The organism is Antribacter sp. NEAU-D49 (genome assembly GCF_057158775.1).
On record NZ_JBXTSN010000003.1, the window covers coordinates 16,638 to 74,115 of the forward strand.

Annotated in this window: 50 protein-coding genes and 1 pseudogene (1 of these 51 running past the window's edge); 12 read left to right on the forward strand and 39 right to left on the reverse strand. The window is 73.3% G+C overall.

Annotated features, from left to right (window positions below):
* Positions 1-75 precede the first annotated feature (75 nt).
* The 4 genes from AC060K_RS03455 to pheS all read right to left on the reverse strand — a co-directional run bounded on the left by AC060K_RS03455 (position 76) and on the right by pheS (position 5,924).
* Positions 76-1,353: a hypothetical protein gene (locus AC060K_RS03455; RefSeq protein WP_483764065.1), complete on the reverse strand. Its 1,278-nt coding sequence runs from the start codon at positions 1,351-1,353 to the stop codon at positions 76-78.
* Positions 1,354-1,449: 96 nt separating this feature from the next.
* Complete coding sequence (locus tag AC060K_RS03460) at positions 1,450-2,283, reverse strand: SDR family NAD(P)-dependent oxidoreductase (RefSeq protein WP_483764066.1); 834 nt, start codon at positions 2,281-2,283, stop codon at positions 1,450-1,452.
* On the reverse strand, positions 2,276-4,846 hold the full coding sequence (gene pheT, locus AC060K_RS03465) for a phenylalanine--tRNA ligase subunit beta (protein ID WP_483764067.1): 2,571 nt from the start codon (positions 4,844-4,846) through the stop codon (positions 2,276-2,278). Before pheT ends, AC060K_RS03460 begins: the two co-directional genes overlap by 8 nt.
* Position 4,847: 1 nt before the next feature.
* Positions 4,848-5,924: a phenylalanine--tRNA ligase subunit alpha gene (pheS, locus tag AC060K_RS03470; protein ID WP_483764068.1), complete on the reverse strand. Its 1,077-nt coding sequence runs from the start codon at positions 5,922-5,924 to the stop codon at positions 4,848-4,850.
* A gap of 362 nt (positions 5,925-6,286) precedes the next feature.
* On the opposite strand from pheS, the gene AC060K_RS03475 reads away from it, so the two are divergent.
* On the forward strand, positions 6,287-6,997 hold the full coding sequence (locus tag AC060K_RS03475; RefSeq protein ID WP_483764069.1) for a hypothetical protein: 711 nt from the start codon (positions 6,287-6,289) through the stop codon (positions 6,995-6,997).
* Between the two features lie 54 nt (positions 6,998-7,051).
* On the opposite strand, the gene thpR is transcribed toward AC060K_RS03475, so the two are convergent.
* Positions 7,052-7,669: an RNA 2',3'-cyclic phosphodiesterase gene (thpR, locus tag AC060K_RS03480; protein ID WP_483764070.1), complete on the reverse strand. Its 618-nt coding sequence runs from the start codon at positions 7,667-7,669 to the stop codon at positions 7,052-7,054.
* A gap of 110 nt (positions 7,670-7,779) precedes the next feature.
* Here thpR and AC060K_RS03485 point away from each other — a divergent pair, with 110 nt between their 5' ends.
* Positions 7,780-8,718, forward strand: a complete 939-nt coding sequence (locus tag AC060K_RS03485) for a hypothetical protein (RefSeq protein WP_483764071.1) — start codon at positions 7,780-7,782, stop codon at positions 8,716-8,718.
* A gap of 55 nt (positions 8,719-8,773) precedes the next feature.
* Here the strand turns inward: AC060K_RS03485 and AC060K_RS03490 are convergent, their stop codons facing one another.
* The 6 genes from AC060K_RS03490 to AC060K_RS03515 all read right to left on the reverse strand — a co-directional run bounded on the left by AC060K_RS03490 (position 8,774) and on the right by AC060K_RS03515 (position 14,421).
* Positions 8,774-9,610 (reverse strand): TrmH family RNA methyltransferase, encoded by an 837-nt coding sequence (locus AC060K_RS03490; RefSeq protein WP_483764072.1) that lies wholly within the window; start codon positions 9,608-9,610, stop codon positions 8,774-8,776.
* A 50-nt stretch (positions 9,611-9,660) separates the two neighbouring features.
* Positions 9,661-10,044, reverse strand: coding sequence for a 50S ribosomal protein L20 (rplT, locus tag AC060K_RS03495; RefSeq protein WP_483764073.1), 384 nt, complete (start codon positions 10,042-10,044; stop codon positions 9,661-9,663).
* 65 nt (positions 10,045-10,109) lie between these two features.
* Positions 10,110-10,304 (reverse strand): 50S ribosomal protein L35, encoded by a 195-nt coding sequence (gene rpmI / locus AC060K_RS03500; RefSeq protein WP_483764074.1) that lies wholly within the window; start codon positions 10,302-10,304, stop codon positions 10,110-10,112.
* Between the two features lie 98 nt (positions 10,305-10,402).
* A complete protein-coding gene (infC, locus tag AC060K_RS03505) occupies positions 10,403-11,374 on the reverse strand; it encodes a translation initiation factor IF-3 (RefSeq protein ID WP_483764314.1) in 972 nt (323 codons plus the stop codon).
* Positions 11,375-11,720: 346 nt separating this feature from the next.
* Complete coding sequence (gene katG / locus AC060K_RS03510; protein WP_483764075.1) at positions 11,721-13,937, reverse strand: catalase/peroxidase HPI; 2,217 nt, start codon at positions 13,935-13,937, stop codon at positions 11,721-11,723.
* Between the two features lie 49 nt (positions 13,938-13,986).
* A complete protein-coding gene (locus AC060K_RS03515; protein WP_483764076.1) occupies positions 13,987-14,421 on the reverse strand; it encodes a Fur family transcriptional regulator in 435 nt (144 codons plus the stop codon).
* Positions 14,422-14,526: 105 nt separating this feature from the next.
* Here AC060K_RS03515 and AC060K_RS03520 point away from each other — a divergent pair, with 105 nt between their 5' ends.
* From AC060K_RS03520 to AC060K_RS03530, 3 genes are read left to right on the forward strand one after another with little or no spacing between them, the layout of a single operon-like run.
* A complete protein-coding gene (locus AC060K_RS03520; RefSeq protein WP_483764077.1) occupies positions 14,527-14,904 on the forward strand; it encodes a DUF1844 domain-containing protein in 378 nt (125 codons plus the stop codon).
* A gap of 55 nt (positions 14,905-14,959) precedes the next feature.
* Positions 14,960-15,613 carry a hypothetical protein gene (locus AC060K_RS03525; RefSeq protein WP_483764078.1) on the forward strand — a complete coding sequence of 218 codons (654 nt, stop codon included), beginning with the start codon at positions 14,960-14,962 and terminating at the stop codon, positions 15,611-15,613.
* Positions 15,610-16,344, forward strand: a complete 735-nt coding sequence (locus tag AC060K_RS03530; RefSeq protein ID WP_483764079.1) for a S1 family peptidase — start codon at positions 15,610-15,612, stop codon at positions 16,342-16,344. The genes AC060K_RS03525 and AC060K_RS03530 overlap by 4 nt, the downstream gene beginning before the upstream one ends.
* Positions 16,345-16,375: 31 nt before the next feature.
* On the opposite strand, the gene AC060K_RS03535 is transcribed toward AC060K_RS03530, so the two are convergent.
* The 6 genes from AC060K_RS03535 to AC060K_RS03560 all read right to left on the reverse strand — a co-directional run bounded on the left by AC060K_RS03535 (position 16,376) and on the right by AC060K_RS03560 (position 20,917).
* Positions 16,376-17,104, reverse strand: coding sequence for an SseB family protein (locus AC060K_RS03535; protein WP_483764080.1), 729 nt, complete (start codon positions 17,102-17,104; stop codon positions 16,376-16,378).
* Entirely contained in the window at positions 17,101-17,829 is a 729-nt protein-coding gene (gene priA / locus AC060K_RS03540; RefSeq protein ID WP_483764081.1) for a bifunctional 1-(5-phosphoribosyl)-5-((5-phosphoribosylamino)methylideneamino)imidazole-4-carboxamide isomerase/phosphoribosylanthranilate isomerase PriA, read from the reverse strand. The genes AC060K_RS03535 and priA overlap by 4 nt, the downstream gene beginning before the upstream one ends.
* A gap of 98 nt (positions 17,830-17,927) precedes the next feature.
* Positions 17,928-18,590: an imidazole glycerol phosphate synthase subunit HisH gene (hisH, locus tag AC060K_RS03545; protein ID WP_483764082.1), complete on the reverse strand. Its 663-nt coding sequence runs from the start codon at positions 18,588-18,590 to the stop codon at positions 17,928-17,930.
* Positions 18,590-19,153, reverse strand: a complete 564-nt coding sequence (locus tag AC060K_RS03550; protein ID WP_483764083.1) for a hypothetical protein — start codon at positions 19,151-19,153, stop codon at positions 18,590-18,592. Before AC060K_RS03550 ends, hisH begins: the two co-directional genes overlap by 1 nt.
* 4 nt (positions 19,154-19,157) lie before the next feature.
* Positions 19,158-19,757 carry an imidazoleglycerol-phosphate dehydratase HisB gene (gene hisB, locus AC060K_RS03555; RefSeq protein ID WP_125775327.1) on the reverse strand — a complete coding sequence of 200 codons (600 nt, stop codon included), beginning with the start codon at positions 19,755-19,757 and terminating at the stop codon, positions 19,158-19,160.
* Entirely contained in the window at positions 19,754-20,917 is a 1,164-nt protein-coding gene (locus tag AC060K_RS03560; protein WP_483764084.1) for a histidinol-phosphate transaminase, read from the reverse strand. The genes hisB and AC060K_RS03560 overlap by 4 nt, the downstream gene beginning before the upstream one ends.
* A 301-nt stretch (positions 20,918-21,218) precedes the next feature.
* Here AC060K_RS03560 and AC060K_RS03565 point away from each other — a divergent pair, with 301 nt between their 5' ends.
* Entirely contained in the window at positions 21,219-23,468 is a 2,250-nt protein-coding gene (locus tag AC060K_RS03565; protein ID WP_483764315.1) for a RecQ family ATP-dependent DNA helicase, read from the forward strand.
* A 53-nt stretch (positions 23,469-23,521) separates the two neighbouring features.
* Here the strand turns inward: AC060K_RS03565 and AC060K_RS03570 are convergent, their stop codons facing one another.
* Positions 23,522-26,827 carry a DEAD/DEAH box helicase gene (locus AC060K_RS03570; RefSeq protein WP_483764085.1) on the reverse strand — a complete coding sequence of 1,102 codons (3,306 nt, stop codon included), beginning with the start codon at positions 26,825-26,827 and terminating at the stop codon, positions 23,522-23,524.
* A 135-nt stretch (positions 26,828-26,962) separates the two neighbouring features.
* On the opposite strand from AC060K_RS03570, the gene AC060K_RS03575 reads away from it, so the two are divergent.
* The 3 genes from AC060K_RS03575 (at position 26,963) to AC060K_RS03585 (ending at position 28,345) form a co-directional block, all read left to right on the forward strand.
* Positions 26,963-27,319, forward strand: a complete 357-nt coding sequence (locus AC060K_RS03575; protein WP_483764086.1) for an ArsR/SmtB family transcription factor — start codon at positions 26,963-26,965, stop codon at positions 27,317-27,319.
* A complete protein-coding gene (locus AC060K_RS03580) occupies positions 27,316-27,879 on the forward strand; it encodes an SRPBCC family protein (RefSeq protein WP_483764087.1) in 564 nt (187 codons plus the stop codon). Before AC060K_RS03575 ends, AC060K_RS03580 begins: the two co-directional genes overlap by 4 nt.
* A 61-nt stretch (positions 27,880-27,940) precedes the next feature.
* The gene (locus AC060K_RS03585) at positions 27,941-28,345 is read left to right on the forward strand and encodes a pyridoxamine 5'-phosphate oxidase family protein (RefSeq protein ID WP_483764088.1); all 405 of its coding nucleotides are present in this window, start codon (positions 27,941-27,943) and stop codon (positions 28,343-28,345) included.
* Positions 28,346-28,369: 24 nt separating this feature from the next.
* Here the strand turns inward: AC060K_RS03585 and AC060K_RS03590 are convergent, their stop codons facing one another.
* Positions 28,370-28,597, reverse strand: coding sequence for an RNA-binding S4 domain-containing protein (locus AC060K_RS03590; RefSeq protein WP_483764089.1), 228 nt, complete (start codon positions 28,595-28,597; stop codon positions 28,370-28,372).
* A gap of 73 nt (positions 28,598-28,670) precedes the next feature.
* On the opposite strand from AC060K_RS03590, the gene hisD reads away from it, so the two are divergent.
* Complete coding sequence (hisD, locus tag AC060K_RS03595; protein ID WP_483764090.1) at positions 28,671-29,996, forward strand: histidinol dehydrogenase; 1,326 nt, start codon at positions 28,671-28,673, stop codon at positions 29,994-29,996.
* Positions 29,997-30,093: 97 nt separating this feature from the next.
* Here hisD and AC060K_RS03600 read toward each other — a convergent pair whose 3' ends face one another.
* The 17 genes from AC060K_RS03600 to AC060K_RS03680 all read right to left on the reverse strand — a co-directional run bounded on the left by AC060K_RS03600 (position 30,094) and on the right by AC060K_RS03680 (position 50,553).
* The gene (locus tag AC060K_RS03600; protein WP_483764091.1) at positions 30,094-30,648 is read right to left on the reverse strand and encodes an NUDIX hydrolase; all 555 of its coding nucleotides are present in this window, start codon (positions 30,646-30,648) and stop codon (positions 30,094-30,096) included.
* The gene (gene dnaE / locus AC060K_RS03605; protein ID WP_483764092.1) at positions 30,645-34,181 is read right to left on the reverse strand and encodes a DNA polymerase III subunit alpha; all 3,537 of its coding nucleotides are present in this window, start codon (positions 34,179-34,181) and stop codon (positions 30,645-30,647) included. The genes AC060K_RS03600 and dnaE overlap by 4 nt, the downstream gene beginning before the upstream one ends.
* 64 nt (positions 34,182-34,245) lie before the next feature.
* Positions 34,246-35,178 carry an RluA family pseudouridine synthase gene (locus AC060K_RS03610; RefSeq protein ID WP_483764093.1) on the reverse strand — a complete coding sequence of 311 codons (933 nt, stop codon included), beginning with the start codon at positions 35,176-35,178 and terminating at the stop codon, positions 34,246-34,248.
* A complete protein-coding gene (locus AC060K_RS03615; RefSeq protein ID WP_483764094.1) occupies positions 35,178-35,885 on the reverse strand; it encodes a signal peptidase II in 708 nt (235 codons plus the stop codon). The genes AC060K_RS03610 and AC060K_RS03615 overlap by 1 nt, the downstream gene beginning before the upstream one ends.
* A gap of 37 nt (positions 35,886-35,922) precedes the next feature.
* Entirely contained in the window at positions 35,923-36,384 is a 462-nt protein-coding gene (locus AC060K_RS03620; protein WP_483764095.1) for a TraR/DksA family transcriptional regulator, read from the reverse strand.
* 174 nt (positions 36,385-36,558) lie between these two features.
* Positions 36,559-37,182, reverse strand: coding sequence for a DivIVA domain-containing protein (locus tag AC060K_RS03625; RefSeq protein WP_483764096.1), 624 nt, complete (start codon positions 37,180-37,182; stop codon positions 36,559-36,561).
* A gap of 167 nt (positions 37,183-37,349) precedes the next feature.
* Complete coding sequence (locus AC060K_RS03630) at positions 37,350-37,652, reverse strand: YggT family protein (protein ID WP_483764097.1); 303 nt, start codon at positions 37,650-37,652, stop codon at positions 37,350-37,352.
* Positions 37,653-37,836: 184 nt separating this feature from the next.
* On the reverse strand, positions 37,837-38,307 hold the full coding sequence (locus tag AC060K_RS03635) for a cell division protein SepF (RefSeq protein WP_483764098.1): 471 nt from the start codon (positions 38,305-38,307) through the stop codon (positions 37,837-37,839).
* A gap of 195 nt (positions 38,308-38,502) precedes the next feature.
* Positions 38,503-39,324 carry a peptidoglycan editing factor PgeF gene (gene pgeF, locus AC060K_RS03640; protein WP_483764099.1) on the reverse strand — a complete coding sequence of 274 codons (822 nt, stop codon included), beginning with the start codon at positions 39,322-39,324 and terminating at the stop codon, positions 38,503-38,505.
* A 141-nt stretch (positions 39,325-39,465) separates the two neighbouring features.
* On the reverse strand, positions 39,466-40,779 hold the full coding sequence (gene ftsZ, locus AC060K_RS03645; RefSeq protein WP_483764100.1) for a cell division protein FtsZ: 1,314 nt from the start codon (positions 40,777-40,779) through the stop codon (positions 39,466-39,468).
* 229 nt (positions 40,780-41,008) lie between these two features.
* Positions 41,009-42,040 carry a cell division protein FtsQ/DivIB gene (locus AC060K_RS03650; RefSeq protein WP_483764101.1) on the reverse strand — a complete coding sequence of 344 codons (1,032 nt, stop codon included), beginning with the start codon at positions 42,038-42,040 and terminating at the stop codon, positions 41,009-41,011.
* A gap of 149 nt (positions 42,041-42,189) precedes the next feature.
* Positions 42,190-43,626 carry a UDP-N-acetylmuramate--L-alanine ligase gene (gene murC, locus AC060K_RS03655; RefSeq protein ID WP_483764102.1) on the reverse strand — a complete coding sequence of 479 codons (1,437 nt, stop codon included), beginning with the start codon at positions 43,624-43,626 and terminating at the stop codon, positions 42,190-42,192.
* A gap of 38 nt (positions 43,627-43,664) precedes the next feature.
* On the reverse strand, positions 43,665-44,936 hold the full coding sequence (gene ftsW, locus AC060K_RS03660; RefSeq protein WP_483764103.1) for a putative lipid II flippase FtsW: 1,272 nt from the start codon (positions 44,934-44,936) through the stop codon (positions 43,665-43,667).
* A 13-nt stretch (positions 44,937-44,949) separates the two neighbouring features.
* Positions 44,950-46,458, reverse strand: coding sequence for a UDP-N-acetylmuramoyl-L-alanine--D-glutamate ligase (gene murD, locus AC060K_RS03665; RefSeq protein ID WP_483764104.1), 1,509 nt, complete (start codon positions 46,456-46,458; stop codon positions 44,950-44,952).
* Complete coding sequence (gene mraY / locus AC060K_RS03670) at positions 46,455-47,537, reverse strand: phospho-N-acetylmuramoyl-pentapeptide-transferase (RefSeq protein ID WP_483764105.1); 1,083 nt, start codon at positions 47,535-47,537, stop codon at positions 46,455-46,457. The genes murD and mraY overlap by 4 nt, the downstream gene beginning before the upstream one ends.
* Positions 47,534-48,976 carry a UDP-N-acetylmuramoyl-tripeptide--D-alanyl-D-alanine ligase gene (locus AC060K_RS03675; protein WP_483764106.1) on the reverse strand — a complete coding sequence of 481 codons (1,443 nt, stop codon included), beginning with the start codon at positions 48,974-48,976 and terminating at the stop codon, positions 47,534-47,536. Before AC060K_RS03675 ends, mraY begins: the two co-directional genes overlap by 4 nt.
* Positions 48,973-50,553 (reverse strand): UDP-N-acetylmuramoyl-L-alanyl-D-glutamate--2,6-diaminopimelate ligase, encoded by a 1,581-nt coding sequence (locus AC060K_RS03680; protein WP_483764107.1) that lies wholly within the window; start codon positions 50,551-50,553, stop codon positions 48,973-48,975. Before AC060K_RS03680 ends, AC060K_RS03675 begins: the two co-directional genes overlap by 4 nt.
* A gap of 257 nt (positions 50,554-50,810) precedes the next feature.
* Here AC060K_RS03680 and AC060K_RS03685 point away from each other — a divergent pair, with 257 nt between their 5' ends.
* Both AC060K_RS03685 and AC060K_RS03690 read left to right on the forward strand, forming a co-directional pair.
* Positions 50,811-53,066, forward strand: a complete 2,256-nt coding sequence (locus tag AC060K_RS03685; protein ID WP_483764108.1) for a S8 family peptidase — start codon at positions 50,811-50,813, stop codon at positions 53,064-53,066.
* A gap of 152 nt (positions 53,067-53,218) precedes the next feature.
* Positions 53,219-54,433 carry a S8 family peptidase gene (locus tag AC060K_RS03690; protein WP_483764109.1) on the forward strand — a complete coding sequence of 405 codons (1,215 nt, stop codon included), beginning with the start codon at positions 53,219-53,221 and terminating at the stop codon, positions 54,431-54,433.
* A 273-nt stretch (positions 54,434-54,706) separates the two neighbouring features.
* Here AC060K_RS03690 and AC060K_RS03695 read toward each other — a convergent pair.
* The 3 genes and pseudogenes from AC060K_RS03695 to AC060K_RS03705 form a co-directional block, all read right to left on the reverse strand.
* A pseudogene (locus AC060K_RS03695) lies at positions 54,707-55,606 on the reverse strand (ABC transporter ATP-binding protein); the annotation flags it as partial.
* Complete coding sequence (locus AC060K_RS03700) at positions 55,603-56,604, reverse strand: ABC transporter permease (RefSeq protein ID WP_483764110.1); 1,002 nt, start codon at positions 56,602-56,604, stop codon at positions 55,603-55,605. The gene AC060K_RS03700 and the pseudogene AC060K_RS03695, both read right to left, overlap by 4 nt.
* Before the next feature lies 1 nt (position 56,605).
* Positions 56,606-57,478, reverse strand: partial view of an ABC transporter permease gene (locus AC060K_RS03705; protein WP_483764111.1) — the 3' portion only. 108 nt of this gene lie beyond the right edge of the window; only the last 873 of its 981 coding nucleotides appear in the window; its start codon lies off the right edge, out of view; it ends in the stop codon at positions 56,606-56,608.

The window sequence follows — 57,478 nt, forward strand, 5'->3', positions numbered from 1 at the left end:
TGCCCTGCGGGGGCCCGCCGCCGGAGGGGTCGCCCCCCGGGGGCGGCCACCAGTCCGGCGTCGGGCATCCCGGGATCAGAAGCTGGACGCGAAGGACGACGCGTCCACCGCGTAGACCCAGCGGTAGCCCGGGTGCTCGCTCAGCGACCACAGCTGGTCGCGGGTCGGGTCGTACGACACGTCCTCCGCGCCGACGGCGAGCGCGTCGCCGTGCCGGACGAACGAGCCGGACGGCGCGTCCCAGGTGTGCAGGTCGCCGGCCGAGCTGGGGTCCGAGAAGTTGGTCCCGTCGCTCTGCGAGTAGAACAGCTCGCCGTTGATCGCGACGGACCCCTGGACGCTCTCCAGGTCGATCCGGTACGCCTCCGTCGCCTTGATGATCCCGTCGGACGCGGGCTTGAGGTAGCGGTTCGTGTAGTCGATCGGTACCCGCACCGTCCGGACCTGGGAGCCGCCCGCGAGGTCGGTCGAGGTCTGGTACTCCGTCACGACGACGGAGTCGGGCGACGACGTGCGGTCGAGCGCCACCGACGAGTGCCGCAGCTGGGCGTAGCCGCCCACGGTCGAGTCGGTGAACCGGGCGGTCTGCGGCAGCACGTACTTGTAGTTGTACGCGTGGTACGTCCCGTCGGCCTGCCGGCCGACCTTCGACTCGTCGCCGGTGGAGACCTGCCACAGGTGGTCGAGGTCGAAGACGCGGAAGCCGTTGCTCGTGTCGGCCACGTACAGCAGGTTGCCGTACCACATGATGCCGCCCGCGTGGACGGTCACCGGCTTGAACGACGGCGCCGATGTGGTCCCCGACGGCTCGACGAGCAGGATGTGCCGGTACGACGGCGCGGCGGTGCCCGCCGTGAGGTCGACGACGCTGATGCGGACGCCCTTGTTCGGGGAGGTGCCGCTGTTGTCGTACCAGCTCGCGAGGAGGATCCGGCGGCCGTCGTAGGTGGCCTCGCCGTAGGCGTCGGCGCTCGTCGTGATGCCCTGCGGGTACCACTCGGTGGTGTCGCGGTCGCCCGAGTTCCAGCAGAACGACGCCACCCGGTGCGTCACGGGAGCGGAGCAGGCCACGCCCGCGCGATTCCCGTCGGCGGCGACGGAACCCATGGTCACGTTGGGCAGGGCCGCGTCGAGCGCCGACACCAGCGACGTCGGCGTGGTGGAGAGCGTGTAGCGGAAGTTGCTCGCCGTGAGCGTGGTCGCGGCGGCGGCGACCGCGGTCGTGGCGGACTCGGACGCGGACTCCGACGCGTCGGCCGCTGCTGCGGAGACGGGCACCAGCAGGCCGACGACGGCGAGCAGGGTCACGGCAGCGTGAGCGGCTGGTCGGTGGTTCGGGCGCGACGATCGCATGAGCGCTCCTTGGGAGAGTCGACAGGACCCGCCCAACGTAGAGGCGCAATCCAGACCAAACCAGGGCAACCTAGTGAACGGCGCGTGACATCGGCTCTACGACGGCCGCACCCGCAGCCTCCGTGTGTCGGGCCCGGCCTGTGCTGCGAGCTCTCGCAACGATTCCGGGGTGTCGTCCGTGACGCGCAGGTACCAGCCCGAGCACGCGTCGAGCTCTCCGTGCGCGATAGCGGCCACCATGTCGACGGTACGCTCCACCGGCGTCCACTCCGTGCGGCCCGCGTGCAGCCGCATCCCGGTCGCCATGTCGGTGGGGACCACGCCGGGTGCGACCTCGAAGACGCGCAGCCCCCGCGGGTAGCCGCTCGCGTGCAGGTTCGCACCCAGGCGGAGCAGCGCGGTCTTGCTGCCGTTGTAGGCGCTCGTGCCGGACATCTCGTTCGTCGCCGCACCCGACGAGAGCTCGACGACCCGGCCGCCGCCGCGGGCCAGCATCGCTGGGACGAGGAGCCGCGAGAACCAGAACGGGGCGCGGACGTTCGTCTCGAAGACGCCCCACCACTCGTCGATGTCCGCCTCCCACAACGGCACCTCGGCGTCGACACGCCCGGCGTTGTTGACCAGCAGGTCGACCCCGCCGAGCTCCTCCTCGGCACGCTGCACGGCGAACGCGACGTCGTCGAACGACGTCACGTCAGCGGCGATCGCCACCGCGCGCACGTCCTGACCCGCGACGGCGTCGGCGACCTCCGCGGCGACCGCCTCGAGCCGTGCCTCGTCCCGCGCGAGGAGGGCCACGTGGACCCCTGCCCGCACGAGACCCAGAGCGATCTCCCTGCCGATGCCGCGCGACGCCCCGGTGACGAGCGCCGTGCGGGCGGGCGCCACCTCGGCGCCCGCCCGCACCGACTGCTGGTGCTCCTCAGCCACGCAGGACCGCCCCCACCTGCTCGGCGGCCGCGGCGACGACGCCCTCCCGGACGGACCGTACGTCGTCAGCCGACAACGTGCGGTCGGCGGCGCGCAGCCGCAGCGCATAGGCCAGCGACTTCTTGCCCTCGCCGAGCTGCGGCCCCGTGAAGACGTCGAACAGCGAGACGTCCTCGAGCAGGTCACCCGCGCCGTCCACGACGGCGCGGCGGACCGCCTCCGCCGGGACCGAGGCGTCCACGACGAACGCCAGGTCCTCCTTCGCAGCAGGGAACGCGGACACCGGGACCGCCTGCACCGGGGCGCTCGGGGCGGCTGCCACCAGGGTCGACAGGTCCAGCTCGAACGCGGCGGCACGGGGCGGCAGGCCGAGGGTCTCCACCACCTTGGGGTGCAGCTCGCCCGCGTGGCCCACGACCGTGCCGTCAGCCAGCGTGAACCGGGCGCACCGGCCCGGGTGCCAGGGCAGGCGGTCGGGGTCGGGCGACACCGTCACCTCGGCCCCCGTCCGGTCGACGACGAGGCGCGCGGCAGCGACCGCGTCGGCCCAGTCGGCCGCACGGCCCTCGCCCCACCAGCCCGCGCGTTCCCGGCGGCCGGTCAGCACGCCGGCGACCAGCCTCGGCTGGTCCGGGACCGCCACGGCGAGGGCCTCGAGCTGCTCCGAGGTGGGTCGCACGCCGCCCGGCAGGGTGGGCGCGGCAGGCGCCCCGGCCCGCGGACGGGTGACGAGGCCGATCTCGGACACCGCGAGGTCGGTCAGACCGCGCGACACGTTGCGGCGGACCGTCTCCAGCAGCGTGACCAGCAAGCTGGTCCGCAGGAGCGGCCTGTCGTCGGCGAGCGGGTTGGCCAGCCGGACGGCGACGCGCCGCTCGTCGTCGGCGGGCAGCCCGAGGGCGTCCACCTCCGCCGCGCCCACGAACGGGTAGCTGAGCGTCTCGACGAACCCGGCCTCGGCCAGCGCGCGGGCGACCGCGCGCCGGGTGCGCTGCTCGGCCGTGAGTCCACGGCCACCGGGGGCGGCGGGCAGCACCGACGGCACCTTGTCGTAGCCCGTGATACGCACGACCTCCTCGACCAGGTCGGCCGAGCCCGTCAGGTCGGGCCGCCAGCTCGGCGGGGTCACCACGAGGGTGCCCTCACCGCCGGCCTCGACGACGCACCCGACCTCCTCCAGCGTCGCCCGCACCTGCTCGGGCGTGTACTCCACGCCGACCAGTCGCGACGGCTCGGTCAGGCGCAGCGTGACGGGAGCCGACGGCGTCGTGGTGTCCACGTCGCCGACCGCCGGGTCCGCCGTGCCGCCGCCGAGCTCGACGAGCAGCTCGACCACGCGCTGCGCGGCGACGGCCGGCAGCCGCGGGTCCACGCCGCGCTCGAACCGCTTGGCGGCCTCGCTCGGCAGCTTGTGGCGGCGCGCCGAGCGGGCCACGGTGATCGGGTCGAAGTGCGCGGCCTCGACCAGCACGTCCGTGGTAGTGCCGGACACCTCGGACGAGGCACCGCCCATCACGCCGGCCAGGCCGAGCACCCGGCTGCCCCGGCCCGACGGCGAGTCGGTGATGAGCAGGTCCTCGGCGTCCAGCGCCCGGTCCACGTCGTCCAGCGTGGTCAGCCTCTCGGCCGGCACGGCCCGGCGCACGACGATCGGCGCCGCCACCTTCTCCAGGTCGTAGGCGTGCAGCGGCTGGCCCAGGTCGAGCATCACGTAGTTGGTGATGTCCACCGCGAGCGAGATCGACCGCATGCCCGAGCCCTCGAGCCGGCGCTTCATCCACCGGGGCGTGGGCGCCGCGGGGTCGATGCCACGCACGATCCGCGTGACGAACCGGTCGCACCCGGTCACGCCGTGGATGGGCGCCGCGTCGTCGACGACCACCTCGAAGCCGTCCACCGTGGCGGCGGGCTCCGCGCCCGTGGGCAGCCCGCGGTCCAGGTACTTCGCACCCGTGGAGTGGGCGTACTCGCGCGCCACCCCGCGGTAGCTGAACGCATAGCCGCGGTCGGGGGTCACGTTGATCTCCAGGACCTCGTCACCGAGGCCGAGCAGCTCGACGGCGTCCTGTCCAGGTGTGAGGTCCGCCTCGGCGTACCCGAGCCGCGGCAGCACGATGATGCCCTCGTGGTCGTCGCCCAGCCCGAGCTCGCGCTGCGAGCAGATCATGCCGTCGGACACGTGCCCGTAGGTCTTGCGGCTCGCGATGGCGAACGGGCCGGGGAGCACCGCGCCGGGCAGCGCGACGACGACCAGGTCGCCGGGGCCGAAGTTGTGCGCGCCGCACACGATGCCGCGCGGAGTGCCGCCGTCGGCCGCCGGGACGCCGTCGACGTTGTGCACGCCCACGTCCACCTGGCACCAGTTGATGGTCTTGCCGTTCTTCTGGGGCTCCGGGTTCTGCTCGAGCACGCGACCCACCACGAGCGGACCCGTCACGGCTGCCCCGTGGACGGCCTCCTCCTCCAGGCCCACGCGCACGAGGTCGGCGGCCAGCTGCTCCGCCGTCAGGTCTGCAGGGAGCTCGACATGGTCGGCGAGCCACTCCTTCACGATCAGAGGCACGTCAGATCTCCGTCCCGAACTGGGTGGAGAAGCGCACGTCGCCCTCCACGATGTCGTGCATGTCCGAGATGGAGTGGCGCAGCATGAGCGTGCGCTCGATCCCCATCCCGAACGCGAAGCCGCTGTACACCTCAGGGTCGATCCCTGCGGAGCGCAGCACGTTCGGGTTGACCATGCCGCAGCCGCCCCACTCGATCCAGCCGGCGCCGCCCTTCTTCTGCGGGAACCACAGGTCCATCTCGGCGGACGGCTCGGTGAACGGGAAGAACGAGGGGCGCAGCCGTGTGCGGGCCTCCGGCCCGAACATCGCCCGCGCGAACGCGTCCAGCGTCCCCACCAGGTTGGCCATGGTCAGTCCCTTGTCGACGGCGAGGCCCTCGACCTGGTGGAACACCGGCGTGTGCGTCGCGTCGAGCGCGTCGGTACGGAACACCTTGCCCGGGCACGCGATGTAGAGGGGCACGCCCCGCGCCAGCAGCGACCTCGCCTGCACCGGAGACGTGTGCGTGCGCAGCACCAGGTTGCTGTCGCCCTCGACGTAGAAGGTGTCCTGCATCTGGCGGGCCGGGTGGTCCGGGCCGAAGTTCAGTGCGTCGAAGTTGAACCACTCGGCCTCGAGCTCCGGGCCGTCGGCGATCTCCCAGCCGAGGCCGACGAAGAAGTCGGCGATGCGCTCCTGGACCAGCTCGATCGGGTGGCGGGCCCCCTGGGCGGCACGCTGGACGGGCAGCGTGACGTCCACCGACTCCTCGGCGAGCACCCGGGAGTCGCGCTCCGCCTCGAGCTCGCTCTGGCGGGTGACGAGCGCCTGGTTGATGCGCCCGCGGCGCGGGCCCACGAGCTTGCCCGCACGGGCCTTGTCGGGCCCGGGCAGCGCACCGATGGCACGGTTCGCGAGAGCGAGGGCGCTCCGGTCGCCGGTGTGCTGGGTGCGCACGGCCTTGAGCGCTTCGAGGTCCGGCGCGGCCGTGATCGCGGCGAGGGCGGCGTCGACGGCGGCGTCGAGGGCGGACTCGTCGAGCGGGTCGGGCGGAGCGGTCTCGGCGTCGGACGCCGGCTTCAGATCGGGCGTGGACATGCTTGCCTTCCTGGCGGGGTCGGGAGCCGCGGACCCACCCCCGGCTCGCCGGGCGCGCGTTCGACGCGGCAGTTGCAGTCTAGGTGCCCGCCAGGGCTCAGGACGCGTCGTCCACAGGGACGGATCAGCGTCCGCGCGCAGCGCCTGCCGCGCGGCCCGTGACGGGCCACGTAAATCGGCGGGTGCGGTGCTGCATACGGCCATCGTGGCACGCCGGGACCGCAGGCGGCAATCCCGATCCTGCAACCGCCGGCGCAGCGCGATGCCGTAGATGCTTGGCACACTATTTTGCCAGAGCGGGCGGCGCACGACGGGCTCCCCGCACCCTGCCGCTCCGCGCCCCGACCTGCCACACTGAACCCGTGAGCGAGGACGACACCTCCCGATTTGCGCCTGACCGGCGGCGCACCCGTGGCGAGCGCGCCTCCGGCTGGCCCCGCTACGGCTCGGTCACGCCGGGCCCGTCCGACCCGCTGGGCCACACACTGGGCCAGGACCTGCGTCCACGCCGGCTGCTGCAGCGCAAGGGGCGGCCCGAGCAGCAGGCGACCCAGGCGTCGTCGGGCGGGGTGTCGCACGTGCCGGCGTGGGGAACACCGGGCCCTGCGGGGAACGTCGTCCACGACAGCGTGCCCGGCGGCGTGGGCCCCATGCCCGGGGCGCTCACCGGGCGGGCGCGGCGGCCCGTGCGGTTCTGGCGCTGGTTCGGCATCGGTGCCGCCGTCTCGCTCCTCATCGCGCTCGTGCGCCTGCCGGCAGGTGACGCCGCCGTGGAGGATGCGACCACCACGGTCGCCGCGATCACGATGGTCGTCGGCGGGATGGTCCTGTTCGTGCTGCTGATCCTCGCACTGGTCTGGGCCGTCGGCCGGGCCGGGACCACGCCCGCCGGACCCGAGCTGCCCCGGCCGTCCGGGGTCACCCGCCCCACCGAGGCCTGGCCGAGCACCCTGGGCGGCGCCGTGGGCGCCCGCGGGGTCACGTCGGTCCCGTTCGCGCCGTGGGCCCGAGCCCTCGCCCTCTGCCTGGGGGCGTTCGTGGCCTCGATCGTGATCTTCGTCGCGGCCGGCTGAAAGCGCCTCGGCGGGCGCGGGGAGGCTGAGGCGCCGGATCGCGGAGAGTCCGGGTCAGCCGCCCAGCGGGAACCACTCCACGGGCGTGTAGAGCGGACCGCCCTGCGGCCCCTCCCCCATGCGGGACTCGACGACCGCGAACGACTCCGCCCGCCACGACGGCCCCGCGTACACCGACAGCGCCTGCGCCGCGGGCTCGAGCTCCGACCGCGGACCCTCCAGGGCGCGCCGCCACCGGCCGCGCGGCGGCTTGACCTGGCCGGCCCGTGCCCGCGCCACCGTCAGGTGCGGGCGGTGCGGCTTCAGGTCCTCGGGGACCTCACGTGGCGACGCGTCGAGGCACGCGCCGGCGAGGTCCGTGAGCGCGCTGGTCTCGCCGTCGACGCCGATCCACAGCACCTTGCTCGAGAACGTGCCGGCCCCGCGCAGGCGCAGCTCGAACGGACGGTGCTCCTTGCTGAGCGCCGCCAGCTCGTCGGTGAGGTCCGGGACGCTCCCCTCGGGCACGTCGGCGTAGAACGCGAGGGTGATGTGCTGCGTCTCCCGGGGCAGCCAGCGCGGCCCGCCGCGGTTCGCGTCGGACACGGTGAGGTTGGCGCCGACGCCGTGCAACGCCAGGTCGAGGTGGTCCAGGACGTGGGCGGGAGGGAACACCGCTGTGAACAGACGCACCCGCCGATCCTAGTCCGCCGGGCGTGCCCGACCGCCGGCTCTCCCCTGCCGGGCCCGCGCGGGCGCCGCCGAACTTGTCGGTCATTTCCGCACTCCGACATGATCTGCCCATGAGTCACGCTCCCGTCCCCGGCTGGCCGGACCTTCCCCCGCCGGTGCGTGAGCGCATCTCGGCGCGGCTCGGCGCGCCGGTCCTCGTGTGGTCGACCAGCAGCAACGGGCTGCTGCCCGGTTTCACCGCCCGGCTGCAGACCTCCACGGACCGGGTGCTGATCCACGCCGTGAACGCCACCAGCCCGCTGGCGCACGCGATGTACCGGCGGGAGGTCGAGGTGGTGAGCGAGCTGCCCGCCGGGGCGCCGGCCCGCCAGTACCTGTGGTCCTTCGACGAGGACTTCGGCGTCTACGACTCCTGGGTCGTCGTGGCCTACGCGGACACGGACGTGCGTCCGCTCGCCGGGTGGGACAGCACCGACGTCGCACGGGCGATCGCGCTGGCCCAGGCGATCAGCGCCACCACGGTGCCCGCCGGCACCCTGGAGCCCGTCGAGGACGGCCCGTGGGACGCGTGCGAGCACCTGGCCACCGAGCGGCCGGCCGAGCTGGCGGCCTTCGGCCCGTGGCTCACGGAGCACATCGACGCGGTCGCCGCGGCGGCCGACGGCGCGCGGGCCGTGATGCAGGGCGACGCCCTGGTACACGGTGGCCTGGGGAGGGAGTGCATGATGTTCCCCGCCGACGGGACCGACGGCGCCCTGGCGACGGAATGGATGGGAGCGGGCAGGGGCGCGCCGTGGGTGAACCAGGTGGAGCTGCTCTCGGTCATCGAGGCCGAGGGCGGGCCGACGATCGCCGAGGTCCTGTGGCGTCATCCGCTGCCGGGCGGGGTGCCCGACAGCGCCGTGACCAGCTACCTCGCCGCGAGCATGGGCCGCCTGATCAGCCGGTCGTTCGTCCCGGCCCCGCCGGGCCTCCCGCACGTCCGGTCCCAGCAGCGCGCCCAGGCGCTCGCCTGCCTCGGCTGGGTGCGTCACCGCCTCGGCCGCTGACCCGGGCGCCCAGGCGTCGTCAGCGCTGCGCGCGCCGTCCGCTCTGCACGAGTCGTCAGCGTTGCGCCCGGCCGCTCGCGTAGAGGCAGACCGTCGCCGCCGTCGCCAGGTTGAGCGACTCCGCCCGGCCGCGGATCGGCACGCGCACCACGGCGTCGGCCAGCGCCCGGTCCTCCTCGGGCAGGCCCCACGCCTCGTTGCCGAAGACCCAGGCCGTGGACCCCGCGAGGTCGGGTGCCCGACCGCCGCCGGCCGCGTCCAGCAGGTCGTCCAGGTCGTGGTCGCCGGCCCCGTCCGCGGCGAGGACCTGGCAGCCGGCGGCACGGAGGCGCGCCACCGCGTCCGGCAGCGTGAGCCCGCTGACGACGGGCAGGTGGAAGAGCGACCCCGCCGTGGACCGGACCACCTTGGGGTTGTGCAGCTCCACGCTCTCGCCCGCGAGCACCACGAGGTCGGCGCCCGCGGCGTCGGCGGCGCGGATCACCGTCCCCGCGTTGCCGGGGTCGCGGACCGTCGCCAGCACAGCTACCAGCAGCGGGCGCCCTGCGCGGGGGGCGGGCCGGGCGGCCAGCGCCTCGTCCAGCGTCGTGGGCGAGGTGCGCAGCACCGCGAGCACGCCCTGGGCATCGGGGCTCATCGCCTCGAGCACCTCGCGCGTGCCCAGGTGAACACGCACCCCGGACGCCGCCGCGTGGGCCAGGATCTCCGGGTAGCGCTCCGCGGTCGCCTCCGTGAGGTAGACGTCGCGGACGTCCGCCGCGGCGAACCGCACCGCCTCCCGCACGCCCTGCGGCCCCTCGACGAGGAACTGCCCGTGCCGGGAACGCGCCGGACGCCCGGCCAGTGCCCGTACCGCCTTGACGCGGTCGGCTCGCGGGTTGGCGAGCGTCACGTCAGGCGGGAGGGGTACTGGCCGGGCGTCCGGGGTGTGCTGGGTCAATCTCAGGCCGCGGCCGGGGCGTTGACGTCCGCCGGCAGAGCAGCCTTGGCGACCTCGACGAGCGCGTTGAACGCCGCGATGTCGTTGACCGCGAGCTCCGCGAGCATGCGGCGGTCCACCTCGACACCAGCGGCCTTGAGGCCCTGGATGAGGCGGTTGTAGGTCATCCCCTGGGCGCGGGCCGCAGCGTTGATGCGCTGGATCCACAGCTTGCGGAAGTCACCCTTCTTCGCCTTGCGGTCGCGGTAGGCGTAGACGAGCGAGTGGGTAACCTGCTCCTTCGCCTTGCGGTAGAGACGCGAGCGCTGGCCGCGGTAACCGCTGGCGCGCTCAAGGGTCGTACGGCGCTTCTTCTGGGCGTTGACCGCCCGCTTCACGCGTGCCACGTGTAGCTCCTTGGTTTACTTCGGGGCCGGAAGGTGGGGTCCGGGCGGCAGAGGCCGCCGACGGGTCACTTACCGAGCAGCTTCTTGATCTTCTTGACGTCAGCGGGCGCGACGACCTGGTCCTCGGAAAGCCGGCGAGTCAGCTTGCTCGACTTGTGCTCGAGGTAGTGGCGAGCGTTCGCCTGCTCGCGCATGACCTTGCCGGTGCCCGTGATGCGGAACCGCTTCTTGGCGCCGGAGTGCGTCTTGTTCTTCGGCATGACTGCCGTCTCTCCTCGTGTCGGTCGACCGCGGGTGCGGCCGACGGGGTACGGGCCTGGCCGGTGGGCCGGGCCGTGTGTCGAAAAGCCTCCCGGCGTCAGCCGGCCCGGCGCGGGGCCGGCTTCGGCTTCGGCGCGGCGGGCCGCGGTGCAGCCGGTCGGGGAACCGGGGGCTTGGGGGCCGGAGCCTTGGGCGCGGCCGGCGTGGTGTCCGACGGCGCCGCGGGGGCCTTGGCGGGCGCACGCACCGGAGCGGCGGGAGCCTTGGGGGCCTCCTTCGCGACCGGCTCGGGCTCGGCAGCAGGCTGGGGCTCGGGCTGAGCCGAGGCCTCCTCCGCGGCGGCCTCGACCGCTGCGGCGGCGTTCTGGGCCTCCTCGGCCCAGTCCGTCTGCTGCGCCGGCTCGGCCTGCTCCGACTGCTCCATCTCGTCGACCTCGTCGATCTCGTCGACGTCGTCGCCCTCGTCCGTGCCGCGGGCCGCGGCCTTCGCCTCGGACTTCGTCATGCGCTGCGAGTTGACCTCGGCCGAGCGCTTGCGCTGCTCCACCTTCGCGTCGGCCTTCTTCTTGACCGGGCCCAGGACCATGGTCATGTTGCGGCCGTCCTGCTTGGGCATGGACTCGACGAAGCCGAGCTCCGCCACGTCCTCCGCCAGCCGCTGCAGGAGGCGCACGCCCATCTCCGGGCGCGACTGCTCGCGGCCACGGAACATGATCATGACCTTGACCTTGTCGCCGGCCGAGAGGAAGCGCTCGACGTGGCCCTTCTTGGTGCCGTAGTCGTGCGGGTCGATCTTCAGGCGGAAGCGGATCTCCTTGAGGACCGTGTTCGCCTGGTTGCGCCGCGCCTCACGCGCCTTCATGTCGGACTCGTACTTGAACTTGCCGAAGTCCATGAGCTTGGCGACGGGCGGGCGGGCGTCCGGTGCGACCTCGACGAGGTCCAGGTCCGCGTCCTGGGCAAGCTTCAGGGCAACCTCGGTGCGGACGACGCCGACCTGCTCCCCGCCAGGACCGATGAGTCGGACCTCGGGGACGCGGATCCGATCGTTGATGCGAGGCTCGCTGATGTGATGCTCCTAGGTAAGTCGTCGGTGCGACCGCCAGGAACGAGGAAGGCCCCCGCCCTGAGCACAGGTGGAGGCCATCACGGAAGGGGCGAAGGACGTCGTCTGGGACGACGGCTCCGCCCGACCAGGTGACCCGGCCTCCGTCGGCACGTCTGGCGCGCTCGGTCGAAGCTCGGGTGGGATGGGATCCACTTGAGACACCTGGCGCCGCCGGCTCCGATCCAGGATCAGATTCAGGCAGCGTCAGGTCGGTCGAGTCCCAAGGTTAGCACGCGGCTCGCTCCGGCCCCAGCCCGGAGGGTGTGACCTCCCCCGCCCGGGCCGTGGGCCCGGGCGGGGGCCGGTGTCACTTGTGCAGGTCGAAGCGGTCGAGCTCCATGACCTTGACCCACGCGGCGACGAAGTCCTTGACGAACTTCTCCTTCGCGTCGTCGGAGGCGTAGACCTCGGCGAGCGCGCGCAGCTCGGAGTTCGAGCCGAACACGAGGTCGACACGGGAGCCGGCCCAGCGGCCGTCCGTCGTGGAGAACGTCTGCTCGTCGGCCGACGGCTTCCACTCGAGGCCGAGCTCGAGCAGGTTGACGAAGAAGTCGTTCGTCAGGGCGCCGGGGTTCTGCGTGAGGACGCCCAGGTTCGAGCCGTCCCAGTTGGTGCCGATCACGCGCAGGCCGCCCAGCAGCACCGTCATCTCGGGGGCGGTGAGGCCGAGCAGGTTGGCGCGGTCGATGAGCAGGTACTCGCTCGGCAGCTTGAGGAACCCGCTGTCGTAGTTGCGGAAGGCGTCGGCGACCGGCTCGAGCCAGGCGAACTGCTCCGGGTCGGTCTGCTCCTGCGTGGCGTCCACGCGGCCGGGGGTGAACGGGACCGTCACGTCGAGGCCGCCGGCCTTCGCCGCCTGCTCCACGCCCACGCCGCCGGCGAGGACCAGCACGTCGGCGAACGAGACCTTGACGGGGCTCGTGGCGTTGAACGTCTCGACGACGCCCTCGAGCGCGGTCAGCACCGGCTCGAGCTCGACCGGGTTGTTGACCTTCCACGAGCGCTGCGGCTCGAGGCGCAGGCGCCCGCCGTTCGCGCCGCCCCGCTTGTCGGAGGTGCGGTGCGAGGCCGCGCCCTTCCAGGCGGTGGACACGAGCTGGGACGTGGTGAGGCCGGTGCTCGCGATCAGCTGCTTCAGCTGCCCGATCTCCGCCTCGCCGACGACCTGCTCCGGCGCGGCCGGCAGCGGGTCCTGCCACGGCAGGTCCTCAGCCGGGACCTCGGGGCCGAGGTACCGGGCCTTGGGGCCCATGTCACGGTGGGTGAGCTTGAACCAGGCGCGTGCGAACGCGTCGGCGAACTGGTCCGGGTTCTCGAGGAAGCGGCGCGAGATCGCCTCGTACGCCGGGTCGAACCGGAGCGAGAGGTCGGTGGTCAGCATGGTGGGCTTACGCGGCGCCCCACCCTCGTTCGGCGCGGGGATCACCGCGGCGGCGTCCTTCGCGACCCACTGCTTGGCACCGGCCGGGGAACGCTCCAGCTCCCACTCGTGCGCGAACAGGTTCTCGAAGAAGTGGTTGCTCCATCGGACCGGCGTCTGGGTCCAGGTGACCTCGAGGCCCGACGTGAGCGCGTCGGCGCCCACGCCCGTGCCGTAGCCGTTGCGCCAGCCGAAGCCCTGCTCCTCCAGCGGCGCAGCCTCGGGGTCGGGGCCGAGCCGGTCGTCCGGGTGGGCGCCGTGCGTCTTGCCGAAGGTGTGGCCGCCCGCGATGAGCGCGACGGTCTCCTCGTCGTTCATGCCCATGCGGCGGAAGGTCTCGCGGATATCGTGCGCCGCGGCGACAGGGTCGCCCTCGCCGTCGATCCCCTCGGGGTTGACGTAGATGAGACCCATCTGGACGGCGGCCAGCGGCGCCTCGAGCTCACGGTCGCCCGTGTAGCGCTCGGCGTCGAGCCAGACCTTCTCGGGGCCCCAGTAGACGTCGTCGTCGGCCTCCCACACGTCCGCGCGGCCGCCGGCGAAGCCGAAGGTCTTGAAGCCCATGGTCTCGAGCGCCACGTTGCCGGCGAGGATCATGAGGTCGGCCCACGAGATCTTCTGGCCGTACTTCTTCTTGACCGGCCACAGCAGGCGGCGTGCCTTGTCGAGGTTGCCGTTGTCCGGCCAGGAGTTGAGCGGAGCGAACCGCTGCATGCCCGCGCCGCCACCACCGCGGCCGTCGTGGGAGCGGTACGTGCCGGCGGAGTGCCAGGCCATGCGGATCATCAGGCCGCCGTAGTGGCCGAAGTCTGCGGGCCACCAGTCCTTGGAGTCCGTCATGACGGCGGCCAGGTCCGCCTTGACCGCCTCGAGGTCGAGCGACGCGAACGCCTCGGCGTAGTCGAAGCCGGGGTCCAGCGGGTCACGCTGGGCCGTGTGCTTCGCCAGGATGCCGAGGTTCAGGCGGTTCGGCCACCACTCGCTGTTGGCCGATCCCTGCGTGGGGTGCTTGCGGGTGTCGTACCCGAACGGGCATCCACCGGTGCTCGTGGCCTCGGTGGGTGCGACGGTCTCCGCCGCCTCAGGGGCTTGCGTGTCGGACAAGATGGGTCTCCGTTGCTTGGTGGATCGGTGGTGCACAGCGGTTCTGGTGCTACGGCTCGGACCGGGCGGCGGAGCACCGGGGGCACAGCCCCCAGTACGTGACTTCCGCCTCGTCGATCGTGAAGCCGTGGTCGTGGGACGCCGTCAGGCAGGCGGCCTCGCCGACCGCGCAGTCGACGTCCGCGATGTCGCCGCACTGCCGGCAGACGACATGGTGGTGGTTGTCGCCGACCCGGGTCTCGTACCTGGCCGTGGCGCCCGTGGGCTGGATGCACCGCACGACCCCGGCGTCGGCCAGGGTGTGCAGCGAGTCGTAGACGGCCTGGTGGGAGACGTCGGGAAGCCCCTCGCGCACGACGGCGAGCACGGTGCCCGCGTCGGCGTGCGGGTGCGCGGCGACGGCGGCCAGGACGGCCACGCGAGGCCGGGTCACCCGGAGCCCGACCTCGCGGAGCGCCCGCTCGATCTGCTCGGTCGTGTCCACGACCCCAGCCTCTCCCGTTTTCTTGAATGAGTCAAAAGAAGGAACGGCCTCGGCAGCGTCGAGAAGCGCGGGACCCTGCCGCGGGCGCGTGGAAGGATAGGACCCATGAGCACCACCAGCGAGAACACCACGGCGCCCGACGGGGCGGACGGCGTCGAGGACGCGACGCGCGACATCGCCGACGTCGCGGCCGTCGAGGTCATCACGACCGCCGCCGTCCACCTCATGAGCGCCGCGGCCGTCAAGTGCGGCCTGGCGGACGACGCCGAGGAACGCGGCCACCTGGACCTCGACGAGGCCCGCAAGCTCATCAACGCGCTCGCCGCGCTGGTGGTCGCCAGCGCTCCCGACATCGGCAACCAGCACGCGCGCTCCCTGCGCGACGGCCTGCGGTCGCTGCAGCTGGCGTTCCGCGAGGCCTCCGTGATCCCCGACGCGCCCGGCGAGGGCCCGGGCGAGAAGTACACCGGCTCCGTCGTCTGAGACCAGAACGCAGCGGAGGTCTGAGACGAACAGCTCCGCCTGACACCTGAGGACCATGTCCAGCAACCCGCCAGCACCCTTGCCCGGGCACGTGCCCGGGCAGGCCACGGGCAGCGCGCCGCCGCCGCCCGTCCAGCAGTACGGCCGCGCGCCCGGCGGGCCGCCGCCGGCTCTTTCCCCGCCGCCGCTGGGCGCCGAGCCGGTCCGGCGCCGCCGGTCCGGAGGCTGGGTGCTGGCCCTCCTGCTCGTGGCCGCGGTAGGCGTCGCGGCGTACCTGTGGCTCACCACCGTGCGCTGGCAGGACAACGCCGCCGCGTGGGAGGGCAAGGCCCGGGCGCACGCGCAGGAGGTGGCGGAGCTGCGGACACAGCTCGACGGCGTCAACGCCGAGCTCACGGCCGCTCGCGAGCAGCTCGCCACGGCGAACCAGCGGATCAGCGACCTGGCCAACGAGAAGGCCCAGCTGGGCGACGAGAACGTCGCCTCCCAGCAGTATCTCGAGTACCAGGAGCGGGTGAGCGAGGCCGCGCGCGTCGTGGCGACCGCGCTGGGCCAGTGCACGGACGGCCAGAAGGAGCTCATCGGCTACCTCAAGGACGCCGGAGCGTACGACCCGGCCGACCTGGCCCGCTTCGAGAGCCAGGTGACCGACCTCTGCACCCGGGCCACGGACGCCAACGCCGCCCTGCAGGCGGAGCTGTCACAGTGAGGCACCGGCTGACCGCGGCCCTCGCGGCCGCCACGCTCGCGTGCACGGTGACCGCCGGCTGCGGCGTGCTCCCCGAGCTGCCCGACCCCGTGCCGCTCGACATCGTGCCGACCCTGGCGCCCTCGCTGTCCGCCGAGGACAGCGCCAACCTGTCCCCCGACGGGTTCGACGCGGTGCAGCGCATGGCCGTCCGGATCCGGAACGTGGGCTGTGCCGCCCTGTCGACCGGCTCGGGCTTCGCCGTCGACGAGTACACCCTCATCACGAACAAGCACGTGGTCGCCGACTCCGACCAGCTCCAGGTGAGCACCTACGACGGGCGCGACATCGCGGTGGGGACCGCCGCCACCGCGGCCCTGGCCGACCTCGCCGTGGTCCGGACGCGGGACCCGCTGCCGTCGTACCCCGAGCTTGCCGACGGCGACCCGGTCGCGGGGGACCCGGTGACGGTGGTGGGCTACCCGGAGGGTGGCGCGCTCACCGTCACGACCGGCACGGTGATCGGCACGGCGCACGACCCGCTCAACGCGAACCTGGGCGAGGTCCTCGTGACCGACGCCCCGGTCGAGCCAGGGTCGTCCGGCTCGGCCGCCCTGGACCAGGAGGGCCGGGTCATCGGCGTCGTCTACGCCAAGACCTCGGACGGACAGAGCCTGCTCGTGCCCCTGTCCACGCTGCAGCAGATGCTGGCCGACGACGCGGCCTTCACTCCCGTCGCGGAGTGCGGCTGACCGGTCCGCCGGACCGGCCGCCGCGGCGCGGTCAGCGCGCCGCGCCGATCCTCAGCTCGAGGGAGTCGACCCGCTCGGAGATCACGTCCGACGCGCCCAGCCGGGAGTTGACCTGGGCCAGGACCGCGTCCAGCCCGGCCCGGTCGAGACCGGGGTCGAGCGCGAGCACCACGGCGACCTCCGCCGTGCGGCCGGGCTCCGCGTGCGCACGCACCACGTGCTGCACCGGCGCTGCGGCGACCGCCACCGCCGACGCCACCTCGGGGTCGACGGTGATCGCGTCCGGCCCGCCCACGAGCGCCGGGCGCCACTCCTTGCCCTGCGCGAGCGCCCACACGGCGGGCCGCGGAACCAGGACCGTGACGGGGCCCGCGGGGTCGACCACGAGCAGGGACCAGTCCTCGTTGACGGCGCTGAGCGCCGCGCGCGGCACGTCCACGGGTACCGGGCGCGCGTTCGCGCGCCAGGCGGTCATCGACGCGACGCTGGTGAACACGGGAAGGGCGCGCCGGCCGTCGGGCGACTCCAGGGCGACCACCCCGGCCGACGCCTCCTTGTCGACCTGCAGCCCGTCGGCGGTCTGCTCGGCCTTGCCCAGCTCGGCCAGCACCGGCACCAGCACGCGGGTCTGGGCGAGGCGTGCCACCACCGCGCCGAGCGGCGTGCGCCCCTCGGCGTGCCCCTGGAGCAGCTCGGTCAGCTCCGCGTCGGCCGACCCGTCGTCGCCCGCGAACGCCGACGTGGGCTGGATCGACTTCACGGCCGGCCTGCGACGTCGAGCGCCTCGGGCAGCGTGAACGCGCCCGCGTACAGGGCCTTGCCCACGACCGCACCCTCGATGCGGGGCTCCAGGGCGCGCAGCGCCCGCAGGTCGTCGAGCGACGAGATGCCGCCCGAGGCGACGACGTGCGCGGGGGTGCGCGTGGCGACGTCGGCCAGCAGCTCCAGGTTGGGGCCGCGCAGCGTGCCGTCCTTGGTCACGTCCGTGACCACGTAGCGGGCGCAGCCCGCGGCGTCCAGGCGCGCGAGGACCTCCCAGAGGTCGCCGCCCTCCTGCGTCCAGCCGCGCGCGGCGAGCGTGGTCCCGCGCACGTCCAGGCCGACCGCCACACGGTCGCCGTGCTCGGCGATCACCTTCGCCGTCCACTCCGGGTCCTCGAGGGCTGCGGTGCCGAGGTTCACGCGGCGGGCGCCCGTGGCGAGCGCGCGCTCCAGCGACGCGTCGTCGCGGATGCCGCCCGACAGCTCGACCTGCACGTCGAGCCGGCCCACCACCTCGGCGAGGAGGTCGGCGTTGGACCCGCGCCCGAAGGCCGCGTCGAGGTCCACCAGGTGGACCCACTCGGCGCCTCCAGCCTGCCAGTCCAGCGCGGCGGACAGCGGGTCGCCGTAGGAGGTCTCGGAGCCGGCCTCGCCCTGGACCAGGCGCACGGCCTGCCCGTCGGCGACGTCCACGGCGGGCAGCAGCACCAGTCGGTCGGTCATGTCTCTCCAGTCGTGATGGCTGGTGCCCGACGGCGGTCGCTCGCCTCCGCGCGGAGGCGGGCGACCGGCGTCGGGCACCGGGTGACGGGCAGCCCGGCTCAGGCGAGCGAGCGGACCCAGTTCTCGAGCAGGGTGGCCCCCGCGTCGCCGGACTTCTCGGGGTGGAACTGCGTGGCGCTGAGCGGGCCGTCCTCGACGGCCGCCACGAAGCGCGCCCCGCGCTCCGGCGTGCCGTGGTGCGCCCAGGTCACGCGCGGCGGCGTGTAGTGCTTGCTCGCGAACTCGTCGTGCCCCTGGGTGAACTCCTGGGCGGCGTACGAGTGGACGAAGTAGAAGCGCTCGTCACGGATGCCCTCGAAGAGGACGGAGTCCTCGGGCGCCTCGACCGGGGACCAGCCCATGTGCGGCACGACCGGCGCGTCGAGGCGCTCGACGGTGCCGGCCCACTCGCCCAGCCCTTCCGTCTCGACGCCGTGCTCGACCCCGCGGGCGAACAGGATCTGCATGCCCACGCAGATGCCGAGCACCGGGCGCCCGCCCGCGAGCCGGCGGTCCACGACCTCGCCGCCGCGGACGGTGCGCAGACCTTCCATGCAGGCGGCGAACGCGCCCACGCCGGGCACCAGCAGGCCGTCGGCCTCCTGGGCGGCAGTACGGTCGGCGGTCAGCTCGGCCTCGGCGCCCACCCGCTCCAGCGCGCGGACGGCGGAGCGGACGTTGCCGAAGCCGTAGTCGAGGACGACGACCTTGGGAGCGCCCATCACTCCGGCTTCCTGCGCGCCTTGCGCGCGGCCGAGGTGAGCAGGCGCACGGCCTTGAAGCGGCTGATGGACGACGAGGCGACGACGCCGTCGAGCTCCTCGACCGTCCGGAACCCGGTGAGCAGGTCCTCCAGCTCCTCCGGGGCACCACCCAGGACGAGGCCCGGGGCCAGCTCGTCGCCGCGCTCGCCGTCGGTGAAGCGCAGCGCCGTCAGCTGCTCCCCGCGGCGCGTGACGAGGACCAGCGGGACGCCGCGCACCAGGCCCGAGATGGCCGCCGCGGCGCGCTCAGGCGCGTCGCCGGTGCGGTCGCGGAGCACGGCCAGCGCCCCGATGGACGTGGGCACGGCGTCGACGTCCAGGCCGGACAGCGCGCAGGCCGCGGCCAGCGGGTCGGCCCCGGCGATCTGGGTCACCAGGACCGCGAGCTCCGGGTCGGTGGTGGGGTTCGTCAGCGACGAGAGGTCGTCAGGGATCTCGAAGTCGAGGTCGTCGAGCCCGGAGAGGTCGTCCGGGGTCTTCGGCTCGTCTGCCGGGCTACCGGGGGCGGGGGTGTCGGACATGCGGTTACAGCGCACCCTTCGTGGACGGGATGCCCTCGACGCGGGGGTCGAGGGCGACAGCGGCGCGCAGCGCGCGCGCCAGGGCCTTGAACTGGGCCTCGACGATGTGGTGGGGATCGCGGCCCGCCAGCACCCGCACGTGCAGCGTGATCCCGGCGTGGTGCGCGACCGACTCCAGCACGTGGCGGGTCAGCGAGCCCGTGAAGTGGCCGCCGATGAGGTGGTACTCCTGACCGGCCGGCTCACCCTCGTGCACCAGGTACGGGCGGCCGGACACGTCCACGACCGCGAGCGCCAGCGCCTCGTCGAGGGGCACCGTGGCGTCGCCGTAGCGGGCGATGCCCACCTTGTCGCCGAGGGCCTCGCGCAGCGCCTGGCCGATGCAGATGGCGACGTCCTCGACGGTGTGGTGCGCGTCGATGTGCGTGTCGCCGGAGGCGTGGACGGTGAGGTCCATGAGCGAGTGCTTGCCGAGGGCGGTGAGCATGTGGTCGTAGAAGGGGACGCCGGTGGCGACGTCCGTGCGCCCGGTGCCGTCGAGGTCGAGCTCGACGAGGACCTTGGACTCGGACGTGGCGCGCTCGACGCGGCCGGTGCGGGTCATGCGATCTCCTTGAGGACCTGGGTGAGGGCGTCGCGGAACGCCGCCGTCTCGGCGGCGGTGCCGACGGAGACGCGCAGCCACCCGTCGGGGCCGGTCTCCCGGATGAGCACGCCGTGGTCGAGAAGACCCTGCCAGACGGCGTGCCGGTCGGCGAACCGGCCGAAGAGCACGAAGTTCGCGTCGGACTCGGCCACCTCGAACGGCGTCCCGTCGGCGTGGGTCTGCGCCCGGAGCCAGGTGACCAGGGCGTCGCGCTCGGCCCGGAGGGTGTCGACCTGGGCGAGCAGGGACTCGCGGTGGCGCAGCGCCGCACGGGCGGTGGCCTGGGTGACGGCGCTCAGGTGGTACGGCAGGCGCACGACGCGCAGGGCGTCCACGAGCTCGCGGCTCGCGGCCAGGTAGCCCACGCGCGCGCCCGCGAGCGCGAACGCCTTGGACATGGTGCGGGAGACGGCCAGGTGCGGGTGGTCGGCGAGCAGCGCGAGGGCCGACGGCGTCCCGGCGCGGCGGAACTCGGCGTACGCCTCGTCGACGACGACGACGGCGGGCGCTCCGGTGCCGTCCACGTCCACGTCGCGGGCGGCGGCGAGGACCGCCTCGATGGTGGCCGTCGGCAGGGCCGTCCCCGTCGGGTTGTTGGGGCTGGCCAGGAGGATCACGGAGGGGCGGTGCTCGGCCACGGCGGCGACCGCGGCAGCGGGGTCGAGCGTGAAGTCCTCCTCGCGGCGGCCGGTGACCCACGCGGTGTGCGTGTCACGGGCGTACTCGGGGTACATCGAGTACGTGGGCGCGAAGGACAGCGCGGTGCGCCCGGGCCCGCCGAACGCCTGCAGCAGGTGCAGCATGACCTCGTTGGAGCCGTTGGCCGCCCAGACGTCGAACCCCTCCATGCAGACGCCGGACTCGAGCATCAGGTAGTCCGCGAGGTCGGCGCGCAGGGCCGGGAAGTCGCGGTCCGGGTACCGGTTGAGGCTGCGTGCGGCCCGGGTCACCTCGGCCGCGATGGTCGCCACCACGTCGTCGTCCGGGGGGTACGGGTTCTCGTTGACGTTCAGGAGGACCGGCACGTCGAGCTGCGGGGCGCCGTAGGGCTCCTCGTCGGCGAGCTCGGGACGCAGGGGCAGCACGGCCCGGCGTCCCGTGCTGGGGGTCGTGGTCACTGCCCCAGTCTACGGAGGCTGTCACGGCGGGCGGATGTGAGTCCGCCCACCGAACGCGGTTGTCCACAGGCACCGGCTGCCAACCGGCCCGAGCGTCGGTGGTGGCCCCTACGATCGACACGTGACCTCTTCGGACCCGTTCGCCGACCTCCCTTTCGCGATGGACGAGCCCCCGGACGACTTCGGGGAGCCGCCCGTCGCCGACGCCCCCGGCGCGCCGCCTGCCGACCGTGCGGCGCCGGGCCGGCCCGGCGCGGGCGCCCCTGCCTCGCCCGAGGCGGCGAAGGCCGCCAAGCTGGCCATGCTGCGCGAGCTCATGGAGGGCGCGGGCCAGGGCGGCACGCTCCGCGACGAGGCCGAGGTAGCGCTGCGGCAGCTCGTCGGCCGCGAGGACGCGGTGCTGCGCGAGGACCAGTGGCTGGCGATCGAGGCGCTGACCGCGTTCCGGCGCCGGGCGCTCGTGGTCCAGCGCACCGGGTGGGGCAAGTCGGCGGTGTACTTCGTCGCCACGCGCCTGCTGCGGGCGCGTGGCGCCGGTCCCACCATCATCGTGTCGCCGCTCCTGGCGCTCATGCGGGACCAGATCGCGGCCGCGGCCCGGGCGGGCATCCGGGCCGTCACGATCAACTCCGCCAACGTGACCGAGTGGGCAGAGGTCCACGCGGCGATCGGCCGGGGCGAGGTCGACGTGCTGCTCTGCTCCCCCGAGCGGCTCAACAACCCCGGCTTCCGCGACGAGGTGCTGCCGCGCCTGGCCGCCGACGCGGGCCTCGTCGTGATCGACGAGGCGCACTGCATCAGCGACTGGGGCCACGACTTCCGGCCGGACTACCGGCGCATCCGCACCCTGCTGACGGACCTGCCGCCGGGCATCCCGGTGCTCGCCACGACGGCCACCGCCAACGCCCGCGTCACGGCCGACGTGGCGGAACAGCTCGGGGTGTCGGGTGGCGCCACGGCGGAGGACGTGCTCGTGCTGCGCGGCGCGCTGGACCGGGAGTCCCTGCACCTGGCCGTGCTGGAGCTGGGCGACCAGCCGACGCGGGTGGCCTGGCTGGCGGAGACGCTCCAGGACGTCGACGGGTCGGGCATCGTGTACTGCCTCACGGTGTCGGCCGCGGAGCAGGTGGCGGAGCAGCTGCGCGGGCACGGGCTCGCTGTCTCGGCGTACACGGGCCGCACCGAGCCCGCGGAGCGGGAGCAGCTCGAGGCCGACCTCAAGGAGAACCGCGTCAAGGCGCTCGTCGCCACCTCGGCGCTCGGCATGGGCTTCGACAAGCCCGACCTGGGGTTCGTGGTGCACCTGGGCGCTCCGTCGTCGCCGATCGCCTATTACCAGCAGGTCGGCCGTGCGGGGCGTGGCGTGGACCGGGCCGTCGTGGTGCTCCTCCCGGGTCACGAGGACAAGGCGATCTGGGACTGGTTCGGTGAGCAGGCGTTCCCGGCCGAGGGCCAGGTGCGCGCCACCCTCGCCGCGCTGCAGGGAGCCGGCGGCGCCCTGTCGACGGCGGCCCTCGAGGCCCACGTGGACCTGCGCCGGTCGCGGCTCGAGACCATGCTCAAGGTGCTCGACGTGGATGGCGCCGTGAAGCGGGTCCAGGGCGGCTGGGTGGCCACCGGGCAGGAGTGGGTCTACGACGCGCAGCGGTACGAGCGCGTCGCCGCGACCCGCGCCGCCGAGCAGCAGGCGATGGTCGACTATGTGCCGACGCCCGGGTGCCGCATGGCGTTCCTCCGCGCCCAGCTCGACGACCCGGAGCTCACCCCCGGCTGGGAGTGCGGCCGGTGCGACCGGTGCGGCGGCGTGGACCTTCCCGACGCCCCGGACGCCGAGGCGGTCGCGGAGGCCCGCGCCGAGATGGACCGGCCGGGCGTCGAGATCGAGGCACGCCGCATGTGGCCCACGGGCCTGGCCACCCTGGGGCTCGACGTCAAGGGCCGCATCCCGGCCGGCGAGCAGGCCGAGCCCGGCCGGGCCGTCGCCCGGCTCGACGGGCTGGGCTGGTCGGGGCCGCTGCGCGACCTCCTCGCACCCGGCACGCCCGACGGCGAGGTGCCGGTGCCGCTGCGTCGTGCCGCCGCACGGGTCCTCGACGACTGGGCGGCGCTGCGGGAGGCCGCACCGGCCGCCGCCGGGACCGACGCACCGGCCGCCGCGGCGTCGGACGAGGTCTCGGCCGACGCCGCGCCCGGCCGGCTGCTCGTCCAGGGGGTCGTGGCGGTCCGGTCGGTCACCCGCCCGCAGCTCACGTTCCACCTGGCGACCGGGCTGGCGAAGTACCTCGGCGTTCCGCTGATCGGCGCCGTGGGCCCCGTCCCGGGGCAGGAGGAGCCCGGCCGGCACGACGTGAACTCGGCGATGCGGCTGGCCGGCGTGATGCGGCGGCTGCAGCTCGAGCTCGGCGAGCCGGCGCTGCGCGGTCTGCCCGGGCGGGCGGTGCTCCTGGTCGACGACTACACCGACTCCGGGTGGACCGTCACCGTCGCGTCACGGCTCCTCCGGCAGGCGGGGGCGTCCGCCGTGTACCCCTTCGTGCTGGGCGTGCGGTAACCGGGCGGGGCGGGCGGTAACCGGGCGGGGCGGGCAGCGACGGGCCCGGCCCCTCAGAGCGCGTCGAGCAGGCCGCGCACGTCGTCGGCGCTGAGCGAGGCCGAGAACATGCCCTCGTCGTCGCCGAGGACCGCGTCGAAGAGCTGCGCCTTGCGCTCCTTGAGCGCCATGACCTTCTCCTCGACGGTCCCCTCGGAGACGAGCCGGAACACCATGACGTTGCGCGTCTGGCCGATACGGTGCGTCCGGTCGATGGCCTGCGCCTCGGTGGCCGGGTTCCACCACGGGTCGAGCAGGTAGACGTAGTCCGCCTCGGTCAGGTTCAGCCCGAAGCCACCGGCCTTGAGGCTGATGAGGAACACGGGTGCCGTGCCGTCCTTGAAGCGGCGGATCACCGCGGCCCGGTCCGGCGTGGAGCCGTCGAGGTACTCGACGTCGAGACCGGCGTCGCGGCACCGCTCCGCCGCCCGCTGGAGGAACGACGTGAACTGGGAGAACACCAGCGCACGGTGCCCCTCGGCAGCAAGCTCGACCAGCTGCTCCTCCAGCACCTCCAGCTTGGCGGACCGCACGCCGCGGTACGCCTCCGGGTCCACCAGGGCGGCGTCCAGGGCCAGCCGGCGCAGGGTGGTGAGCGCGCGGAAGACTGCGACCCGGTTGGCGTCGAAGTCGGTCAGCAGACCGAGCAGGCGGGAGCGCTCACGCTGCAGGTGAGTGTCGTAGACCCGCCGGTGCCGCGGGTCGAGCGTCACGCGGAGCACCTGCTCCTGGCGGTCGGGCAGCTCCGGGGCCACCTGCTCCTTGGTGCGGCGCAGCAGCAGCGGGCGCACGCGCCGCCGGAGGCGGGCCAGGGCCGCGGCGCCCGCCCGGGCCACCGACGCGTCCCGCGCCCCCGCGCCGAGCGCGGCGTCACGGGCAGCGGCCTCGACGGGCCGGACGTACTCGAGCCGGAACCGGCCCGCCGACGGGAACAGCCCGGGCGCGACGATCGCGAGCATCGCCCAGAGCTCCATCAGGTTGTTCTCGAGCGGTGTACCGGTGATCGCCACCTTGAACGGCGCTCTCAGGCGGCGGGCGCACTCGTTGGCCCGGGTGCGGTGGTTCTTCGCGAACTGGGCCTCGTCGAGCACGAGCCCGCTCCACGCCACGTCCGTGAACGCCTCGAAGTCGAGCCGGAAGATCGCGTACGACGTGACGACGACGTCGGCGTCCGCAGCCACCTCCGCCACGGTGGTGCCGATCTTCGCCGCTGTGCTGGGCAGCACCGCCACCCGCAGGTCGGGCGTGAACCGCCCGGCCTCCGCGGCCCAGTTGCTCACCACGGACGCGGGTGCCACCACGAGGAACGGGCTGGCGTCCGGCTCCTCGGACCGCGCGTGCGCCAGGAACGCGAGGGTCTCCACCGTCTTGCCGAGGCCCATGTCGTCGGCGAGGATCCCGCCGAGCCCGCGCTGCCAGAGGAACGTGAGCCACTCGAAGCCGTGCTGCTGGTACGGCCGCAGGTCGGCCTTGAGCCCCGTCGGAGGGGGTACCGCGGTGGTCAGCGGGTCGCCGGCGGGCGACTCCCCGGACCGGACGAGCGCCAGCAGGTCGCCGACCGACCGCCGCCAGGCATCGGACTGCTGGACGACGTCCGCCACCTCTTCCAGCTCGCCCCACAGGCTCGCCTGGTACCGGCTGAGCCGCAGCGTGGACGGTGTGTCGCTCAGGCCCTTGGCCTCGTCGATCAGGTCGCGGAGCCGGTCGAACACCGGCCGGTCGGTGCGCATCCATGAGCCGTCGACGAGCAGCAGGCGGCCGGTACCGCGCACCAGCGCCTCGAACAAGGGCCGGAACGGGATCTCCCGGCCGTCGACGCTCACGGTGAGCTGCAGGTCGACCCAGTCGTGGTCGCTGGTGGCGGCCGCGGCGAGCCCCACGACGGGCCGCTGGTCGAGCTCGGCGTACTCGGGCACGTCCTCCGCGTCGACGCGGACGTCCGCCAGCTCGCGCAGCACCGGCACGACCGCCCGCGTCAGGTCCAGCGCGGCCAGGCCGAGGAACTCGCGCGCGTCCGCGACGGCGAACCCGCCGAACCCGTCGGCGCCCCGCACGGCGTCCTCGACCCGTCCGACGATCGCCCGCTCCAGCCCCGGATCGCGGAGCGGGTCCGCGTCGTCGGCCCCGAAGGGGCGTCGTGCGCTGCCGTACTCCCACTCCCAGGTGACGCCCGCCCGGGCCGGGGACTCGTAGCGCACGTGCGCCACGAGCACGGGCCGCGGGGGCTCGGGCAGGTCGACGCTGCCGTCGGACGAGACACCCACCCGCCGCCGGAGCGACGGGTAGACCTCGTCGAGGAACTCGGGCACGTCCGCGGGCGGCACTACCGTCTCGGGGAGGGCGAGCAGCTCCCGCTGCGGCGCGGTCAGAGCTCCCCGTACCGGCCCGAGGAGGAGGACCTGGCCGCCGTCGTGCCGCTCCACGGCGAACAGGCCCGCCGGGCCCGCCGCCCCGAAGGCGGACGCAACGGCCGGCACGCCGTCGAACCGCAGGGCGGGCGCGAGCCGCAGCCCGCCGTCGCCGGTGGCTGAGGCCTCGGCCACCACCTCCGCCCGGCGCGCGAGGCGCACCGTCTCGCCGCTGGCGGCGCCGACCAGCTCGATCCCGAGGTCGGCCGCCTGCTCCAGGTGCGTCCAGACGGCGCGGCCGAGGTCGCCCAGGTCCACCCACGCGGGAAGGCGGTACCGGCTCCCCCGGTTCGCGGCCAGGTCGGCGAGCTCGACGAACCACTCGCGCACCTGCGGGTCGAGCGGCAGGCCGTACCCGTAGCGCAGCCGGTCCCACGACGCCTCGGGCCCCGCCGTCCACCGCCCCGCGCCGGTGCGCAGGGCGGGGCGCACGGCGATCGTCGGCGGCGGCGCACCCGGGAGGACAGCCGCCGACGTGAGCCGCACGCGCAGCCCGGCGGTCAGGTCGCCGCCCGCCGCACCCGGAACGGGTCCCGCGGCGACCCGCCCGAGCGCGTGGCGCCAGGTCCCCTCGCCGGGGAGCCCGGCCTGCTCCGCCGGGTCCGCGGCCACGCCGCTCTCGATCAGCGTGGCCGCCACGTGCTTGCAGTCGTACCCGACGGGGCACGAGCAGTCGGCCGCGATCACCTCGTACCTGCCGGAGCGGGCCACGTCGAAGGTCACGAGGCACTGGTAGACGCTGCGCCCGCTCCCCCGCACACGCGCCCCGAGCTCGCGCGTCCTGGCCCGCCAGGTCCAGTCCAGGACGCGCCCCGAGCGCTGGTAGTCCAGGCCGCGCTCGTAGGCCGCGGCGCCGACGAGACGGCGCACGGCACCTTCGTCGAGGCTCGGCGGAGTGGTGGAGAGGGGCACCCGGCCATGGTTCCACAGGGTCCGCCCGACGCCCCGCCCCACCGAGGCAGCGGGTTCGTCCGACGAAGGCACTGCCTCGGCCAGAACTCTCATAGCCGTTGCGTTATATAACACCAGGCACATACAGTGGGTCCTATGAGCTCCACCGCAGCCCGCGCCCTCGACGCTCTGGGCGACCCCGTCCGGCGCCGCGTCGTCGAGCTCCTCGCCGACGGTCCGCGCACCGCCGGCGAGCTCGCCGACGTCCTGCGCACCGAGCGCGGCCTCTCCCAGCCTGGTACGTCCCGGCACCTGCGGGTCCTGCGGGAGGCGGGGGTGGTCACGAGCAGCGCGGACGCCCAGCGCCGGGTCTACGAGCTCAGCGCCGGCACCTTGCGCGACACCCAGGACTGGCTCGGCTCCGTCGCGGCCTTCTGGACCCAGCGCCTCGACGCCCTCGGCACCGAGATCGCCCGCGGGAACCGCGAGCGCCGCACCCCGGAGGACACATGACCATCCCGAACCTCGGCGTCCTGCGCCGCCTCGCCGGCACCACCGTGCTGCCCGACGACGACGCCACGGTCGCCGTCCGCTTCGAGCGCACCTTCCCCACCACCCCCGCCGACCTGTGGGACGCGGTGACGCGGCCGGAGCGAGTGGCCCGGTGGCTGGGCGGGCTCACGGGCGACCTGCGTGCGGGCGGCGACTTCGTCCTCGACCTGACCGGCGGCGACCCGGACAGCGAGTCGCGCAACTGGGGCCGCGTGGTCGCGTGCGAGCCGGGCCGCAGGCTGCTCGTGACGTGGGAGGCGCCCGGCGGGCAGGCGACGTCGGAGGTGGAGGTGACCACGACCGCCGTCGGGCAGGACGGTGCGCTGCTCACGCTCGAGCACCGGGCGCTGCCCGAGGCCTCGGCACGCGGGTACGGCGCGGGCTGGCACGCCTTCCTCGACCGGCTGGCCGCCGAGCTGGCCCACGAGCCGGCCGACGAGCCGCAGCCCGGCTGGGACGCGCTCTTCGCGCAGTATCTGCCCGGCTACCGGGACCTTCCGGTGGCCGCCGCCAGCCCCTGACGGGAGGGGCGAAGGCCCGCGCGGGGTGCGGCGGGCACCAGGCCCTCTAGACTCGTGGCTCGTGATCCGCCTGAACCCCGAACAGCTCGTCTTCGTGACGGAGCGCCACCTGGCCACCCTCACGACGCTGCGCGAGGACGGCTCGCCGCACGTGGTGCCCGTCGCGTTCACGTGGGATCCCGAGCAGGGGGTCGTGCGGATCACGACGAACCGCGAGTCGGTCAAGGCGCGGAACGCCGCACCGCGGGCGGACGGGACTCCCGCGCGAGGGGCGATCTGCCAGGTGCAGGGCGGCCGGTGGATCACCCTGGAGGGCACCATCGTGGTGAACGAGGACCCGGACGAGATCGCCACCGCGGTGGAGCGCTACGCCCGCCGGTACCGTCCGCTGCCGGAGAACCCGCAGCGGGTCGTGCTGCGCCTGACGCCGGACAAGGTGATGGCGTCGACGTACATGGCGTCGTAGCCGACCGGACGCGAGCCGCCAGGCTCAGCCCACCTGCGCGCTGACGTCTCCCTGCGGCGTCGACACCGCGACCACGTCGCCGCGGACGAGCTGGCGACCGCGCCGCGTCTCGACCTCGCCGTTGACACTGACCTCGCCCTCGGCGACGAGGTCGCGGGCGTGCGTGCCGGACTCGGCGAGGTCGGCGAGCTTCAGGAACTGGCCGAGCCGGATGACGTCGTCGCGGATCGGGACCTCAGGGACGGAAGACATGGCCCCATTCTCCCCCGCCGGCTCACGTGAGACGCGTCCGGCCCACTACGCCCCGGGGAAATAGACTGGCCGCGTGATCCAGCGCATCGATCTCCGCGGCCGGCGCCTCTCGCGCCGTGACCTGCTCGACGTCCTCCCCCGTCCCGACCTCGGGGTCGACGAGGCCGTGCATGCGGTGGAGCCGATCCTGCACGACGTGCGGACCGCCGGCGCGGTGGCCCTGCGCGCCCTCGCCGAGCGGTTCGAAGGCGTCCGTCCCGAGCACCTCCGGGTGCCCCGGGCCGCGCTCGACACCGCCCTGGCCGAGCTGGACCCCACGGTCCGGGCCGCCCTCGAGGAGGCGGTCCGGCGGGTGCGGATCGTGCACGCGGCGCAGGTGCCCGCCGACCACTCCACGGAGCTGGCGCCCGGCGCCGTCGTGCGCCAGCGCTGGATCCCGGTCCAGCGCGTGGGCCTGTACGTGCCCGGCGGTCTCGCGGTGTACCCGTCGTCGGTGGTCATGAACGTGGTCGCCGCACAGGAGGCCGGCGTGCCCAGCCTGGCCGTGGCGTCCCCGCCGCAGAAGGACCACGGCGGCCTGCCGCACCCCACCGTCCTCGCGGCGTGCGCCCTGCTCGGCGTGGACGAGGTGTACGCGGTGGGCGGCGCCCAGGCGATCGGGATGTTCGCGTACGGCGCCGCGGGCAGCGAGCCGCAGGACGGCGCGGTCCTCTGCGACCCGGTCGACGTCGTGACGGGGCCGGGCAACGTGTACGTCGCCGCCGCGAAGCGCCTCGTGCGCGGCGTGGTGGGCATCGACGCCGAGGCCGGCCCCACCGAGATCGCGGTTCTCGCAGACGACACGGCCGACCCGGGCCACGTCGCCCTCGACCTGATCAGCCAGGCGGAGCACGACCCGCTCGCGGCGTCGGTCCTGGTCACACCGTCGGTGGAGCTCGCGGGCGCGGTCGAGGCCCGGCTCGTCGACCTCGCCTCGGCCACCAAGCACTCCACTCGCGTGGCCCAGGCCCTCGGCGGCCGCCAGTCCGCGATCGTGCTGGTCGACGACGTCGCGGCCGGCCTCGAGGTGGTCGACGCCTACGGCGCGGAGCACCTCGAGATCCAGACCGACGACGCCGCCGCCGTGGCCGCGCAGGTGCGCAACGCAGGCGCCGTCTTCGTGGGCCCGTGGTCGCCCGTGTCGCTGGGCGACTACATGGCCGGCTCGAACCACGTCCTCCCGACCGGCGGCTCCGCCCACTTCGCGAGCGGGCTCGGCGTGCACAGCTTCCTCAAGTCGGTGCAGGTCATCGAGTACACGCGCGAGGCTCTGGCCGAGGTCGCGGACGGCATCGTGGCGGTCGCGAACGACGAGGACCTGCCCGCGCACGGCGAGGCCGTGCGGGGCCGCTTCCACTGAGCCCAGCGCTCCGCGAGAACAACATCGCGCAGGCAACCCGGCCGGGTTGCCTGCGCAATGTTGTTCTGGGTGGCGGTCGGTCTCCGGGACGCTGCGGTCAGAAGCCGAACGTCATGATCGGCGGCACGTGCCCGTCGTGCAGCGCGCGCAGCACCGCGAGCTCGTGCGGCACGACGGGCGTGGGCAGGGCGACGAACGAGAACCACCGCAGGCCCGCCGCCTTGTCGGACTCCTGAAGCTCGGGGGTGCCCGACCAGCGGGCCACCTCGAAGAAGAAGTCGACGCGCTGCTCCAGGGCCGGCCCGGCGGGCTCCCCGCGGTGCATGGCGGTCAGCGGCCGCACGTCGACGGGGTCCACGTCGATGCCGAGCTCGTCGCGGGCCTCGCGCACCGCGGCCTGCACCACCGACTCGCCCTCCTCGACGTGCCCGGCCGCCGCCGCGGCCCAGTGCCCGTCGCGGTAGCCGGTGCCCTGCCGGAGCTGGAGCAGCACCTGGCCCTCGCTGCGCAGCAGCACGTAGGCGGCGGGCACCACGCGAAACCGGTGGTCGGCCGACGCGTCGCGCTGGGCCCGCTCAGACCCGGCCGGACCAGACCCAGCCGGACCAGACCCGGCCGGGTCGCGCGGGGCCGTCGCGGGGCGCTCGCTCACGACAGGCAGTTCTGGCCGAGCAGCGCCTTCAGGTCGCCGAACAGCGCGGGCGACTTCTCCACGCGCAGCGTGTCGGCCGCCCGGACGACCGTCCGCTTGCCCGGCTCGGCGACCGCCACGTGCACCTCGGCCGACCCGGGGTGCGTCGCCAGCACCTCCCGGAGCCGGACGATCACCGGCTCGACGGCGCGGCTGTGCGGCACGGTCACGGCGAGCGGGGAGTCGTTCGTCGTCGTGATGTCGGGCAGCGCCACCTCCATGGCCTGCAGCTGCATGGTCTCGTCCCGGCGACGCACCTTGCCGCGCAGCACCACCACCTGGTCCTCGGCCAGGACCGTCGAGTAGGCCAGGTAGGTCTCGCCGAAGAACATGACCTCGACGGCGCCCTCCAGGTCCTCGATGGTCACGGCTGCCCACGGATTGCCGTTCTTGCTCATCTTGCGCTGCACCGAGGTGAGCAGGCCCGCGACGGTCACCACCGAGTTGTCCGGGCGGTGCTCGTCGGCCATGAGGGCCGCGATCGAGGTGTCCGCCGCTCGGGACAGCACGTGCTCCAGGCCCGACAGCGGGTGGTCGGAGACGTACAGCCCCAGCATCTCGCGCTCGAAGGTGAGCTTCTGCTTCTTCTCCCAGTCGGGCAGGTCGGGCACGTCCACGGAGAAGCCGAGGCCCGGCTCGTCGTCGTCCCCGCCGAACCCGGCGAAGAGGTCGAACTGGCCTTCCGCCTCCTTGCGCTTGACGCTGATGACCGCGTCGACCGCCTGCTCGTGGATGACGAGCAGCGAGCGCCGCGTGTGGCCCAGGGAGTCGAACGCGCCGGCCTTGATCAGGGACTCGATGGTGCGCTTGTTGCAGACCACCGCGGGCACCTTGTCGAGGAAGTCCTGGAACGACGTGAAGTCGCCCTTCTCCTCGCGGCTGGCGACGATCGCGTCCACGACATTGCGGCCCACGTTGCGCACGGCGGTGAGGCCGAAGCGGATGTCCTTGCCCACGGCGGTGAAGTTGGCCGACGACGAGTTCACGTCCGGCGGGAGCACCGTGATGCCCATGCGACGGCACTCGTTGAGGTAGAGGGCCGACTTGTCCTTGTCGTCGCGCACGCTCGTGAGAAGGCCGGCCATGTACTCGCCGGGGTAGTGCGCCTTGAGGTACGCGGTCCAGTACGAGACGAGACCGTAGGCCGCGGTGTGCGCCTTGTTGAACGCGTAGTCCGCGAACGACTCGAGGACGTTCCACAGCTGGCGCTGGGCCTCCTTGGAGAAGCCCCGCTCCGTCATGCCGCCGAAGAAGATCTCCTGCTGCTTGTCCAGCTCGGACTTCTTCTTCTTGCCCATGGCGCGACGCAGCAGGTCGGCCTGTCCGAGCGTGTAGCCGGCGACCCGCTGGGCCGTGGCCATGACCTGCTCCTGGTACACGATGAGGCCGTACGTGGTGTCCAGGATGTCCGAGAGCGGCTCCGCGAGCTCCGGGTGGATCGGCGTGATCTCCTGCTGGCCGTTCTTGCGGAGCGCGTAGTTGGTGTGCGAGTTCACGCCCATGGGACCCGGGCGGTACAGCGCCAGGACGGCGGAGATGTCCTCGAAGTTGTCAGGCTTCATGAGGCGGAGCAGCGAGCGCATGGGGCCGCCGTCGAGCTGGAACACCCCGAGCGTGTCACCGCGGGCGAGCAGCTGGTACGTCTCGACGTCGTCCAGCGCCAGCGCCTCGAGGTCCAGCGGCGGCTTGCCGTTCAGCACGATGTTCTCGAGCGCGTCGTCGAGGATCGTGAGGTTGCGCAGCCCCAGGAAGTCCATCTTGATCAGGCCGAGGCCCTCGGACGTGGGGTAGTCGAACTGCGTGATGACCGCGCCGTCCTGCGGGCGCCGCATGATCGGGATGATGTCGATCAGCGGGTCGCTGGACATGATGACGCCGGCGGCGTGGACGCCCCACTGGCGCTTCAGGCCCTCGATACCGCGGGCCAGCTCGACGACCCGCTGCGCCTCCGGGTCGCTGTTGTGGACCTGGCGGAATTCCTCGGCCTCGTTGTACCGCTTGTCCTCGGGGTTGAAGATGCCGCCGAGCGAGATGTCCTTGCCCATGATGGCGGGCGGCATGGCCTTGGTGAGCTTCTCCCCCATGGCGTACGGCATGCCGAGGAGCCGGGCGGAGTCCTTCAGGGCCTGCTTGGCCTTGATGGTGCCGTAGGTGACGATCTGCGCGACGCGGTCCTCGCCGTACTTCTGCGTGACGTACTTGATGACCTCCCCGCGACGGCGCTCGTCGAAGTCGACGTCGAAGTCGGGCATGGACACGCGGTCCGGGTTGAGGAACCGCTCGAAGATGAGGCCGTGCGGGATGGGGTCCAGGTCGGTGATCCGCATGGCGTACGCGGCCATCGAGCCGGCACCCGAGCCACGGCCCGGCCCCACGCGGATGCCGTTGTTCTTGGCCCAGTTGATGAAGTCGGCGACCACGAGGAAGTACCCGGGGAAACCCATCTGGACGATGACCGAGACCTCGTAGTCGGCGCGCTTGCGCACCTCGTCCGAGATGCCGCCGGGGTAGCGGGCGTGGAGTCCGCGCTCGACCTCCTTGATGAACCAGCTGGTCTCGTCCTCGCCCTCCGGCACGGGGTAGCGCGGCATGTAGTTGGCCGACGTGTTGAACTCCACGTCGCACTGCTCCGCGATGAGCAGCGTGTTGTCGCACGCCTCCGGCAGCTCCGAGAAGACCTTGCGCATCTGCGCGGCGGACTTCACGTAGTAGCCCGTGCCGTCGAACTTGAACCGGTCCGGGTCGTCCAGCGTGGAGCCGGAGTTGATCGCCAGCAGGGCCTCCTGCGACGAGGCGTCCTCCTCGCGGACGTAGTGGAGGTCGTTCGTGGCGACGAGCGGGGCGCCGATGGTCTTCGACAGCTCGAGGAGCTGCTTGGTCACGCGGGTCTCGATCTCGAGCCCGTGGTCCATGAGCTCGATGAAGAAGTGCTCCTTGCCGAAGATGTCCTGCAGCTCACCGGCGACCCGCACCGCCTCGTCCCACTGGCCCAGCCGCATCCGGGTCTGGATCTCTCCCGACGGGCAGCCCGACGTGGCCGTCAGCCCCGGGCTGTAGCGCTGCAGCAGCTCCCGGTCCATGCGCGGCCACTTGCCCATCTGCCCCTCGAGCGACGCCAGCGAGCTGGCCCGGAAGAGGTTGTGCATGCCCTCCGTGGTGCGCGCCAGCAGCGTCAGGTGCGTGTAGGCGCCGCGCGCCGACACGTCGTCGCTCTCCTGGCCGGGCTGGCCGAAGCGCACGCGCGTCTGGTCGAACCGGCTCGTGCCGGGCGTCACGTACGCCTCGACGCCGATGATCGGCTTGATGCCCTTGGCCTTGGCCTTGGCCCAGAACTCGTAGGCCCCGAAGACGTAGCCGTGGTCGGTGGTGGCGATGGCCTTCTGGCCCAGCCGCTCCACCTCGTCGAACAGGTCGCCGATCCGCGCCGCGCCGTCCAGCATCGAGTACTCGGTGTGGACGTGGAGATGGACGAAGTCCTCGGTGGCGGTCGGCATGCAGCGAGTCTAGGACGACCTTCCGACACGCCCGGGCGAACGCGCCGAGGGCCTTCTCACACGGTCAGCGGTAGGCGCCGCGGACGACCTCGAGCGCGTGCGCCAGGTCCTCGGGATACTCGCTCGACACCTCGACCCAGCGGCTCGTGAGCGGGTGCTCGAAGCCCAGGCGCACCGCGTGCAGCCACTGTCGCGTGAGGCCCACGCGGGAGGCGAGCACCGGGTCCGCCCCGTACGTCAGGTCGCCCACGAGCGGGTGCCGCAGGGCCGCGAAGTGCACCCGGATCTGGTGCGTGCGGCCCGTCTCGAGGTGCACCTCCACGAGGGACGCCGCGGACAGCATCTCCTGCACCTCGTAGTGCGTCACCGACGGCTTGCCGTCGGCCGTCACGGCGAACTTCCAGTCCGACGTGGGGTGGCGCCCGATCGGGGCGTCGATGGTGCCCGACGTCGGGTCCGGGTGCCCCTGCGCGAGCGCGTGGTACACCTTGTCGACCGTGCGCTCCTTGAACGCGCGCTTGAGCCCGGTGTAGGCGGCCTCGCTCTTGGCGACGACCATCAGCCCGGACGTACCCACGTCGAGCCGGTGCACGATCCCCTGACGCTCCGCAGCGCCCGACGTCGACACCCGGTAGCCCGCGGCTGCCAGCGCGCCCACCACGGTGGGACCGGTCCAGCCCGGCGAGGGGTGGGCCGCGACGCCCACCGGCTTGTCGATCACGACGACGTCGTCGTCGTCGTACACGATGCCCATGCCCGGCACCGGCTCCGCGACGACGGCCGGGGCCTGGTCGGCCGGGTCCGGCACGTCGACCTCGAGCCAGCCGCCGGCGGCCACCCGGTCGGACTTGCCGACCTCCCTGCCGTCCAGCCGCACCGCGCCGGACTCGGCGAGCTCCGCCGCCCGGGTCCGCGAGAAGCCGAGCATGCGGGCGAGGGTCGCGTCGACCCGCTCGCCCGCGAGCCCGTCCGGGACGGGCAGGGTCCGCAGCGGCATCAGCCCGCGTCCGGCTTCTCGGCGCCGGACGCCTCGGCGTCCGACGAGGCCTCGGCGCCCTTGCCGTCCCCGTCCTTGCTGTCCCCGTCACGCCGGCCGTCGAGGCCGATGCCGAGGAGCGACAGGATCGCGATGTGGACCGCCGCGGCGACGATCGCGATGTCTGCCACGTTGCCGACGAAGAAGCCGGCGTAGTCGATGAAGTCCACCACGTGCCCGCGGGCGAACCCGGGGTCACGCAGCAGCCTGTCGACGAGGTTGCCGACAGCCCCGCCGAGCAGCAGGCCGAGCGCGACCGCCCAGCCGCGCGAGCCCAGGCGGCCGATCATCCGGATGATGACGACCACGACGACCGCGACGACGATGGTGAGCAGCCAGGTCATGCCCGTCGCGATGGACAGGGCGGCGCCCGGGTTGTAGATCAGGCGCAGCTGGAGCAGCTCGCCCACCAGCGGGACCGGCTCGCCCCCGACCGTCAGCGACGACTCGGCCCACCACTTGGTGAGCTGGTCGGCGGCCAGCACGACGGCGGCCAGGACTGCGGTCCAGGCCACGAGGACACGGCTGGCCCGCGGCCGCTCGGGCGTCCCGGGGCCGGGCTGGGTCGCGCCCTCGTCGGACGCGCCCTCGGGCGTGGTGCCGGGCACCGGGTCGGTCTCCGTGGTGGCGACGGGTTCGGCGGGCACGGGTTCGGCGGGGGTAGACATCGCCCGCAAGTCTGCCATGCCCGCCTGGGCCCGCTGGCTAGCGGCGCTCCTCGCGGGCCTTGGCCTCGACCGAGAGCGTGGCCCTCGGGAAGGCCTGGAGCCGCGCCTTGCCGATGGGCAGGCCCGTCATCTCACACGTGGCGTAGGTGCCGTTGCGGATCCGGTCGAGAGCGTGCTTGGTCTGGTCGAGCAGGTCGCGCATGTTGTTGACCAGGGTGAGCTCCTGCTCGCGCTCCAGCGCGCTCGAGCCCGAGTCCGCCTGGTCGTCGCCGGCACCGTCACCGGAGTTGCGGAGCAGGTCGCTCAGCTCCGCGTCAGCCGCCTTCAGCTCGCCCTCGAGCCGCTCCTTCTCCTCGAGGAGCAAGGCGGCCTGTTCCTCCGCCTCACGGAGGGTCCAGGGCTCTTCCCCGTCACGGACCGGGAAGGACTTCACGTCCCGAGCCAGGTTCGGGAACTCCTGCTTCAGGGCGGCCCGCGTGGTCGTCGAGAGCTTGGTCATGATTCCCCTCATTCATGCCCGGGATTTGGTCCCCGAAGCGTAAGCACACAAACCGGCCCGCACAACGGGACGCGCCGCCAGGGCGCGACTCGTGTGCGGGCCGGTGGGTCTGTCCGAGGGCGGAAGGCCGACCGCGAGGTGAGGCCCGGCCGGCCGTCTCCGTCCCCGGTCGGGTCAGATGCCGCCCTGCGCCATCTCGGCCGGACGGCCGGCGGGCGCGTTGCCGCGCGGCGGAAGAGCCGAGCCCCTGGCGTCCAGGTCACCGAGCAGGTTCTGCAGGAAGCTCTTCAGGCGCGTGCGGTAGTCGCGCTCGAAGAGACGGAGCTCGTCGATCTTGCGCTCCAGCAGCGACCGCTCCTGCTCCAGCTGCGACAGCGTGCGGTGCGAGGTCTCCTCGGCGTCCCGGACGATGCGGGCACCCTCCGACTTGGCCTCGGCGATGAGCCGGTCGCCCTCCTCCTGGCCCGAGCGCACGTAGTCGTCGTGCAGCTTCTGGGCCAGCTGCAGCATGCCCGTGGCCGACTCCGGCTCCGGGTGCGCAGCCTTGGGGGCGGCAGCGAGCGGGGCGGCAACCTGCTGGGGCCGCGGCGCCGCGGCCTCGCCGCGGGAGAGCTCCGCGATGCGCCGCTCGGCGGCGGCGAGCTTGGTACGCAGGCCCTCGTTCTCCTCCTGGGCCGCGCTCAAGGTCCTGACGACCTCGTCGAGGAAGTCGTCGACCTCCTCGACGTCGTAGCCCTCGCGGAACTTCGTCGCCGAGAACTTCTTGTTGAGGATGTCCTCTGCCGTCAGCAGTGCCATCGTGTCACCTCGTAGCTGTAGAGCGTCGGGAACGGGTTATCGGACGCGTCGGCGCTGCTGAGCCGCGCGTCTGCCGTCGAGAGTCCACGGTAGCGGACGTGTCCCGGACCGGACACCGGGAGCCACCGTGGACACGATTTGATCACAGACCCTGTCCGGAGGGCGTGTCAGGACGTCGCCATCCGTAGTGCCGGGATCACCAGGTTCATCATCAGCGACACCAGCAGGAAGAGCACCAGGAACGCCAGGTCGATGCGGAACTGGCCGATCGTCAGCGGCGGGATCACCCGCCGCAGTGCGCGCAGGGGCGGGTCTGTGACGGAATACACGGCCTCCGCCACCACGAGGAGCACGCCTCGGGGCCGCCACTCGCGGGCGAACACTTGCACCCAGTCGAAGACCAGGCGGCCGATGAGGAACAGGAGGAAGAGGAAGAACAGGAAGGACAGGAGGTCCCAGAACCAGGTCACGTGGACAAAACTACGCGACGGACGGGAGAGTTCCCGGCTACCGCGCGCCACCGCGCGCCGCGCCGAGGCCGGTCCCGGCAATCACCCAGGCACGACGACGGGGTGCCCGCGCGTGCGAGCACCCCGTGGCCGGAGGCCGGCAGGTCCTGGGCGGCCGGAAGCACCAGGTCCCGCGGCGTTCCCGTCAGCTCTGGTTGTAGAAGCCTCCGCGGGCGGCCGGCTTCTCCGCCACCTTCTCCTCGCCCGTGATCTCGACGTGCTCCGGCGAGAGGAGGAAGACCTTGTTGGTGACCCGCTCGATGGAGCCGTGGAGGCCGAAGATGAGGCCGGCGGAGAAGTCCACCAGCCGCTTCGCGTCCGCGTCGTCCATGTCGGACAGGTTCATGATGACGGGCGTGCCGGCGCGGAAAGCCTCGCCGATGACGCGCGCGTCGTTGTACGACCGCGGGTGCACCGTGGTGATGCGGCGCAGCTCGGAGGTCGTCAGCGGGGCCTCCCGCGTGACACCGTCCCGGTGCAGCGGCGTGACCTGGGCGTGGCGGTGGTCCTGCACGTTGTCCTCCAGGTCGTCGTACTCGTCGAAGTACTCGTCCTGCTCGCCCTGGTCGTCGGCGAGGCCCAGGTACAGCATGGTCTTGCGAAGCGCTCCGGCCATCGCTCCCAACTCCGTTCGTCGCCTGACTTCTTGCGAAGCTCACGAATCGCTGCGGATCACCCGCGGCGCTTGACAAAAGTAACCTGGCGCGATCCGGCTCCGAAGAGCGACACGCCGAGCCATGACCAACTTTGCCAAACTTGTTCAGCGAATGCCCGCTGAAATGACAAGGATGTATTTTCGCAGGTCAGGGCCCTATGCACCGAGGAGAGTCACCACCCCGGCCTGCCTGCCCGTCGTGCTGCCCGCCGCGCTCGCCCTGCGGTGGGAGTAGAACGTGGGGTCTTCCAGGGTGCACCGGCCGACGTCCACCACCGTCACCCCCCGGGTCGCGAGCTGGCCCGCGACGCCCGCCGGGAGGTCGAGCCCCGGCGTACCGGACGTCGTCGTGGACCACGTCGCCGGCACCGCCGCAGCCACCTCGTCCCGCATCGCGGCCGGCACCTCGTAGCAGCGACCGCAGACCGCGGGCCCCACCACCGCCCGCACCCGCGAGGTCTCCGCCCCCTGGGCCACCATCGCGTCGAGCGCACGCAGCACCACACCCGCGAGCACCCCCTTGCGGCCGGCGTGGGCCACGCCGGCCACCCCCGCGACCGGGTCGGCGAGAAGCACCGGCACGCAGTCCGCGACGAGCACCCCCAGCCCGAGCCCGGCCTCCGCGGTGACCAGAGCGTCGGCGTCCCCCGCCGTGGCGGGCGGCACCTCGCTCGACCACACGTCCCGCTCGGCGGCGCCGACCGTCAGCACACCGTCTCCGTGCACCTGGGTGGCGAACACCACGGGCGCCCCCGCAGCCAGCGCCACGCGCGCACGGTTCTCGCGGACCCGGCCCTCGTCGTCGGACACCCCCAGGCCCAGGTTGAGCCCGCCGCCCGGGCCCAGGGCCCAGGGCCCCGGCGAGACGCCGCCCGCGGCCGTGGTGAAGAAGGCGCGCACGCCGGGCCCGAGGTCCACGGTGTGCACCGGGACGCCCCGCGTCCTGGTACCTGCCTGGCCCTCACCGGTCTCCGTCACGCCACCGACCCTAGCGGCCCCCACCGACACTCCTCCCTCGCTCTCGACCACGCCGGACCCACGCACGAAACGGGGCCCGCCTCCTCAGAGAGAGGCGGGCCCCGCACGTCTGTGACATACCGGCCGGGTACGTCTGACCTGCTACTTCAGGAAGTCCGGCACGTCCAGGTCCTCCGCCACCGGGCGGCGCACCTCCTCGAACAGGGGCGGCACCTCGGTGGTGGTGCGCTGCCCCTCACCGAACTGCCCCTGCACCACGACGGCGGGCTCGTCGAGGCTCACCGGCACGTCGTCCGGGTCGGCCGGGATCACGCGCGGCAGCGTCGAGACGCCGGCCCCGGTGCCCGCGGCGGGCGGGAACGACGCCGGCCGGCCGTCGTGCGACGGCGGCTGCGGCACCGGCGTGCGCGCCGCGTCGCCGCTGCGGACCGCCGGGATCTGCGTGGTGGGCGGGCGCGACGCGCCCTGGACCTGGCCGAGCGCGCGCGAGTCCTTGCGGACCTGCGGGGCCCCGCCGTCGAACCCGGCGGCGATGACCGTGACCCGCACCTCGTCGCCCAGGGCGTCGTCGATGACCGTGCCGAAGATGATGTTGGCCTCGGGGTGCGCGGCCTCCTGCACCAGGCGCGCGGCCTCGTGCACCTCGAACAGGCCCAGGTCGGACCCACCCTGGATGGAGAGCAGCACACCGTGGGCGCCGTCGATCGACGCCTCGAGCAGCGGCGACGAGATAGCCAGCTCCGCGGCCTGCACCGCACGGTCCTCGCCCCGGGCAGAACCGATACCCATGAGCGCCGAGCCCGCGCCCTGCATCACGGACTTGACGTCCGCGAAGTCGAGGTTGATGAGGCCCGGCGTGGTGATCAGGTCGGTGATGCCCTGGACGCCGGAGTGCAGCACCTGGTCGGCCGAGTGGAACGCGGCGATCGCCGACACGTTGCGGTCGGACATCGACAGCAGCCGGTCGTTCGGGATGACGATCAGCGTGTCGACCTCGTTGCGGAGGTTCTCGATGCCCTGGTCGGCCTGGACGGCGCGGCGGCGGCCCTCGAACGTGAACGGCCGCGTCACGACGCCGACGGTCAGCGCGCCGAGCGAACGCGCGATGCGCGCGACGACGGGCGCGCCGCCCGTGCCCGTGCCGCCGCCCTCGCCCGCGGTGACGAAGACCATGTCCGCGCCGCGCAGCACGTCCTCGATCTCCTCGGCGTGGTCCTCGGCCGCCTTCTTGCCGACCTCGGGGTCGGCACCGGCACCCAGGCCGCGCGTCAGCTCACGGCCGACGTCGAGCTTCACGTCGGCGTCGGACATGAGGAGCGCCTGGGCGTCCGTGTTGATGGCGATGAACTCGACACCCTTGAGGCCGACCTCGATCATGCGGTTCACGGCGTTCACACCACCGCCGCCGATGCCGACCACCTTGATCACTGCCAGGTAGTTCTGCGGAGTTGCCACGTCGTTGCCTTTCGATCAGGTCGCTCGATCAGGACCGGTCCTGTCCCGACCTCTCCTGCGCTTGCGCGCCCGAAGCCTCAGGTTCAGGTAGAGGGTTAGAGTTATGTCAGGTTGCTGCTGAGTCCGACGGTAGGTGCGCCGACCCGGTGTGTCGAAGACATCGTCGCGCGTGTCGCGCAGACGCGCACCCGAGAATCACACCGATGTCATTCGGGGTGGCTCCGGACCCTCAGCGTGTGACCGGTAGCTCCGGCGAGGACACGTCCAGGATCCGCGCCTCGGGTGCCGCCGCGCGCAGCGTCTGCACCACGCGCACCTTGAGCGCGGTGCGCTCCCCGTTGCCCCAGTGGACCGCGACGCCGTCGTGCAGCGTGGTGCGGACGTCGTCCTGCGTGTCGGCGCTCACGCTCGCCACCTGCGACGACAGGTCCGGGGGCAGCGCCCCGAGCACCCGGAGCGCGGCGTCGAGTGCGAGCGTGCCACCGTCCTCCTCGATGGGCACCGCCACCACGGGCAGCGCGTCGGGCGGCTCCGGCGACTCCCCCACCTGCACCCCCTCGTCGTCGAGCAGCGCGTAGCCGCCCGGCGCCGGGACCGCGGCGACAGGCACGCGCGCGGTCAGCGTGACGTCGAGCCCGTCGGGCCACGTCCGCCCGAGCCGCACGTCCTTGACGCCGTTCAGCCGCAGGATCTGCTCGCGCAGCGCCACGGTGTCGAGCCGCGGGAGGGGCACGCCGGCCGCGTCGTCGACGACGTCGCGCACCTGCGCCACGTCCACGGTGGTGCCCTCACCCCGCACCACCACCTGCTCGGCGTCGAGAGCGAGCACCGGCGAGAAGAACGCCACCCACCCCGCTGCGCCCGCGAGCAGGAGGCCGCCCGCGATCCACAGGGCGCGGCGCAGCACGCGGTGGCGTGCCGTCGCGGCGCGCTCCGCCTCACGCTCGGCGCGGCGGTCGGCCATCCGGGTGGACACCACCCCGGGCAGCGGCGGCACGGCGCCCCCGTCGGGGACCGAGTCCCGGGTCCCCCGCGACGTACCGGAGCGAGGCGAGGACACGTCGTGGGATAGGGGCGACGAGAGGCCGGCCGGGCGCGCCACGTCACCGCGGTCCCGGGGCGGCTCGGGCGGCGCCGCCGACGTCGGTCCCTGCGCAGGGGTAGCCGTCCGGGACCAGCGCCCGGCGCCGGCCGGCCGCGTCCCGCCGGACCGCAGCTCGCCGGGCCCCACGCCGCCGGGCCGCGCATCGTCCGCGGGCACCTCCCCCTTCTGGGAGCGCCCGGTCTCCGGCGTCTCCGGAGCGGGGCGCTTCCTGGGGGCGCTCGACGGCGCAACCGACGGCCCGCCGGCACCGCTCCGCTCCGCGGGACGTGCCGGTCCCGTGGTGCGGGGCCGGGCCGGCGGGCGCATCAGGCGACGCCCCCCGAGGGGACGTGGGTGCGGGCCGCGAGGTCGGCGAGGATGACGTCGCCGAGCTCGGTCACGTCTCCGGCCCCGACGGTAAGGACCAGGTCGCCCGGCCGGGCGAGGGCGGCGACACGGTGCGCCGCCTCCAGCCGGTCCTCCACGGAGTGCGCGGGGGTGCCGCGCACCAGGTCGGTGATGGTGCGCGACGTGATCTCCGGGTCCACGTCCTCGCGGGCCTTGTAGACGCCGGTGACCACCACCTCGTCGGCCAGCGCGAGCGCCTCGGCGAAGCGGTCGGCGAAGATGCGCGTGCGCGAGTACAGGTGCGGCTGGAACAGGACGAGCAGCCGGCCCTCCCCCGCGACCGGTCGGGCCGCGTGGAGCACCGCCTCGATCTCGGTGGGGTGGTGCCCGTAGTCGTCGACCACGCGCACGCCTCCCGCCTCGCCGCGCGCCTCGAACCGGCGGCCCGTGCCGGTGAACGCCGCGGCCCCCGCGACGGCGGTGGCCGGGTCCACGCCGAGGAGCACGGCGCTCACCACGGCGGCGGTCGCGTTGAGCACGTTGTGGTCGCCGGGGACGGAGAGCCGTAGCGCGAGGGGCTCGGTGCCGAGCGGCCCGCCGCGGAGCACGGCCGTGGCGCCCGTCCCGGTCGAGGACACGTCGGCGACGCGGACGTCGGCGCCCTCCGCGGTGCCGTACGTGACCACCTGCCTGCCTGCCGCCCGGACCGTCGCCGCGACGTCGCGCGCGCCGGGGTCGTCGGAGCACGCGACCAGCCACCCGCCGGGCGCCACCCGCCCCGCGAACGCGACGAACGCGGCGGTGAAGGCCTCCTGGGTGCCGTAGTGGTCCAGGTGGTCGGGCTCCACGTTGGTGACGACCGCGACCGTGGGGGCGTAGTTGAGGAACGAGCCGTCGGACTCGTCGGCCTCCGCGACCAGCACGTCAGACGTGCCGAGGTGGCCGCCGGGGGTGGACCCGCTCGCGGTGCGGAGAGTGCTGCCGATGGCGTACGACGGGTCCAGTCCCGACTCGCGCAGCACCGCGGCCAGCATCGCGGAGGTGGTGGTCTTGCCGTGCGCGCCGGCCACCGCGACCCCGCGCGTGCCGGTCATGAGCGCGGCGAGGGCCTGCGAGCGGTGCAGCACGCGGAGCCCGGCGGCGCGCGCCGCCGCGAGCTCCGGGTTGGTCTCGCGCACGGCGCTGGAGATGACGACGGTGCCGGCGTCGGCGACGTGGGCCGCGTCGTGGCCCACCCAGACGGTGATCCCGTCGGCGCGGAGCATCTCGACGGCCGCGGAGGCCGCGGCGTCGGAGCCCTGCACGACGACGCCCCGCGCCGCGAGCAGGCGGGCGATCACGGACATGCCGGCTCCGCCGATGCCGATCATGTGGACCCGGCCGAGGTGTCCCACCTCGGGCACTGCTGAGCTCATCGTCACCTTCCGGTCGTCACGTGCACCCGCACGCGGTCTCAACGTCTGCGGACCGCCCCGCCGAGCACGGCGAGGGATCTGGCCACGACGCTACCGCGTGCGGCGAGAGCCTCCGCTGCGCCGGGCTCCGTGCGGGCGAACGAGATGACCATCCCGAGCGCCGCCATCGTGGTGATGAGGGCGGAGCCACCGGCCGAGACGAGCGGCAGCGGCACGCCGATGACCGGGAGCACGCCGATCACCACGCCGATGTTGATGAACCCCTGGCCCACCACCCAGCAGGCGACGGCCGTGGTGGCGACCTTCACGAACGGGTCCGGGTGGCGGCGTACCGTCCGGGCCATCGCGAGTCCGAGGAGAGCGAACAGGGCGAGCACCAGCAGCGTGCCGAACAGGCCGAGCTCCTCGCCGATCACCGCGAAGATGAAGTCGTTGTGGGCCTCCGGCAGGTAGCTCCACTTCTCCCGGCTGGCCCCCAGGCCCACGCCCCACACCCCGCCCGTCCCGAGGCCGTACAGGCCGTGGATGGACTGGTAGCACTCGGAGGCCGCGTCGCAGTCGGACCCGTACGTGGCGGCGATGCGCTCGATCCGGTCCTGGCCGTCCTGGTTGAGGATGAAGAAGTAGGTGACGACGAAGGCCGCGAGGGCGCTCCCGCCGGCGAGCAGCCCCAGCGGGGCACCGGCCACGAAGAACGCGCCCCCCACGAGCAGCCCGATCACCAGGGCGGTGCCGAGGTCGCGGCCGGCGAGGACCAGCCCTACCACCACGACCGCCCCCGGGACGGCCGGGACCATCACCTGGCTCCAGCTCCCGAGCAGGTGCTGCTTGCGGCCGAGCACGGCGCCCAGCCAGACCGCGAGGGCCAGCTTGGCCAGCTCGGACGGCTGGAAGCGGACAGGCCCGAACTCCAGCCAGTTCTGCTGGCCGTTGGTCTCCTGGCCCATGAAGATCACGGCCACCAGCAGCACGCAGGCGACCAGCAGCGCCGGCCAGGCGAGGCGCTTGTACCAGCGCAGCGGCAGGCGGGCGGCGACGACCAGCACCGGCAGGCCCATGAGCGCGTACTGCGCCTGCACGAGGAACGCGGCGTACGGGGAGTCGCCGTCGGCGATGGAGGTCACGGCCGAGCTGGACAGCACCATCACGAGCCCGATCACCGTCAGCAGGCCGGTGGCCCCCACGAGGAGGTAGAAGCTCGTCACCGACGAGTTCCACTGGCCGAGCCACACGCGCTCGGGCCGGCGGACCGGGAGCCGTTCGGTGAGGGTGGGCCGGGGGGGCCTCGCGGGACCCTGGGTCGTCGCCATCCGTGCCCCTTCCTCAGGCGAGCTCGCGCACCGCCTCGGCGAACTGCTCGCCCCGGTGCGCGTACGAGCGGAACTGGTCCTGCGACGCACCCGCCGGGGCCAGGAGCACGGTGTCGCCCGGCCGCGCCAGGGTCCGTGCGTGGGCCACCGCCCGGCGCATCACGGACCCAGTGTCCCCGGGATCCACCACCACGACGGGGACGTGCGGGGCGTGTCGCGCCAGCGTGTCGGCGAGCGGCGCCGGGTCGGCACCGATCAGGACGACGGCGCGCAGGCGGTCGGCCCGCGACCGCACCAGGTCGTCGTAGACGGCGCCCTTGGCGAGGCCGCCTGCGACCCACACCACCGTGCCGTGCGCAAAACCGGCGAGCGAGGCAGCCGCCGCGTGCGCGTTGGTGGCCTTCGAGTCGTTGACGTACACGACCTCGTCGAGCACCCGCACCTGCTGGATCCGGTGGTCTCCCGGCCGGAAGGCGCGCAGGCCGTCGCGGACCGCGCGGGCGCTCACGCCGTGGGCACGTGCCAGGGCGGCGGCCGCGAGAGCGTTCGCGACCACATGGCCCGGCACCACGCCGTCGGCCCCGGCGAGGTGCTGGAGGTCCGCCAGGGTGGCGAGCTCCGCGGCGTGGGTGCGGCGCGACGGGTCGTCCGCCGGGGCGTGGAACGCCCGGTCCACGAGCACGTCCTCGATGAGGCCCAGGTCGCCAGGGCCGGGCGCGCCGACGGCGAAGCCCACGGCGCGCGCCCCCTCGACCACGTCGGCCTCGAGGACGAGGGACTCGGTGCGCTTGTCGGCCGCGTTGTAGACGCAGGCCACCTGGGCACGCTCGAAGATCCGGCCCTTGTCGGACGCGTACGCGTCCAGCGAGCCGTGCCAGTCCAGGTGGTCGGGGGCGACGTTGAGCACCGCGCCCGCCTGGACCGACATGGTGTGCGTGAAGTGCAGCTGGAAGCTCGACAGCTCCACCGCGAGGACGTCGAGCGCCGGGTCGAGAGCGGCCTCGACGACGGGCCGCCCCACGTTGCCGACGGCCGCCGACCGCAGGCCCGCGGTCCGCAGGATCGCGTCGAGCATCTCGACGGTCGTGGTCTTGCCGTTGGTGCCGGTGACGGCCAGCCAGGGCGCCGGGCCGAGGCCGAGGCCCCGCTCCCCCGGTGCGCGGTCCACCCGCAGGCGCCACGCGAGCTCCACCTCGCTCCATACCGGCACGCCCGCCGCGATCGCGGCGGCCAGCAGGGGCGACGACGGCGCCCACCCGGGCGAGGCCACGACCAGGTCGCTGTCGCGCACGAGGCGAGCCGCGACGTCGTCGGACACCTCCGTGACGTCCGCGTCGGGGTTGCTCGCGTCCACCGTGACGAGCGATGCAACCCGGCCCGCCAGGGCCGCGACCACCGCGCGGCCGGAGACGCCGAGGCCAGCCACGACGACGCGGGCCTCGGCGAGGGGGACGCGCGGCTCGACGACGCCGTGCGCGGCTCCGCCGCCCGGGCCCGCGGCGGCCCCGCCCGGGGACGTCACGAGACGACCCACTCCGCGTAGAAGATCCCCATCCCGAGCGCCGCGAACAGGCCGGCCACGAGCCAGAACCGGATGACGATCGTGACCTCGGCCCAGCCCATGAGCTCGAAGTGGTGCTGCAGCGGCGCCATCTTGAACACGCGCTTGCCGGTCAGCTTGAAGGACGTGATCTGGATCGCGACCGAGGAGACGATGAGCACGAACATGCCGCCGATGACGACGGCCAGGAGCTCCGTGCGGGTCAGGATCGACAGGCCGGCGAGCGCGCCGCCGAGGGCCAGCGAACCGGTGTCACCCATGAAGATCTTCGCCGGGTTGGCGTTCCACCACAGGAAGCCGAAGCACGAGCCCATGACGGCCGCAGCCACGATGGCGAGGTCGCCCGGGTCGCGCACCTCGTAGCAGCTGGGTCCCGCGGCGGCGAGGTACTGGCACGACTGGTTGAGCTGCCAGATGCCCACCAGCACGTAGGCGCCGAAGGTGATGAGGGAGACGCCGGTGGCGAGGCCGTCGAGGCCGTCCGTGATGTTCACGGCGTTGGACCAGGCCGCCACGAGCAGGTTCGCCCAGATCACGAAGAGGATCAGGCCCACCGTCGCCCCGGCGAACGCGAGGTCGATGTCGGTGTCGCGCAGGAACGAGATCTTGGTCGACGCCGGCGTGCGCGAGTTCTCGTTCGGGAACTGCAGCGCGAGGGCGGCGAAGGAGACGCCGACCACGCCCTGGCCCACCAGCTTGGCCCGGGCCGTGAGGCCGAGGGACCGCTGCTTGCGGATCTTGGTGAAGTCGTCCAGGAAGCCGACCAGGCCCAGTCCGGTCATGAGGTACAGGCACAGCAGCGCCGAGACGCTGGGCACGCGCTGCGAGACCAGCATCGAGACCCCGTACCCGATGAGGGTCGCGGCGATGATGATCACGCCGCCCATCGTGGGGGTGCCGCGCTTGGAGAAGTGTCCCGTGGGGCCGTCCTCGCGGACGAACTGACCGTAGTTCTTGCGGATCAGGAAGCGGATGAACAGCGGCGTGCCGAACAGGGACGTGAGCAGCGCGACGCCGGCCCCGACGAGGATCGCGATCACCGGGCGACCTCCGCAGCCGACGCGGCGAGCTCGTCGCCCAGGCGCCACAGGCCGGAGCCGTTCGAGGCCTTGACCAGCACCACGTCGCCGGGGCGCAGCGCCTCGTCCAGGTAGTGGCGGGCCGACTCGACGTCGGGCACGAACACCGTCTCCTCCCCCCAGGAGCCTTCCTGGGTCGCTCCCTCGTGGATGTGGTACGCCCCGTCGCCGACGACGACGAGGAGCTTGATGTTCAGCCGGACCGCCAGGCGGCCGATCGCGTCGTGCGCGGTGCGGCTCTCGTCGCCCAGCTCGAGCATCTCGCCGAGCACCGCGACCGACCGGCGGTCGCGCCCGGCCATGACCGCGAGCGTCTTGAGCGCCGCGCGCATGGAGTCGGGGTTGGCGTTGTACGAGTCGTCGACGAGCGTCACGCCGTCGGGCCGCTCGGTGACGGCCATGCGGTGCGGGCTGTCGGCGGCGGCCTCGCTCAGACGGGAGGCGACGTCGGCCAGCGGGACACCGAGGCACAGCGCCGCGGTCGCCGCGGCCAGAGCGTTCGTGACGTGGTGCTCGCCGACGAGACGCAGGGACACGGGAGCCCGCTCCTCGCCGACGCCGGCGCGCCCCACGATCCCGGGGCCGACGCGCAGCGCGAACGACGCCCGTCCGGCCCGGTCGATCGTGATGCCCTCGGCACGCACGGCGGCGGAGGGGATGGTGCCGAAGCCGACCACCTCCACGTCCTGGGCAGCGCGGGCGGCCATGGCGGAGACGCGCACGTCGTCCACGTTGAGGACCGCCGTGCCGCCGGGCAGCACGCCCTCGACCATCTCGCCCTTGGTCCGCGCGATGGCCTCGACGTCGCCGAACACGCCCAGGTGGGCGGAGCCCACCGCCAGGACGATCCCCACCTCGGGCGGCGCGATGCCGGTCAGGTACGCGATGTTGCCCTCCCGGTCGGCGCCCATCTCGAGCACGAGGTACCGGGTGTCGCGAGTGACCCGCAGCACGGTCAGCGGCAGGCCCACCTCGTTGTTGAAGGAGCCCGCGGGCACCACCGTCTCGCCCTCCGGCGACAGCAGGCGGCCCACCAGGTCCTTCGTGGTGGTCTTGCCGACGGAGCCGGTGACGGCGACGACGCGGAGGTCACCCTCGGCGCGCACCCGCGCGAGCACGTGGCGGGCGAGCCCGCCGAGCGCGGCCTGCGGGTCGTCCACGACCACGCACGGCACGTCGAGCTCACGGGCGGCGAGGACGAGCGCCGCGCCCGCCTCGACGGCCACGGCGGCGTAGTCGTGCCCGTCGACGTGCTCGCCCGGGAGGGCGACGAAGAGGGACCCAGGCGCCACGAGGCGGGAGTCCACCACCACGGGTCCGGCGACGGCGGTCGCCGGGTCGGCCCCGTGGAGCCGTCCGCCGGTCGCTTCCGCCACCTCCTGCGCGGTGAGCTCGATCATGCCGTCGTCCTCTCGTGCTGCGCTGTGGTCGCGGGGTGGGTGGGAAGGGCGGCGCGCTCGGCCAGCGCGGCGCGCGCCTCGACCCGGTCGTCGAGCTCGTGGTCCACGCCGGCGACCTCCTGGATCGTCTCGTGGCCCCGGCCCGCCACCAGGACGGTGTCCTCGGGCCGGGCGTGGCGGACGGCCTGCCGGATGGCGTCCGAGCGCGGCGCCACCTCGAGCAGCTCCACGTCGCGGCCCGACCGGGCCAGCTCGGCGCGGGCACCGTCGAGGACGGCGGCGCGCACGGCGGCGGCGTCCTCGCCGTGCGGGTCGTCGTCGGTCACGTAGACCACGTCGGCCCCCGCCACGGCAGCGGCGCCCATGAGGGGGCGCTTGCCCGGGTCCCGGTCGCCCGTGGCGCCGAAGACCAGGGCGAGCCGGCCGGACGCCGTCGGGCGCAGGGCGTCCATCGCGAGCGCGAGCGCCTCGGTGTTGTGCGCGAAGTCCACGACGACGCGCGGCTCGGTCGAGAGCACCTCCATGCGTCCCGGCACCGTCGCGCTGAGCCCGCCGGCGGCGTCGAGCGCCGCCGCGACCTCGTCCACGCCGACGCCGCTCTCGACCACCATGACGAGGGCCAGCGCGGCGTTCGCGACGTTGTACGCGCCGGGCAGCGAGGTGGCGGTCCGCACGGACCGCCCGTCGCGGTGGGTCACGGTGAAGGCGGAGCCCGTGCCCGCGGGCGCCACGTCGGTCACCGTCCAGTCGGCCTCGGCGCCCGACGTCGCCAGGGTCACCACGGGCACGGAGGCCTCCGCCGCGAGCCGCTCGCCCCAGGCGTCGTCGACGGTGACGACGCCGCGGCGGGAGTGCTCGGGCGTGAAGAGCCGGGCCTTGGTGGCGAAGTACGACTCGAGGTCGCCGTGGAAGTCGAGGTGGTCCTGGCTCAGGTTGGTGAAGCCGGCCACGTCGAACACGACGCCGTCCACCCGGTGCTGGGCCAGCGCATGGGAGGAGACCTCCATGGCCAGGGCGCGGACCTCGTCCTCCCGCATCGCCGCGAGGAGCGCCTGGAGGTCGGCGGCCTCGGGCGTGGTGAGCCGGCTGGGGAGGACGCGGTCGCCCGAGCGCGTCTCGACGGTGCCGACGAGGCCGCCCTTCCAGCCGAGGGCGCGCACCGCGTGGTCGAGCTGGTAGGTGGTGGTCGTCTTGCCGTTGGTGCCCGTCACGCCGAAGGTCACGAGCTGTGCGGCCGGGTCGCCCAGCACCCAGGCGGCGACGTGGCCGAGGATCGCACGCGGGTCGTCGGCGACGAGCACGGGCACCTCCACACCGGCGAGCTCGGCGCCCCGCGCGTCCGTCAGGATCGCGGTGGCACCGCGGGCGACGGCGTCGGCGGCGAACTGGGCGCCGTGCGCACGGGCACCGGGCAGGGCCACGAAGAGGTCACCGTCGACGACGACACGGTTGTCGGACGCCACGCAGCTGACTGCGGCGTCCGCGGCGGGGGCGGCGAGACCGAAAGCCAGGGCGAGGTCGGTGACCCTCCGGGGTGTCACGGCAGCCGGACGGATCCGGTCGAGCGGGGATGTCACGGAGTAGAACCTACCGTCTGCCGGATGGCCCGCCGCGCCCGGGAGGCGGCGTCGTGAGCGCTCCGGAGGGTCTTCACCAGCGCCTCACGGCGTGACCATATCGAACTGTGATGACCAATTCATATGGTCTTTTCCAGGAAGTTTTCCTCCCCATTGGGGTGATTGCCACCTAGACTCCGCCTGTCCATCGGTCCGCTCTGCATGGCATCAGGGTTCGGTCACGATGCCCGGCAGAGCGCAAGCTCTCGGAGGCAGAGTTGACTCACCGCACCACGCACCGACGCCGGGCGGCCACCGCCACCGGCCTCGCCACGGCCCTCACCCTGGCCCTGACCCTCACGCAGGCCGCTGCTCTCGGCACCGCCGCCGCCGCAGCCCCCCAGCCGGACGTCGCGATCCTGCACGCGAACGACGCCCACGCCGTCAAGGACTCCTACATCGTGGTCCTCAAGGACTCGGCCGTCGGGACAGCCGAGGTCAAGGACAAGGCCAAGGGCCTTGCCGCCAAGTACCAGGGCAAGCTCAAGCGCACCTGGTCGACCGCCCTCGAGGGATTCTCCGTCGAGCTCAACGAGAAGCAGGCCCAGAAGCTCGCCGCAGACCCGGCCGTCGACTTCGTGGAGCAGAACCGCACGGTCACCCTGGCGGCGACCCAGGCCCCCACACCGTCGTGGGGCCTGGACCGCAGCGACCAGCGCGCGCTGCCCCTGAACAACTCGTACACCTACGCGAACAACGGGTCCGGGATCACCGCCTACATCATCGACACGGGCATCCTCACCACCCACACCGACTTCGGCGGCCGGGCCGTGCACGGCACCGACACCGTCGACGGCGACAGCGACGCGACCGACTGCAACGGCCACGGCACCCACGTGGCCGGCACCGTCGGCGGCACCGCCTACGGCATCGCCAAGGGCGTGCGGCTCGTGGGCGTGCGCGTCCTCGACTGCGAGGGATCGGGCACGTACGAGGGCGTCATCAGCGGCATCGACTGGGTCACCGCCGACCACGACCCGGGCGAGAAGGCCGTGGCGAACATGAGCCTCGGCGGCCCCAGCGACGCAGCCGTCAACGCCGCCGTCACCGCGTCGATCGCCGACGGCGTGACGTACGCCGTCGCCGCCGGCAACGAGACCACCGACGCCTGCACCAAGTCGCCGGCCAGCACGCCCAACGCGATCACCGTGGGCGCCACCACGAGCACCGACGCCAAGGCGTCCTACTCGAACTACGGCACGTGCCTGGACATCTTCGCGCCCGGCTCGAGCATCACGTCCGCCTGGCACACCTCGAACTCGGCGACGAACTCCATCTCCGGCACGTCGATGGCCTCCCCGCACGTGGCCGGCGCCGCCGCCCTGGTGCTCAACGCCAACCCCGCGTACACGCCCGCCCAGGTGCGGGACAAGCTCGTCGCCGACGCCACGCCCAGCGTGGTCACCAGCCCCGGTACGGGTTCGCCCAACCGTCTGCTGTTCGTCGGTAACGTCACGCCGCCCACGCAGGACTTCTCGATCTCCGTGTCGCCCGCTGCGGGCTCCGTGAACCCGGGCTCGTCCGTCACCGCGACCATCACCACGGCGACCACGGCCGGCGCCGCGCAGTCGGTCGCCCTGTCGGCGACCGGCCTGCCGTCAGGCGTCACGGCGACCTTCTCCCCCGCCACCGTCACCTCGGGCGGCACCTCCACGATGACGCTGACCGCGGCGTCGTCGGCTGCGGCGGGAACGGCGCCGGTCACCGTCAGGGGCACCGGCCCGGTCACGGCCAACACCGCGTCGTACGCGCTCACCGTCAACGGCGCCCCCGGCTGCAGCCAGGTGGCGGGCACCGACTACGCCGTCAACGACAACGCCACCATCGAGTCGCCGGTCACGATCTCGGGCTGCGCCGGCACCGCCACCCAGGCGGTGGTGGACGTCGACATCACGCACACCTACCGCGGCGACCTCGACGTGACGCTCGTCGCGCCCGACGGCTCGCTCTACGTCCTGCTCAACAACGCGGGCGGCTCGGCCGACAACGTCGACCAGTCCTTCACCGTGGCCCTCTCGGAGGTGGCCAACGGCACGTGGCGGCTGCGCGTCGCGGACACCGCGAGCGGTGACGTGGGCACGCTGACGAACTGGTCGCTCAGCCTCACCGCCGGGGGCAGCACGCCCCCGCCGGGCAGCTGCACCGGCGCCAACGGGACCGACGCCGCGATCACCGACAACGCGACGGTCAACAGCCCCGTGACGATCGCGGGCTGCGCCGGGACCAAGACGTCGGCCGTGGTGGACGTGGACATCACGCACACGTACCGGGGCGACCTCGTGGTGAGCCTCGTGGCGCCCGACGGCACCGTCTACACGCTGCTCAACCGCAGTGGCGGCTCGGCGGACAACGTCGACCAGGCCTTCACGGTCAGCCTGTCCAACGAGACCGCCAACGGCACCTGGAACCTGCGGGTCCAGGACGCCGCGAGCGGCGACGTCGGCACGCTGACGAACTGGTCGCTGACGCTCTGACGCCACGCACCTGCCGAGCCCCATAAGCCAGCGATATGGGAACTCGGTATGAACGCTTTACCTCATCTTTTCCTTACTCTTTCACCCATCCCGCCCGCCGGGCCGTCGTCCGCGACGGCCCGGCCGGGCACCCCATCCCTCTGGAGGACACGTTGACCCAGCACATCCTGCGTCGCCGTTCGTCGGCGGCCCTGGCCGTCGCCGCCCTGCTGCTCACCCCGCTCGCAGCCGGCCCGGCGGCCGCCGCGGAGCCCGACGTCACCATCCTCGGCGCCGGCTCCCCCGGCGCGATCAAGGACTCCTACATCGTCGTGCTCAAGGACGACGCCGTCGCCCGGTCCGACGTCAAGGGCAAGGCCAACGGCCTCGTCAAGGCCCACGGCGGCACGGTGGTCCAGACCTGGGACAGCGCCGTCCGCGGCTTCGAGGTGACGCTGTCCGAGGGCCAGGCGAAGAAGCTGGCCACCGACCCCGCCGTCGCGTACGTCGAGCAGAACGCGGTGGTGTCGCTCGCGGCCACCCAGTCGCCCACTCCGTCGTGGGGCCTGGACCGCATCGACCAGGCGTCGCTGCCGCTGAACAACAGCTACACGTACGCGAACAACGGCGCGGGCGTGAAGGCCTACATCGTCGACACGGGCATCCTCACCACGCACTCCGACTTCGGCGGCCGGGCGATCCACGGCTACGACTTCGTGGACAACGACGCGAACGCGACCGACTGCAACGGCCACGGCACGCACGTCGCCGGCACCGTGGGCGGGTCCGCGCACGGCGTGGCCAAGGGCGTCACCCTCGTGGGCGTCCGCGTCCTCAACTGCTCGGGCTCCGGCACGAACGCCGGCGTGATCAACGGCATCAACTGGGTCACCTCCGACCACGCCGCAGGCCAGAAGGCCGTCGCCAACATGTCGCTGGGCGGCAGCAGGTCGACGACCATCAACAACGCGGTCACGGCGGCGATCGCCGACGGCGTCACGTTCGTCGTCGCGGCGGGCAACGAGAACACCAACGCCTGCACCAAGTCGCCGGCCAGCACGCCCAACGCGATCACCGTGGGTGCCACGACGAACACCGACGCCCGGGCGTCCTACTCCAACTACGGGTCGTGCCTGGACATCTTCGCGCCCGGCTCGTCGATCAAGTCGGCCTGGCACACGTCGACGTCGGCGACCAACACGATCTCGGGTACGTCGATGGCGGCCCCGCACGTGGCCGGTGCCGCCGCCCTCGTGATCTACGCCCACCCGACGTACACGCCCGCGCAGGTGCGTGACACCCTCGTGAACCGCGCCACCTCCGGCAAGGTCACGAGCCCGGGTACGAGCTCGCCGAACAAGCTGCTGTACGTGGGCGGCGCGCTCTGACCTGACCAGCCGGTCCGCTGTGGGTATGGCTGTGGCGGGTATTCCTCGAGGAGTTCCCGCCACAGCCATACCCACACCGGACGGGGGTTCCGCGCCAGCGCCGTCCGCATTCGGCACCGGGCCCGCCCCCTGCGTGTGCAGGTGGCACGCCACGAGCCGCCCGTCCTCGGCGGCGGTAGCCACCCCCGGGCCGGTGCTCGCGAACGCCGTGGGCCGCAGGACCGGCCGGTCCGTGCGGCACACGTCCATGACGTGCGGGCAGCGGGCCGCGAAGGGGCAGCCGGGCTCCAGGGTCCGGAGGTCCGGCGGCGAGCCGGGGATGCCCGACAGCTCGCGCCGCGGGCCGTGCAGGGGCGGGAACGACCCGAGCAGCCCGTGGGAGTACGGGTGCCGCGGGCGCCGGTACACGTCGCTCGCCGCCGCCTGCTCCACGATCTCGCCCGCGTACATGATGGCGATCCGGTCGGCGACCTCCACCAGCAGCGACACGTCGTGCGTGATGAAGATGACGGAGAACCCGAGCCGGTCGCGCAGCTCCATCACCTGCTCGAGGATCTGGCGCTGCATCACCACGTCGAGCGCCGTCGTCGGCTCGTCCATGATGAGCACCTGCGGCTCCAGCGCGAGCGCCATCGCGATCATCACGCGCTGGCGCATGCCGCCGGAGAGCTGGTGCGGGAACGACCGCAGCCGGTCCGCCGGGATGCCCACCATGCTGAGGAGCTCAGCGGCCCGCTCCTCCGCCTGCGCCACGGGCATGCCCTTGCGGTGCGCGAGGATGCCGTCCACGAGCTGCCGCCCCACCCGGTACACCGGGTTGAGCGAGCTCATGGCGCCCTGGAACACGATCGCGATGTCCTGCCAGCGGGTGCTGCGCAGCTCCGCGTCCGTGAGGCCGAGCAGGTCGGCCCGCTTCCCGTCCCGGCCCGTGAGCAGCACCTCGCCGCTCGTGATGATGCCGGGCGGGGCCAGCAGACGGGTCGCCGCGTAGGCGAGCGTCGACTTGCCGCAGCCCGACTCCCCCGCGAGCCCCAGCACCTCGCCCCGGTTCAGCGTGAGCGACACGTTGCGCAGCACGTGCGTGGGGTCGTCGCCGTAGCCGTAGTCCACCGACAGGTCGCGGATCTCGAGCACCGGGTCCGCCGTCGTCGTCTTGGCGCTCAGGGCGCTCATGGCCTTCCCTCCCGCACGACCGGCGTGAAGCCCACCCGCGGGCGGATGCCCCGGCGGCGCAGGGACCGCGCGTGCAGGCCGGTCGACCGCAGGCGGGGGTTGACGAACTCGTCGATGCCGAAGTTGACCAGCGCGAGCGCCATGCCGAGCAGGGCGATGCACGCGCCGGCGGGGACGAACCACCACCAGGCGCCGCGCTGCAGCGCCATGTTGTTCTGCGCCCAGAACAGGATGGTGCCCCAGTTCCACTCGCTGACCGGCGTGATACCGATGAACGAGAGCGTCACCTGGGACAGCACCGCGAACGTCACCGTGCCGACGAACCCGGACGCGATGACCGCCGACAGGTTCGGCAGCACCTCGGCCAGGACGAGCCGCCAGGTGCGCTCGCCGTTCGCGCGGGCCGCCTCGACGAAGTCGCGCTTGCGGAGCGAGAGGGTCTGGGCGCGCAGGACGCGGGCGCCCCACGCCCAGCCGGTGGCGCCGATGACGAGCGCCACGGTCATGCCGCCCGCGCTCGGCAGCTGGGCCGCGATGATGATGATGAGCGGGAGCTGCGGGATCACGAGGAACACGTTCGACAGCGCCGACAGCGTCTCGTCCCCCACCCCGCCCACGAAGCCCGCGGTGACGCCCACCAGGACGCCCACCACGGTGGCGCTCACGCCGGCCACCAGGCCGACGACCATCACGCCCCGCGTGCCCACGATGATCTGCGACAGGATGTCGCGCCCCGTGTGGTCGGTGCCGAGCCAGTGCGCCGGTGAGGGCGCCTGCAGCAGGTCGGCGCTCACCTGGTTGGGGTCGTAGGGGGTCACCCACGGCCCCACCACGGCGAGCACCGCGAAGAACACGAGGATCCCCAGGCCCGTCAGGGCCTTGGTGTTCCGCAGGAACAGCAGGCGCTGCGGTCTGCGCTTCTTGGGTCCGACGGCGGTCGCGCGCACCTCGGGCAGGGGCGTCGCCTCTCCCGTGGTGAGGGTGGTCGTGGTCGCCATGTCAGTCCTCCTTCCGGGTGCGCGGGTCGAGCGCCACGTAGGCGAAGTCGGCGATGATGTTGGCGACCAGCACCGACAGCGTGATGACGAGGAAGCAGCCCTGCATCAGCGGGTAGTCGTGCGTGGAGACCGCCTGGTACAGCGTGTAGCCGATGCCCTGGTAGGAGAAGACCATCTCCATGATCAGCGTGCCGCCCACCACGAAGCCGAGGGACAGCGCGAAGCTGGACACCTGCGGCAGGATCGCGTTCCGGGCGGCGTAGCCCAGCACCACCTGGCGGCTGGGGAGGCCCTTGGCGTGGGCGACCGTCACGTAGTCCTCGGAGGACACCGTGACCATCATGTTGCGCATGCCGAGGATCCAGCCCGCCACCGACGACAGCACCACGGTGAGCGCCGGCAGGAAGCCGTAGTACACGACCGAGCCGATGAACTCCCCGGTGAACGCCGGCACCAGGCCGCGGTCGTAGCTGCCGTTGGACGGGAACCACCGCAGGTTCACGGCGAACACCGTGATGGTGATGAGGCCCACCCAGAAGTACGGCACGGCCGAGAAGAACGTGGCGACGGGCAGGATGCCGTCGGCCCACGTGCCCCGGCGCCAGCCGATGGCGACGCCCACGAGCGTGCCGAGGACGAACGCGATGATCGTCGCCACGCCCACGAGCCCGACGGTCCACGGCAGGGACTGGCCCACGATGTCGGCCACGGGCGTGGGGAAGTGCGTGAACGACAGGCCCAGGTCGCCCCGGAAGAGCATCGCCCAGTAGGCGGTGTACTGCTCCCAGAGGCTCAGGTCCTGGTCCAGGCCGAACAGGACGCGCAGCGACTGCTCCGCGTTCGAGTCGATACGGCCCTGCATGCGGCCCATGAG

Bases quoted from the DNA above. Each gene is read 5' to 3' on its own strand.
- AC060K_RS03620 (WP_483764095.1), bottom strand. From the start codon at position 36,384: ATGACCAAGCTCTCGACGACCACGCGGGCCGCCCTGAAGCAGGAGTTC.
- AC060K_RS03575 (WP_483764086.1), top strand. From the start codon at position 26,963: ATGAGCTCCACCGCAGCCCGCGCCCTCGACGCTCTGGGCGACCCCGTC.
- priA (WP_483764081.1), bottom strand. From the start codon at position 17,829: ATGACCGACCGACTGGTGCTGCTGCCCGCCGTGGACGTCGCCGACGGG.
- murC (WP_483764102.1), bottom strand. From the start codon at position 43,626: ATGAGCTCAGCAGTGCCCGAGGTGGGACACCTCGGCCGGGTCCACATG.
- AC060K_RS03550 (WP_483764083.1), bottom strand. From the start codon at position 19,153: ATGTCCGACACCCCCGCCCCCGGTAGCCCGGCAGACGAGCCGAAGACC.
- hisH (WP_483764082.1), bottom strand. From the start codon at position 18,590: ATGGGCGCTCCCAAGGTCGTCGTCCTCGACTACGGCTTCGGCAACGTC.
- AC060K_RS03615 (WP_483764094.1), bottom strand. From the start codon at position 35,885: ATGTCTACCCCCGCCGAACCCGTGCCCGCCGAACCCGTCGCCACCACG.
- AC060K_RS03525 (WP_483764078.1), top strand. From the start codon at position 14,960: ATGTCCAGCAACCCGCCAGCACCCTTGCCCGGGCACGTGCCCGGGCAG.
- dnaE (WP_483764092.1), bottom strand. From the start codon at position 34,181: ATGCCGACCGCCACCGAGGACTTCGTCCATCTCCACGTCCACACCGAG.
- AC060K_RS03625 (WP_483764096.1), bottom strand. From the start codon at position 37,182: ATGGCACTGCTGACGGCAGAGGACATCCTCAACAAGAAGTTCTCGGCG.
- AC060K_RS03590 (WP_483764089.1), bottom strand. From the start codon at position 28,597: ATGTCTTCCGTCCCTGAGGTCCCGATCCGCGACGACGTCATCCGGCTC.
- AC060K_RS03455 (WP_483764065.1), bottom strand. From the start codon at position 1,353: ATGCGATCGTCGCGCCCGAACCACCGACCAGCCGCTCACGCTGCCGTG.
- AC060K_RS03610 (WP_483764093.1), bottom strand. From the start codon at position 35,178: ATGCCGCTGCGGACCCTGCCCGTCCCGGACGGGCTCGCGGGCGAGCGG.
- rpmI (WP_483764074.1), bottom strand. From the start codon at position 10,304: ATGCCGAAGAACAAGACGCACTCCGGCGCCAAGAAGCGGTTCCGCATC.
- AC060K_RS03565 (WP_483764315.1), top strand. From the start codon at position 21,219: ATGCTGCGCGAGCTCATGGAGGGCGCGGGCCAGGGCGGCACGCTCCGC.
- ftsW (WP_483764103.1), bottom strand. From the start codon at position 44,936: ATGGCGACGACCCAGGGTCCCGCGAGGCCCCCCCGGCCCACCCTCACC.
- AC060K_RS03580 (WP_483764087.1), top strand. From the start codon at position 27,316: ATGACCATCCCGAACCTCGGCGTCCTGCGCCGCCTCGCCGGCACCACC.
- AC060K_RS03635 (WP_483764098.1), bottom strand. From the start codon at position 38,307: ATGGCCGGAGCGCTTCGCAAGACCATGCTGTACCTGGGCCTCGCCGAC.
- AC060K_RS03700 (WP_483764110.1), bottom strand. From the start codon at position 56,604: ATGGCGACCACGACCACCCTCACCACGGGAGAGGCGACGCCCCTGCCC.
- AC060K_RS03675 (WP_483764106.1), bottom strand. From the start codon at position 48,976: ATGATCGAGCTCACCGCGCAGGAGGTGGCGGAAGCGACCGGCGGACGG.
- pheS (WP_483764068.1), bottom strand. From the start codon at position 5,924: ATGTCCACGCCCGATCTGAAGCCGGCGTCCGACGCCGAGACCGCTCCG.
- hisB (WP_125775327.1), bottom strand. From the start codon at position 19,757: ATGACCCGCACCGGCCGCGTCGAGCGCGCCACGTCCGAGTCCAAGGTC.
- AC060K_RS03485 (WP_483764071.1), top strand. From the start codon at position 7,780: ATGAGTCACGCTCCCGTCCCCGGCTGGCCGGACCTTCCCCCGCCGGTG.
- AC060K_RS03520 (WP_483764077.1), top strand. From the start codon at position 14,527: ATGAGCACCACCAGCGAGAACACCACGGCGCCCGACGGGGCGGACGGC.